The following is a 57671-nucleotide window of genomic DNA, read 5'->3' as shown; positions in this document are numbered from 1 at the left end:
TCTGGATCGTCTCCCTTGTACCTGAGACCGAACCTGGCCCACAGGACGAACACCTCCTCTCCCTCGTACGAGGTCGTCCCCTGATACCGGTACTCCACCAGGACGTTCACCCGTGTGGGCATTCCCTTGCCCTCGGGGTCCACGTACACCACCCCGGGGCCCTGCCAGGATCCCTCCAGAGGGATACCGTCCTGTGGTATGACAGGGATTCCCTGGTGAGAGGGAAAGGGGGAGGAGGGAAGGTCCATCGAATGAAGAGCGAGTGGATAGGTGTTCACATCTATGATCTCATCCACCCTCCGCGGGACGGAAGGCGCAAGATGGGTGAAGCTCTCCAGAAGGAAGGCGGTACCTCTGTAGTGGGGACCGTGGGATGAGGGGTGGACCTCGATCCGTCCTCTCATCTCTCTGTAGAGATGTCCCTGATAACGGCCGTTCCTGGTGAGGGAGTAGTTGTGCTTCTCTACGATCCGTATGACCGGAAGCTCTGAAGGCTCAGCAAGGAGAGAGAACCCCACAAGGAAGAAAAGAACGGACGAATAGGAGATGCCTCTCATGGAGAAAAGTATAGTGTGGAGAAGAAAAAAGAGAAAGGGTCGCATTGACTCACATGAAATATTTGGTTAATTTTTCAAATATGGACACCTTAAAACGTGAACTCGACGAGCGTGTAGCAAGTCGCTACAAGGAGAAAGCCGCGATCCTCAAGGCTCTCGCGCACCCCACCCGGCTCTGGATGCTGGAACAACTCGCGAGGGAATCACGATGCGTCTGTGAGTTCGTCGCTGCCCTCGATGTGGATTTCTCCACGGTCTCCAAACACCTGGCCCTTCTCAAGAGTGCAGGGCTTGTGGAGGATACCAAAGAGGGCCGACAGGTCCGCTACCGTCTTGTTGCTCCCCAGGTCGCCGGGATCCTCGCCTTGGTGGAAGATCTCCTCCAACAGAGGGCAAAGGTGCTCGAGGCATCCTCGAGCTGACTCTCTGGTGGGCGGAACCTACGGTCATCGCGATCCCCGAGGCCCCCGGCCTGTGCGGTCTACACACCACATAAAGAAGGGAGGAGCGTATGCTCAATTCGCTCGCACGACATTTGAGGGAACATCTGTTCTGGTATTCCCTTGTATCCATCGGCCTGGGCTGGATAGGAGGGCTCCTGTTTCCAGATCTTCCCCGCACACACGCGGATGTCTTCAAGACAATGGCGAACATTCTCGTGTTCCTCATGATCTATCCGATGATGATAAATCTGAGGGTGGAAAAACTCCTCGACGTGGCAAAGGATCCCAAACCTGTGCTCCTCAGCCTCTTCTACAACTTTCTCCTCACCCCCGGCCTCTCCTACCTGCTCGCCAGACTCTTTTTTCAGGGATCCCCGGATGTTGCGCTTGGGTTCTGGCTCGTCATGCTGATACCCGGCTCCTCAATGAGCCTTGGGTATACCGGCCTCACCGGGGGGAACCTCGAAGTCGGTGCCATCGCCCTGGGACTCAATTTCGTGATCGTCCCTGTCATCCTTCCGTTTCTCATGCACCTTCTCGGTAAGACGTACGAGGTCCATGTGCCTCTCGGGACACTCATATGGACGGTGGTGCTCGTGCTGCTTCTTCCCATGATCCTCGGGGACCTCACACGAAGACTCATCATACGAAAAGGGGGTCAGAAGGGATACGAGTCCCTCAAACCGCTTTTTTCCTCGGTGACAATGCTCGGCATGTTCCTGATCGTGGCCCTCATATTCTTCACAAAGGCGGAGCTTCTCACAGAAAAGTGGACCATCCTCATCCCGCTCCTTGTGGTGACGTTTCTGTATCTCCTCGTGATGTTTCCCCTCATCACATGGATCAACCGATATGTGGGCTTGAGCTATGAAGAGCATATGGGAATCGTGTTTCTGAGCACAGGAAAGAACAACGGGACGGCGATCGCCATCGCCCTCATGGGGTTCAGTCCGCTCACCGCGATCCCCGCGGCCACACTCCCCCTCTTTCAGATCGTCTTCTCGATCGCCTACGTGCTTCTCGCCCCAAAGATAAGGTCCTTTTTCGAACGGAGATGAGGGAAACACAGGCGGGTGAGATACCTCGAGAACAGGAGAGGGCGCAGGACCCGGTCCTGCGCCCTCTTTAGGTGCTGGGACTACTTTTGCGCTCTGGACTGCCCGCCGAGTACGAACTTAGTGGTACGATACGCAGTGATGATCCAGAACACCACGAGGTTGACGAGCAGGAGGAGGGAGAACGCCCTGAGCAGTTCGATCTGAGTGAGGAGAAAGAGCATCCTTGTGGCGAGGGTGTAGGCACCAAGGGGAAACGTGAATGCCCACCACCCCATGGTGTAGGGAATTCGCTCGAAAAAGGCCTTTCTGAAGGTGAGCACCAGCGAGACGATGTACCACACCACCCCGAAGCCCCACAGGAGCACGGCAAAGGCTTTGCCGAAGACGGCGAGGGCCTCAAAGGTCTCATACGACTCCGCCAGCTTTGAGAGCGAGAGAAGACCTGCCGCACCTGCGCCTACCGGTCCGAGTCCCACCCACACGGAGGGAGTCATCTGAGAGGGCGGCATCTCGTGGAAGAAGTACCGGTGAGTCACCGCTGCGTTCACAAAGAGGTAGGAGAAAAACCCGGCTCCCCACACGCCAAAGGCACCCACGAGAACGGCTTTCCCCGTGGCCGGAGAAAAGAGGGGAAGAAAAGAGGGAACACCGAGAGGGATGATGAGAAGTGCTACAGGAGGAATGAGCCAGCCGAAAGTAGAGTGGGTGATGTCGATGTGGCTGCTTATAAAGATTCGATCGAAGAAGTGGACGGCAAGGAAGAGAATGAGCGCGCTCGCACCCGCCCAGAGAGCCGCAGGCACGCTCTGAGGGATGAAGGGAAAGAACCGACCATGGAGGACCATGAGGTTGTTCACCCATACTACCACTCCCACCGGGACGGTGGGAAGGAAGACGAGCATGCCAGCATCGTCGATGAGTTTTCTGATTTTCTGCGGGGTGACAAACCACATGAGCAACCAACACGTGAGGGCATAGAGAAGGATCAGGGTATTCAGCAGAAAGAGAACGAGGGCTCCCACCGCAAACCCTCCTCCCAGTCCAGCAAGGAGGATACTCAATACCCCTGTTCCCATGACCGCCGCACCCCACGCCGGATTGAACTGTTCCACAATGCGTCGCATAGCCTGCTCCTTTGTCGAACGGTGTGTGAATAATATATAGTTATTCTAATATTCTCAACAACCCCAGATGGAAAAAACAAGTGAATGATACGCGGAGAGGCTTGACCTGTCAACAACATTTGGTTATTTTACCAATAAAGCAAACATCGGTGGCACACCGGAGACGGTTCACCGAGAATATCTGCGTGTAAGGAGTGAAAGATGGCGGCACAGTGGTATCCCATCATTGATCCCGATCGTTGTACTAATTGCAACACATGTGTGGATTTCTGTCCCCACGACGTCTTCCAGGAGGGGCCAGACCATCCTCTCGTGGCCCATCCTGAGAACTGCGTCGAGTTCTGCCGGGGATGTCAGAAAGCATGCCCCAATGAGGCGATCACCTATTTCGGTGATACAAACCAATAATATCTTCATAGGAGGAGCACTATGGGAAGAAAAGGCTTGATTCTGTGTGTATGTCAGGGGAATTGTCCCTCTTTTCAGAAGATGAACATCTTCGAGGTGGGGAATGCGATCAGGAGAGAGAAACTTGTGGACTACATTGCAATTCATCCTCAGCTTTGTGCCACAGATGGAGATGGATTCCTTACCGCTCTTCTGGAGGGTAATTCAACAGATGAACTCTACGTGGGGGCATGTGATCCTGTGATGCAACAGAAGATGTTCCGTGATGCCTTTGAGGCTTCCGGATTCGACAAAGCACATTTTCATGGTGTGGAAATTCGGAACATGGATACGAACCAAGCGGTGGAAGCCATCAAAAAGGCAATAAGCGGGTAGAAACCGTACACATGCCCCCCGGGAGGGGAACGTAGTATCATACAGATGGAGGGGACTCTTGAAAATAGCGGTCACGGCAAGGGGTGCGGGATTGGGAGCATGGCTCGACCCTGTGTTTGAAGAGGCTCGCCAGCTCCTCGTGGTGGATGAATCCGATCGATTTACTGCATGGAACACACCTCCCGATAGCCACGATCCTGAAGGTGAGGACCGGATCCGTTGGCTCGTTGATGAGGGAGCCAACGTCCTGGTTACAGGACGCTGTTCGGAGAAAACCTATCGCAGACTCCGCGAAGCAGGTATACGTGTTCTTCGAGGAGACGAGGGAGCGGTCCTCCAGGTCGTGGAGGCTGCCCGAAGAGGTGAGCTTGCCCCTCTTGATCCTGGAGAAGAGATCCGATAGGTATCACCAGAAAGTTCTTTAAGAGATGAGGTCTCTTATACCCAGGTGTGCATTTTTGTGTACTGATTATATTATTTTCTCAGCTAAGGAGTGGCACTCATATGAACTGGAAAGAGGAATGGAAATACCTTGTGGGAATCGTCGCCCTGTTTCTCTTCTTCTACTATCTTCCGGTAGGGCATGAGCGATTCGACAATGCGGTCTTCGAGGCGCTTTCGCTCGCAAAGTGGTATGCTCAGGAACACGTGATCCTTTGTCTCATCCCCGCCTTTTTCATCGCCGGCGCCATCTCGGTGTTCGTGAGCCAGACCTCGGTGATGCGGTATCTCGGGCCGTCGGCCCCCAAGGTGCTCGCCTATGGCGTGGCCTCGGTGTCGGGAACCATCCTTGCAGTCTGTTCCTGTACCGTGCTTCCCCTGTTCATGGGGATCTATCGCATGGGAGCAGGCCTCGGTCCGGCTGTGACGTTTCTCTACTCGGGACCTGCCATCAACGTGCTCGCCATCATCCTCACGGCGAGGGTGCTGGGGATGCCCACCGGCGTCGCCCGGGCCCTGGGAGCCGTGCTCTTCAGCATTGTGATAGGCCTCCTCATGCACCTCTTCTTCAGACACGACGAGGATGAGAAGTCGCGGATGGAGGCGGCCTTTGCGTACGAGGGAGGCGAGGGGCGCCCCCTCTGGCAGGAGATCCTCTTCTTCGCTGCGCTGGTCGGCATCTTGGTGAGTGCAAACTGGGCCGCTCCCTCAGGCGATGGGGGGATATGGGCCGTAATCTATCAGGCGAAGTGGCTCCTCACGTCGGCCTTCGCCCTGGGCCTCGGCCTGATGCTGGTGGTGTGGTTCGGACTCGCCTGGTGGAAGGTGGGACTGGTGGCACTTGTGACCGGTATCCTTGCGGTTGCCTTCCCGCACCATCCGGAGGCGGCCTTCGCTGTGGGTTCGGTCGGTCTTGGTCTCATCACCGCTACCGACAAGGGGCAGGCTGGTGAGTGGTTTTCGGCCACATGGGGATTCGCCAAGCAGATACTCCCCCTCTTACTGGGCGGGGTGCTCGTTGCAGGATTCCTTTTCGGACGACCGGGACACGCGGGAATCATCCCTGCTGAATGGGTGTATCAGGCGGTTGGAGGCAACTCGATCTGGTCGAACTTCTTCGCAGCAGTCTCCGGGGCCTTCATGTACTTCGCCACGCTCACCGAAGTGCCCATCCTGCAAGGACTCCTTGGCAACGGCATGGGGAACGGCCCTGCTCTGGCCCTCCTCCTCGCAGGGCCTGCGTTGAGTCTTCCCAACATGCTCGTGATTCGGAGCGTGCTGGGAACAAAGAAGACCGTGGTGTTCGTGTCGCTCGTGGTGGTGATGGCCACCATAACCGGGATGCTCTTTGGAGCCCTGGTATAATGCTGATGTCATGTATTCAACAAATCGAAGTTTTGGAGGTGCGGTTATGAAGATTCAGATTCTCGGCATGGGGTGTCCCAAATGCCAACTGCTCACTGAACGGGCCGAACAGGCGGCCCGGGAGCTGGGGCTCTCGTATGAACTGGTGAAGGTGACCGATCCGCAGGAGATCATGTCGTTCGGGGTGATGATGACCCCCGCTCTTGCAGTGAACGGAAAGGTGAAGGTGGTAGGGAAGGTCCCCGGAGTGGAGGAGCTTAAGAAAACACTTCAAACTGTATGACAAAGAAGACGGATTGTGCGGTGCCGGATTTTCGAGGACATGAAAAGAGGCCCCTCTGCGGGGCCTCTTTTGTTCTACACTGGAGGTGGCGGGAATCGAACCCGCGTCCTGAGAAGCGGCCTATAGGCCTCTACAGGTTTAGGTGCCGGTTGCTATCTCGGAAGAAAGGAGGCCCGGCACCGGCCTCTTTCTTCCCAGTCCGACGTGTGATGTCCCGCACGGCGGCCGGACACACCGTACGGTAAGCCCTGCTTTCTGTCGGACACTCCCGTGCTCAGGGCTGCGCCCGGGGTGCCCGTGGCTGCGTTACTTAGGCAGCCAGAGCAAGTTCGTCGTTGGCACTTATTGCCGTGGCAGTTTTAGGAGGTACCGCTCCACCTGCAACCTATAGACACAACCCTTCCCAGTCGAATCCTGTACACCCCCTTCATTCTCGTGTCTACTCTAACAATGCATCCGGTTCGCTGAATCGTCAAGGGGTCTACGGATGCTTGCTGTAGAGCTCGACGTTGAGCAGGGTGATCTCGGCCTGTTTTCGGATTTCCTCAGGGATGTCGAGCTGGAGAAGCTGATAGAGGACTTCCCGCGCCTGATCGAAGTCCTTGAGATGGATACACACGTTGCTGAGGGCGAAGAGCGTGAGGTAGTCCTCAGGGTTGATTTCGCGGGATTTCTCGAGACACCGGTAACTCGCCTTGAAATCCTTCATCACGTGAAGAGTGACGCCGAGGTTCCTTAGGGCCGAAGCGTGATAGGGGAAGAGTTCCACCGCCTTTTCGAAGGCCTCCTTGGCCTCTTCGAGCTTGCCTCTCCGATAACAGGCGCATCCGTACGCCTCCCAGATGTCGGGATCTTTCTCTTCCTTCTTGAGGGCGAAGGACAGGGTCTTGATGGCCTCCCCCTGCCTGCCTGACTCGGTGAAGGCCACTCCAAGCCTGTGGAGGGCCCCGGCGTGATCGGGTTCTTCATAGAGAATGTTCTGAAGGAGGGGGATCGCCTCTTCATAACGCCCCTGCTGGAGGAGGGCATCGATCTCGGAGAAATCCCATTCCTGATGACTGCTCATACAATCAATATACTCTATTTTCGTGAAAAATAAAGGGTGATCCCTTTGGACTAGTATCGCCGGAGCTCCCGGTCCATCTCTCGTTTGATGTCCCGTTCCTTGATGGCCTCTCGCTTCTCGTGCTTCTTCTTTCCCTTCGCGATACCCACGAGCACCTTGACCAGGCCCCTCTTCACGTAGAATCTGAGCGGCACCAGGGTATAGCCGCGTTCCTCGGTCTTCCGCCGGAGCTGGTGGATCTCCTCTGCATGGGCGAGGAGTTTCCTGGGTCTGAGAGGATCGTGGTTCTCTATGGTGGCGTGGCTGTAGGGGGTGATGTGAAGTCCCATGAGCCACAGCTCGTCGTTCTTCACCCGCACGTAGGCATCGCCGAACGACACCCGCCCTTCCTTGACGGACTTGACCTCGGATCCCTTGAGCTCGATCCCGCACTCGAGGGTGTCCTCTATGAGATAGTCGAAGCGGGCGCGTTTGTTCTCGCCGATCACCTTGATGTCGTTCTGTTTAGCCATCGTGCCTCCGGATGAGGATGGGTCTGAAACCCACCACGGGGCTGGTCCAGGAGGGGTGGAGCACGCCCCGCATGGGAGGCGCCAACCTGGCCTGGAGGATGCTTCCCCCACGGACGGTCCGGGAGGCCGGTTCGTCCACGCCTGCTTCGATCGCATACCAGCCGAGCACCTCATCGACAGGTGGAGCGAGCGCATAGAGCGAATAATAGGGGCCGGCCGTCCATTCCCACAGATTGCCGAGGAGTGAGGCGATGCCTCTCTTGTCTTTCGCTGCCCCGGCGAAGGGCTCCGGAGGCCGGGGGCGGCTGCTCTGGGAGATTTCTGCAAGGCCGGTGAGGCGCACTGCCCACTCCCACTCCTGCTCGGCGGGGAGTCGTACTTCGTAGTGCGCCGTGATGGAGGGGGGAAGGTAGTCCTCCAGCCACCTGCAGAAGGCCTGGGCCGCATACCAGGAGACGTAGGGGAGCGGAGCGTCTTCCTCGAGGGTGGCGTAGTCGTACAGGTAGGTCCCGTCGACGAGACCTTGTTCGACGAGGGCGGTCTTGGCCTGTGGTGACCACTCGGGATGTGCCTGGAGAAAGAGGGCATACATCCCCTTTGTGACCTCACGGTCGAGGATGTAGAAGGGGGCGATGCGCCACGGCCGGGAAGAGAGGACGCGGGCTTTCCCGTCGCCGAGGTCTTCGTTCCGACTGCTGGGGTAGAGCTCTCCACCCGGGAGTGCCCTGAAGACGAAGGGGCCATGGCCGAGGGTGTCGGGCGCGGGGGCGGGAGTGGTGATGCGGTAGGGTGAGAGCGAGGAGAGGCGCTGTTCGACATATGTATGGTAGAACGCGTTCTCCTGGTAGGTGTTCGTCATGGAAGGGGGAAGAAGAGAGGGGAGCGCGGAGAGGAGTCCGGGATGTTCCTGGAGGAGAGAGATCGCCATGCGGAGGGCGGCGAGGGGTGAGGAGGGGGTGGGTCCTGTGCGGGCCTCCGAGAGCACGAGGAGGGCTCGCGCGAGGTCCACGGCCTGATCGGTGTGGGAGAGGAAGGGGACTGCGTGCGCGAGTGCGTGAGCCGCGGCCTCTGTGAGTCGCTCCCGGTGATCCGGTACGGGGGTGGTGCGGGCGTCATCGGCGAGCCAGGTGAGGAGGGGGGGGAGCGCGTAGGTGGAGATGGGGGGCGTGGTGAGACTCCAGGAGGAGAGGGAGACGAGCACCTGGTTCACGGGAACGGCCGGATCCTCGAGGGAGAGGGATGTCCGCATTTCCACATGATGGGGGAAGAAGAGAGTGGCGAGGCGTCTTCCCCGTATCTCTACGCTCTCCACTGCCGTATCCCATCCGGGTTTCTGTACTCGCAGGGTGTGGACTCCGTCAGAAAGGAAGACCGTGCACGGGCTGGTGCCGGCGAATCCGTCGTCGAGGTATACCGAGGCCCGAGCAGGGGCGGTGATCACCGTAAGGTACGCTCCCGGGTTGAGTATCCCGGGGAGGAGGAGGAGCACGAAGAGCACGAGCGCGATGAGGAGTGCCCATACCACCGGGACATAGATCGTGGGGGGCACACCGGCGAGGGGCCTGAGTCTCACCTGGCTCTCGTCCGGGGTGGGGGCTATAGGAGGCGTGTGCCCTGCACGCTTCGATCGTCTGGACTTTTTCATCCTCCGCAGTATAGGGGTGAGGCTACCGCTTGTCAACGCTGGGGGCTTGTGATAGGGTAGGTTCCGATATTGCACGGACTTAGAAAAGGGGTACCGATGAAGGAGTTCTCATCCCGGCTCGTGGAGAAGACCGAGGCGTTACTCACCTGGAGGGCGCGACGCAAGGCGAGGAAGAAACAGCGGGAGGCTGCGATCAGGGCCAGGCGAAATACGCTCCTCAAAAAACTGGGGGGGCTGCTCAGGGAACTGGTGGAGACGGTGCTCATCGTTCTGGTGATTCAGCAGTACCTCATCCAGGCCTATGTGATCCCCTCCGGCTCCATGGAACAGACGCTCATGATCGGCGACAGGGTGATGGTGGACAAGCTCACGTTCGGTCCGGAGATCCTCCCTACCGTGGGGAAGCTGCCGGGTCTGAGCTCGCCGAAGCGGGGTGACATCGTGGTGTTCGAAAACCCCTCGTACATCAGTCCGGGGGTGGCGTTCGAGATTCTCCACCGTTTCATCTACATGATGACACTGAGCCTGGTGGACATCAATCGCGACGAACAGGGCAATCCTCGGGCTCAGCTCCTCGTGAAACGGGCGGTGGGTACGGCGGGGGACAGGGTGAGGCTCGAAAGGGGAGAGGTCTTCTACTGGTTTCCCGGCGAGGGGGGATGGATCGCCGAGCGGGCTCTCCTCGGAAAGGGGGTGAGGTTCTCCTATCGTCCCCAGCGGTTGGTGTCTCCTGACATGTACCCTCTCTTGGAGAAGGCGGCCCGGGCGGTGGTGTGGTTCTCGGAAGGGTTCACGCCCGATCTCGAAGGGCGGGCCGCCTATCAGCGGATCGCAGACAGCAAGGAACTCGTCGACTACTATGCGTTTGAGCTCTACCAGATGGGCGAACGTGCGCGGCTTCACCCCGAGGAGCACGACTATGCGCGCATCTGGTGGCAGGGGGCGATGGGGTGGTACATCCCGCCGGGAAGGCTCCTCCCTCTGGGTGACAATAGGGACAACTCGAGGGATGGTCGGTACTTCGGGACGGTCTCGCTCAGGAAGGTGCTCGGGCGGCCGATTTTCCGCTTCTGGCCGCCTGCGAGGATCGGAGGGGTGAGGTGAGAGAGCGGATCTTCGCTTCGCGTCAGGAGCGAAGACGGCAGATGAAAATCCTCTGGATCAAACGGCTCCTCCTCGTGGCGGTGTTGTTCAATCTCCTCCAGATGTGTGCCCTGCGCACCTACCGGCTCGACTCCGAGGTGATGGCGCCTCTGTATCGCCGAGGGGCCTTTCTCGTGGCGACCCCCCTCGCCTATGGGCTCGATCTGGACTGGCTCGGTGTTCCGCTCCCCCGTTGGCGTGAGCCGTCCCGGGGGGATGTGGTGGTGGCGGTGTCGCCCCTCTGGGATCCTCCGGAAGGGGCTACGGGTGGAGGGATACGGCTCCTCGACTATGTGACGGGCGGGCGTTGGATACCGGGGCCGGAATGGCGGGTCCACTATGTGGTGCTCCGGGTGGTGGGGCTCCCGGGCGAGCGGATACGGGTGCGCGACGATGTGGTGTACGTGCGAGGCGCTGACGAGAGGGGGTGGGTCTCGGAGGAGGTGCTCCTCCCGGGGATGACGCGGCTGCGGGGTGGCGGTGAGGGGCCGCCTCCGTTCGACAGGGTGATCCCGGGCCTCCAGGAGGAGATGGTGCTCGGCGAGGGTGAGTACTTCCTCGTGGGAGACAACCGGCGCCTGGTGGCGGATTCCCGGATCTTCGGGCCTTTCGAGCGGTGGCGGATACGTGCCATGGTGGTGTGGGCGCCGATCCGAGGAGGGGGGGCGGAGTGAAGCCTTTCCTCGATATGGAGTCGGTGAGGGCCATCCTCGAGGGGAGGGGGGGGTATCCAGTCTCGGTCTACGTGCATGTGCCGTTCTGTGCCCGGCGATGCCGGTACTGCGACTTCTTCAGCGTGGCGGGGGCGGGTGAGAGGGTCATGGAGGGGTACGTGGAACGGGTGCTGGAGGTGCTGGAGCAGATGTTCGTCCTCCTCCGACCGTCGGAGATTCCCACGGTGTACGTGGGTGGGGGGACGCCGAACGTGCTCCCCCTGCGGTTGTGGGAGCGGCTCCTCACGGGGGTGCGGGAGCGGGTGAGGGTGTGGGGAAGGCCTGTGGAGTGGACCGTGGAGGTGAATCCGGAGTGGGTGGATGAGGAGAAGGTAAGGGTGCTCGGAGAGGTGGGGGTGACGCGGGTGAGTTTGGGGGTGCAGGGGTTGGATGAGGGGTTTCTCCGGCTCATGGGAAGGGGGGCGGGGAGGAGGGAGGTGGAGCGCGCGGTGGAGGTGCTCGCGGGCTGGGGGGGGCGGGTGAGTGTGGATCTTCTGGCAGGGAGGCCGAGGGGGATGAGCGGGGATGTGGTGCGGGAGCTCGAGGAGGTGAGGGGATGGGGGGTGGGGCATGTGTCGGTGTACGGGCTCACGGTGGAGGAGGGGACGGTGCTGGGGGCGATGGTGAGACGGGGGGAGGTGGTGATGCCGGGCGAGGAGGAGCTGGCGGGGGAGTGGGAGGCGATCTGCAGGTGGTTCGGAGAGCGGGGGTTCGTACGCTATGAGGTGTCGAACTTTGCGTTGCCGGGCGAGGAGTGCCTCCACAACCTGCGGTACTGGAGGCTGGAGCCGTACCTGGGGGTGGGGCCCTCGGCTGTCTCGACGTTGCCGGGGAAGGAGGGGCCCGTGCGGGTGCGGCAGGTGCGGGATGTGGGGCGGTTCGTGGCAGAGGGGGGTGTGTGGGAGGAGGTGGAGGTGATCGGCCCACAGGCGTTTCTCCTGGAGTGGTTCATGATGGGGTTGCGTACGAGGGAGGGAGTGGAGGGGGAGCGGTTCCGGAGGGTGTGGGGGGTGGGGGTGGAGGAGGTGCTGGGGGAGGTGGGACGGCGCTGGTGCGGGTGGGGGGTGGCCGAGATGGGGGAGAGCGGAGTACGGCTCTCGGAGCACGGACTCGACATCCTTGACTCTCTCCTCAAGGATATCGCTATTCTCATCTGGGAAAAGCAGATAGGCAAACCGCTCTGGCCCTGAGATCGAGGCCACATTGACAGGAAGAGGCACTCGTGTTATGGTGATCATCATAGAGATTCGTTTCTACGAATGAACTTCATCACATCCAACAGGAGTCACGATGTCAGGACATAGTAAATGGGCGACGATCCGGCACAAGAAGGCCGCGATGGACGCCAAGCGTGGTAAGGTCTTCACAAAACTCATCAAGGAGATCTCGGTAGCAGCTCGGACAGGAGGTGGAGATCCTGAGGCCAATCCCCGACTCCGCACGGCGATCCTCAAGGCAAAAGCCGCCAACATGCCCAAGGAAAACATAGAGCGGGCCATCAAGAAAGGGACGGGGGAACTCGAAGGAGCGGACTACACCGAAATCGTCTACGAGGCCTACGGACCGGGGGGAGTTGCCATCATCATCGAAGCCCTCACCGACAACAAGAACCGCACGGCTTCGGAGGTGAGGCACATCCTGTCCAAGCACGGTGGATCGTTGGGAGAAACCGGGTGTGTCTCCTACCTCTTCAAAAAGCGGGGCCTCATCACCTTCGATGCGACAAAATACACCGAGGATGAGATCATCGAGGCAGCGTTGGAAGCAGGGGCCGAGGACGTCTCCTCCGACGGGGAAGTGATAGAGGTACTCACCGACCCCTCGTCTTTCGAGGAAGTCCAGCAGGGCCTCACGGAGAAAGGGTTCGAATATGAGACCGCCGAGATAAGCCTCATCCCGGACGCCCGTATCACCGTGGACAAGGAGACGGCGGAGAAGGTGCTCAGGCTCATCGAGGCGCTCGAGGACAACGATGACGTCCAATCGGTCTCCACGAACCTGGAACTCCCCGACGACATGACTGTGGAATGAAGCGTTATCTGGGGATCGATCCCGGCCTTGCCACTACCGGCTACGGAGTGATAGAGACCGACGGTCGAGGACATAAATATATCATCGCCGGTACCATCAGGACGTCTTCCGGCCACACCCAGTCCGAACGACTGCTGAAGATTTTCCGCCACGTGCAGGAGCTCCTCCTGAAGTATGAGCCCGAGGCCATCATCATGGAGGAGCTTTTCTTCGCCCGTAATACCACCAGCGCCTTCTATGTGGCCCAGGCCATGGGGGTGGTTTCACTCGCCGCGGCCATGGAGGACATCCCCGTCTATACCTACGCACCCCAGATGGTGAAACAAGCCATCGTAGGCCATGGCAGAGCGGATAAGGCGGAAATCCAACGCTTCCTCAGACTCCTGCTCAACCTTCCGGACACAAAAATGTCGGATCACGCCTCCGATGCCTTGGCCATCGCACTCTGCCACGTGCACCAGCATGGCACACCCTTCGCCACCCAGGGAGAGGAAGATGCTCTATAGTGTGAGAGGTGTCTATAGAGGCGTCGATGGAGAAAAGGTGCTCATCGAAACCGGGGGGCTCACCTGGGAAATAGACGTGCCGAGCAGTATCCTCTCGCAGCTCCCTGAACCCGGGGATTCGCTCCTCCTCTATGTGTACCTCTACCACAGGGAGGATGTCCTTTCCCTGATCGGTTTCGCATCGAGGGAAGAACGCAGGCTCTTTCTGGATCTCCTCAAGGTACAAGGGGTCGGGCCGCGACAGGCCCTGCGTATCATCTCCTCCGTTCCGGTACCGATCTTCCGGGAAATCATCCAGAACGAGGATCTCGCTCGACTGGCGAAGACCCCGGGAATAGGGAAAAAAACGGCTCAGAAGCTGCTTCTCACCCTGAAGGGCAGCTATGTGAAACAGGGGCCAGGTGGGACGGAAAAAGCCGGACCGCATCGAGAACTCGTGGAAGCCTTGGCGGAAATGGGGTTCGACAGATCGCGCGCCGAGAGCGTGCTCCCGGATATCATCCAGGAAGTTTCCGGAGGGGAGAGCGTAGAGGGGAAAGAACAAGAGATACTGCGAAGAGCGATCATCAGGTTGAGCGAATGACCCAGAGCATCGGCTTGTCGTACCTTCAGCCACGAGGTAGGATGGAGATATGGACCACACCCTCTCACCGTTGAAACGAGAGGAGGATGCGCAGGAGGAGCGTCTCCGTCCTCTCTCTCTCTCGGAGTTCCAGGGCAAAGAGGAAATCAAGGAGAACCTCAAGGTATTCATCCGTGCCGCCAGACAACGTGGGGAAGCACTCGATCACGTCTTCCTCAGTGGGCCGCCCGGCCTTGGGAAGACCACCCTTGGAAGTATCATCGCCCACGAGTTGGGGGTCGAACTCAGAATCACGTCCGCCCCGGCTCTCGAAAAACCCAAGGATCTGGCAGGGATACTCACCACTCTCAGTCCTCGAAGCGTGCTCTTCATCGACGAGATACACAGGCTCAAACCAGCCATTGAAGAGATGCTCTATGTGGCGATGGAGGATTATGTCATCGACTGGATCATAGGGCAAGGTCCTTCGGCACGGACCGTGAGAATACCCGTACCCCCGTTCACCCTCGTTGGGGCCACGACCAAGGCCGGAAAACTGGCGACGCCCCTTGTCTCACGATTCGGCATAACATTTCACTTTAACTTGTATGAAAAAGAAGACATAATCAAGGTTCTCCGCCGTTCCGCCCGTATCCTCGGGTTGAGCGTGGAGGAACCTGCATTCGATCTCCTTTCTTCGTGTTCCCGTGGAACCCCTCGGATCGCCAATAGGATGCTCCGGAGGGCGCGAGATTTCGCAGAGGTCTACGGGAAAGGCGTGATCACCCCTCAGATCGTACGACTCACCATGGATCGCCTGGGCATCGATGAGGCCGGTCTCGAGGCACACGACAGGCGCATACTCGACACCATCATCACGAAGTTCGACGGAGGCCCGGTAGGTGCGGAATCCCTCGCCATCGCCCTTGGAGAAAGTGTGGATACACTCGAGGACTTCTATGAGCCCTACTTGATTCAGTGCGGTTTTCTCCAGAGGACCCCTCGTGGACGCATAGTCACCCCTCGAGGATATGACCATCTCAACATCCCGCCCAGAGGAAAAGACAGCGACGATGAAACTCAAAGATTTCTATTTTGATCTTCCTGAAGATCTCATCGCCCAACATCCGTCTCAGCGAAGGGAAGATGCCCGCCTCATGGTGGTCCACAGGGAAACGGGCCGGATCGAACACTCGTACGTGAGGGAGCTTCCCTTGATCCTCCCTCCCTCATGTCTCGTATTCAACGATACCCGGGTGAGGAAGAGTCGCATCCTGGCCACGAGGAGAGATTCAGGAGGAAAGGTCGAGATCCTTCTCCTCGAGGAAGTCGAACCCTCTCTGTGGAAGGCACTGGTTTCCCGGACCAGACGACAACGGGCAGGTGTGGTCTACGACCTTCCCGGTGGACGGGAAGCGGAAATCGTAGGTATGGAAGACGGACTCCGTCTTGTCCGCATCTCTCCCCCCATCGACGAGGCCTATCTCGATCGACACGGCCACGTCCCTCTTCCTCCGTATATCAAACGAGCGGATCTCCCTGAGGATGAGGAACGATACCAGACGGTATTCGCCCGACACCCGGGATCAGCGGCCGCCCCCACTGCGGGACTCCACTTCACCCCTGCTCTGATGGATGAATTGAAGTCGCGTCACACCGTAACCTTCCTCACGCTCCACGTGGGACTGGGCACCTTCCAGCCGGTGAGGACCGAAAACGTGGAGGAGCACAGGATGCATACGGAGAGATTTCATATCTCAGAAGAAACCGCACGGGTCATAGAAAGCGCAAAAAGCCGACACATCCCTGTGTGTGCAGTGGGGACCACATCGACAAGGGCTCTCGAGTCCGCCTGGGAGCATGGAAGACTCAAACGTGGATGGCAAGAAACTTCGCTCTATATCTATCCGGGGTATACCTTCAAAGTGATCGATCACCTTTTCACCAATTTCCACACCCCCGGCTCTTCCTTGATCCTTCTGGTCTCCGCCTTCCTCGGCAAGGACCTCCTTCTAGAGGCCTACAGGAAGGCGATAGAGCATCGCTATCGCTTCTTTTCCTATGGCGACGCCATGCTCATCATCTAGCTCTCAGTAGGTGTGCTCATCCATGGCGAGGAAGGCCTCGCGTACCGATTGGAGGCGGGTGAGATGCTCGCCGATGATCTCTTGGTAATCGAGTTCCCCGCTCGCTATCCTGACTCGCTCATCGGCCCAGTACTGTATCTCCGGGAGGAAGAGATACGATAATGGCTCTGCCTTTTCCGCCCATCTCCTCGCTTCTTCCCAGTACACCAGTGCGTACCGATAGAGTGCCTCTGCCTTGTCCAGACTCTCGAGGTTCTGCTCTTTCCACGGAGCGTTGTAGAAATAGGCAACCTGCTTGTCGTATTTGGAGCCCCAGAGGAGGTATTGCTCCACAAGCTTGAGACTCACGTGCATGGAAAAGAGGTAGCGGTAGTACTCCCATTCGGTGGGATTCCCGATCCTCGCAAGGGCATTCAGAGGATTGGCGAAGTCCGCCCGCAAGGCCTGCTCGAGATAGTAGATATTCTCGGCACAGCGTTCCGGGTATTGATAGAAATGGAGGTGAAAGAGCCGGTACCATTGTTCAGCGTACAGTACCTTGTACCCGTGGATGGGAAGGATGCTCACGAGGAAGAGGAGGAGGGAAACTACCGTCCTATGCCACCGTTTCTTCATATCTTACTCTATTAGATATCGAGTATTCCTTCCAAAAACTTCAAGATCTCCCGGGAGATGAGATCCGGCGGCTGTGTGCCATCCACATAGAGAACCTTGCCACCTTCTGCTTCGTATGCCCGGAGCACCTCTCTATATCGGGAAACCACGTTCATGAGCACTTCCCTCTGCTCGAAAAGGTCCTTCTGGGGTCTCGAGGAAAGACGTCGGAGACACTCCTCCACGGGCGTATCCAGATAGATCACCACCTCGGGGAGCGGGAACCTGTGATTGAGATCCTCTACCAATTCCCTCGTGTGATCGGAATCGCTCTGATAGGCGAGAGAAGAGTGAAGATACCTGTCACAGAGCACGATTTCCCCCCGTCCCACCCGAACCATGACCCCGTCTTCTCCGAAGACGTGAAGGTCTCGATCAGCGGCGAACAGGTACGCATACACGGACGCAGGGAGGGAGAGACCGCTTGCAAGACATTCTCGGATGAAAACCCCCACAGGACCGTCGGTCGGTTCCCGTGTCTCCCACAGGGGGTGACCACGTCCCTTCAGGGAGGACGCCACCTTGCGGAGTTGTGTCGTGGTTCCTGCGCCGTCTATCCCCTCGAAGACGACGAAACGGGAAAGGATCGTCCTGCCGCTGCTTTTTTTACGAGATGACATGTGATAGAATTTATACGATAAACAAGCGAAGCGCAATTTCCCGGAGTGATACAAAGGACATGACCAAGCGACTGCCCTCATCTCTTTTGCTCCTCATTCTTGTGACCTCCTTTCTTGTACTGTCGTGGGCAGTTTCGTTCACCCTCAGGCACAGTGCCACACCAAGTCTCCAATTTCTCATCACCCAGGTCCTGCACGACGTTGAATCCCGATGGGATATCGAGGTCTCCTATGGCTCGATCGAACCCTACATCTTTCCTTTCGTGAAAATCAAACATGTGGAATTGAGAGACGCCCAGGGAGGTTTCGTCGTATACGTGGGAGAGGGGGTGCTCACCTATAGTGCGCTCGCCCTGCTCAGAGGGGATGCCTCCTCCCTGTTGAAGAAAATCGAGCTCACCGATGTCCACGTGTTCTGGACTACACACGAAACTCATCCCTCGGAAGGTCCTGCCTTACCCCATTCCAGGCGCACCGCGTCTCTTTCCCTCCAACGGGTACTCTCTTCGCTGCCTCCCGAGGTCCTCATCCGTCGCGGGAGCTTCCAGATGGTACTCCCGGACGAATCTCGCATCATGGGGCGAGACGTTCGTGTCGACATTGCTCCTGGCAACGATGGATCCGCACGATACTCTCTGAGCGCTTCCCTCTTCTTGGATATCTCTCATGAGACCGCCGCCTACTACGAGGGAGTACTCCCGGAGAGGACATTCTTGGTACCGGTACGAGCGAGGGGCACCTTTTCCCCGGACATGCCGAGCATGGAGATGGAGCTATCCTGCTCCCTACAGGGGAGCAGGATAGAACTCTCCACCCAGCGGTTTCTGTTGTCTGTAAGAAACGACGCCCTCTCCTTCCAGAACCTTCAGGCATCGGTCCCATACGACATCCTTGGAGAATATGAATGGTCATCCTCCACACTCAACCTCATGGTACTCACCGAGGACTTCCAACCGAGCTCGCAGTTCAGGGGACCTCTCCTCGAGAGCATGCCCGCGAATCTGAAATTTTTCCTCGATGCCACGTATTCCACCCATCTTCAAATCTCATATCATCTCCCCGCCCGTACTCTCCGCTATACGGGAAGCGGCTCGGCTTCGTTCCTCTCGAAGGATCTCCACTCGATAGCCTTTTCGCTCGATGGGGAGAATTCCCGGATTCACCTGGATTATCTTACCGCCTTCACCCGATACGGCAGGGCCTCCATGGAAGGATTGCTCGACATTCATCCGTTCTCATTCCAGGGCAGGTTGCACATATCGGAGGCCCGATCTCCGGGGATGTCCTCGTTCGAGAGCATGAGCGGACGATTCAATGTGAACATCTCGGGATCGAACGAGACGATAAAAGGGTATGCCTTTTCCGGAGACGCATCATGGGGGGGATTCGAGCTCTCGAGAGCAGAGCTCTCTTTTGAAGGTGATATCGTACGACAGGAATACACGCTCAACGTGCTCCTCCTCCCCCGGAAAGGTGAGGGTTATGTCTATGGGGAAACCCACCTCTTCCCGTCCTCCGGTCCGTCGTCCCTCAGAGGGCAGGGACTCCTCCTCTTCCGCGATCTCTCCTTGTCCGATCTCACCCTCGCCCTCTCCGGATCGCAACGACGTTGGCATCCGATCATCCCCGAGCAGGCCACCATCAGAGGTGCGCTCGAATTCGATTTCGACGCGTCACGGTATCGTGTCTCCAGCATGGAGGACATCGTACTCTCGATCTCTGAGGAGGCGGATGCCTCCCTCACGCTCTCTCTCACCCCCGATCAGCTCTCCCTTTCTTCCTCGGGCACCCTCTATACCGTGCCCTTTCAAGGGACATTCTCCCTGGCACTTCGGGATACACAGAGGTTCTCCGGCGAGTTGTTGGTCGAGAATATCCTCTATCGCTTCTCTGGTATACTGCAGGAGAAGGAGTTCTCCCTGTCGGGAGACAATCTGACGTTTCTTTTGGAGGAGAAAGAGGGCAGGTGGGTCTTCCGAGGGAAGACGCGAACTCTTCCTCTGCCGATGATGCGCGGTCAATCCTCTCCGCAGGTGAGTGTCGACCTGTCGGGCGAGTTCCACACCACAGACGAGTGGTGGATCTATGTCCCCTATCTCAGGGTGACCGATCTCTTTCTCCTCCCCTCAGTCCGAGGGAATCTGAGCGGACGCATCGCCATCGATCCATCGGGAATCGAGGCCTTCGATCTTTCCTACGGTGATTCGTACTCCAATCTCGAAGGAAGTATGAGCCTGGTCCTGCCCGAGGGACTGGAGGGGCTCCTCACCCGCCGACGGTTGGCAGGGGAACTCGTCTTGCAATCGAAGACGACCAGGGAACGGTACGGCCTCCAGGCAGATATCTCCTCTTCACGTATCGACCTCTCCGCGTACGCAAGAGAGGCCCCGCTCGGGAGGTGGACAGAGGAGAAAGCACGAGGGAGGCTTACCGCCACCGTGAACCTCGAAGGGCCTTGGAACGATCCAGATCTCGAAGGAACGGTCACTTTGACGGAAGGGAGTGTCAACGGCATCCCGCTGGCCGCAAACGGATCTTTCGAGAAAAGCTCCTCGACCATGAGCATCTCTCTCTCGGAACTCCTCCTCGCACAGCACCGCCTCAGCGGTTTCCATCTGACCTACGATCTTTCCTCGGGAACCTTCAGAGGGGAAACGGATCTCTCTCTCGCAGTGGGCAGAACGACACAGAGCACCCCGGTGAGTCTGTACGGCACTATGGAACAACGGTTCGATGATCTCTCCCCCTTCCTCCACTCTCTTCCTTCACTCTCCTGTACCGGGTCGCTCGTCCTACACAAGGTCTCACTCGTAGAGGGACAACCAGTCTGGAGGTTCCTCTTCGCCTATACGCCTGCGGGTGTCACGCTCAGAGGCGGCCCGTCGAACGCAGCGAGCCTTGCCTTCTCCTTCGAGGACGGAGCACTCGATGCGAGTTTCAGTTCACCCCTTCCTCTGCAGGGGAGTATCAAAGGAACGATCCGTGAAGAGCATCTTTCTCTCACCCTGGCATTCTCGCGGATCGACGTGGAATCGTTTCAACCGCTCTTCGATCTGGGCGTGGTGAGGATTCGAGAGGGAATCCTCACCGGTGAGGTTTCCCTCGAGGGAGACCCCCGAGATCCGACCCTCACGGGGAACCTCGAGGGCAGAGAGCTCAGGGGTGTGTTCTTCCTCGTACCCGAAGAAATCTCGTCCGAACGTCTGAAGTTGGAGTTCCAGGGAGAAGGATTCCAGATCCTCCCCTCCAGAATCACTGCAGGAGACGCCACCGTGATCCTCTCGGGTGCTTTCACGAGAGAGGCATGGAGTCTCCCGTTCTTCCAGATCTCCATCGCCACCCTTTCCCCCAACCGACTCCACATCCTCTACGATTTCGGAACTCTTCAGGTAGACGGCTATGCGGCAGGGTTCGTGACCATCGAACAGACCCCCCAGTCCCTCTCCATCGCTGGAGATATCTTGGCCGAGTCCACGGTGGTGACACTTGCTCAAAGAAGGACTGAGGCCCCGGGAAAAGGGGAACCCGTTCCCCTCGAGATAGATCTCCGAATCCAATCGGGTCCCGATGTGCAGTTCGTGTGGCCCACACGAACCCTGCCGATCCTTCGACTCTATGCCGATACCGGGGAAAGACTCCGGTACACCGCTCACGGGGGTGAGGGGAGCTTCTCCCTGGAGGGGAATATCGGGTTGCGGGGGGGGGAAGTCTTCTACTTCGAACGAAGCTTCTATGTGAGGGAAGGCAGCATCCTCTTTCAGGAAAATCAGGACAAATTCGATCCCCGGATCACCGTTCGAGCCGAGATGAGGGACTTCTACAAGGGAGACCCCATAAGGATTTATCTCGTCTCCTACAACACCCCGCTCTCCCAGTTCTCACCCCGTTTCGAGTCGGATCCTCCGCTTCCTCCTGAGGATCTCAACATCGTACTCGGTCAGCGGTTCAACGAGGAGTTCGCCGAGGGATTCCTCAGCCCGGTCTCCCTCGTAGGCCTCACCACCGACCTCGTGAGCCAGTTCGCCCTCATGAGGGAGTTCGAGACCTCGGTGAAGAAGACCTTCGGGCTGGACGTCTTCTCGGTACGGACACACCTCTTCCAGAACGTTCTCGAGAGCGCCCTCCAGTCCCCTGAGTACCCTCTTGACAGGCAATCGCCATCTCTTGGAAAGTATCTCGACAATACCACTATCCTGGTGGGGAAGTATCTTGGCTCCGATGTGTTTCTGGAATCCCTCTTCCAGATTGCAGCGGAGAACCCCCTCGCTTCGGAGGTTCGAAGCTTCGGAGGGTTCGAGGTGAATGTAGAGGTGACGGTTGAATGGAATACTCCGTTCTTCCTCCTCTCCTGGAAGTTCGCTCCCGAGCATCCGGAAGAACTCTTCATCCCCGATCAGACGATTTCCTTGAAGTGGCGATTTACTTATTAGCATGAGGAAAGGAGTGTTCATGAGAGTAACGCGTCGTTTTATCATCCTCCTCCTGTCGGTAGTGATCTCTCTTCCACTCTTCGCTCAAGAACCTCCTCCCGATTGGTATCTCGGCAAACCGATAAAAGAGTTCTCGTTCTCAGGACTCTCGGCCGTGTCTGAAAACGAGATCCGGGGGATTCTCAGGCCCTATGTGGGAAAGACCTTCACCAACGATTTGTTCTGGGAGATCCAGAGCAAGCTCTACGCCCTGGAATATTTCGATGAGATCATCCCCAGCGCACAACCCGCCGACGAAAACTACTCCGCGGTGATCATCCACTTCGAGGTGAAGGAATTCCCTTCCGTGGATCGGATCACCTTCGAAGGGAATCAGAGGGTCAGGGACTCGGAACTCCTCGACACCATACTCCTGAAACGGGGCGACATGGTCACACAGGCGAAACTCAGGGCCGACGAGCGCGCCATCATAGAGCTCTATCATGAGAAAGGTTTCCCCGAAGCCTCCGTGGAAGGAATCCTACGGGAAGGGGATCGGGGAACCGAAGTGGTCTTCGTGATCTCGGAAGGTCCCCAGATCATCGTGAGGTCCATCACCTTCTCGGGTAACCTGCTTTACCCTGAAAAGACGCTCCGGGGACTCATGAAGACCAAACCACAGGGATTCCTCGTGAGTGGAGTATACAACGAACAGACATTCCAGGAGGATCTCAGGAAGATCGAAGACTACTACGCCCAACGCGGCTATATCGACGCACGGATCACCCACGTGGAAAAGACCGAGGAAATAGAGGGGGATCGTCACTACCTCCACATCACCATCTATCTCTCGGAAGGGGAACAGTACAGGTTCGGAGGAATCACTTTCGAAGGCAACAAGATCTTTTCCACGGAACGACTCCAGGAACTTTTCACTCTCAATGAAGGGGATTTGTTCGACCGCACCGCCTTCACCCGGGATTACCAGAAGCTCCTCGACCTCTATTACGAGAACGGCTACATCTTCAACCGGATCGACCTCAGGGAAGAGAAGGACCCCGAACAGCATCTCGTCTCCTATCATGTGACGATAGAGGAACGTGGGCGGGCGCACATAGAGAATATCATCCTCAGGGGAAACACCAAGACCAAGGACTTCGTGATCCTCCGGGAACTCCCCATAGAGGAAGGGGACGTCTTCAGCAAGACCAAGATCGTGGAAGGTCTGCGCAATCTCTATAATCTTCAATACTTCACCTCAATCACTCCCGAAACCCCTGCCGGAAGTACCGAAGGGCTCATGAATCTGGTGATCAATGTCGAGGAAGCGCCCACCGCCAATATCCAGTTCGGGGTGAACTTCGGTGGGAGCAGCGATTTCCCCGTAGCGGCGACCGTGGCCTGGAGCGACCAGAATTTCCTGGGCTATGGACTCGACTTCGGTGTGAACCTGACGGCGGCACCGAATGAACAAACCCTCGGCTTCAACTACACTGACAGATGGCTTTTCGGGAAACGGTGGACGGGCGGAGTGAGTTTGAGTATCTCTCACAAGGACACCGGGAGGACGATCCCCCAGGACACTGCCATAGATGGGATAGTGTTCGTGGGAAATGAGGAGAACGCTGTTCCCGACAATGGTCTTTATACAGGGCAATGGGTGGATGCGGAGACTGGAGAGCTCGTGCCCAATCCTTCCCAGGAACAGATCGACGCCGGGGAGGTGATAACCGATTACGAATACGCAAGGAGAAACGGCTTCACTATACCGGAAGAATATCTCATGAACTACGAAGCATGGGCGATTTCTTTCGGAATCAATACAGGATACCGTTTTTATACACCTGTGGGGAGACTCACTCCCAGCACCTACTTTTCCACTTCACTCACCACTCTCGACTACGATGCGAGCAGATATCGTCCTTTCGATCCCACGACGCGGGAAAACAGAGGGAAGTGGTTGTTTGTCAACAAATGGAACCTTGGAATCTCTCTCGATACCCGGGATATCTTCTATAGTCCCAGCTCGGGATACTATCTCAGCCAACAGCTCCTTCTCGTGGGAGGTTTCCTGGGCGGAAGCCGTCACTATATCCAGCCCACCACGAAGTTGGAAGGATATCTCACACTCTTCGACATTCCCGTAGCCGAAAATTGGAACTTCAAGTGGGTGCTCGCCGCTCATACAAGGCTCACGTATAACCTGGACCAGTTCTGGGTTCCTCAACCACCCACCTATCAGGCTACTTCTCTGGATCAACTCTATGTCGACGGATTCTTTGTGGGGAGGGGATGGTCGAGAGAACCCATCGGAGGGGGGAGAACCCTATGGGACAACTGGATAGAGCTCCGAATGCCCCTTCTCGAACAGATCATGTGGTGGGACTTCTATTTCGATTTTCCAGCATTTTCGGTGGATGTAACGGCTCCTTGGGATATTCCCCTGGAAAACTACCGGTTCGGGATAGGAGGAGGGATCCGGTTCGTCATCCCTCAGTTCCCTCTCCGGTTCTACATCGCCAAGCGTTTCAAGGTGATGGACGACAAGATAGAATGGCAGAAGGGGAGTCTGTTCCCCGACTCGCTCGGTCTGGATTTCGTCTTCACCATCGGATATGACCTCTATTAGAGCGGGAGGGACCCATGAAGCGCATACTCATCTTTGTGACAGGACTTCTCTTACTCGGAAGTACGCTCGCCCATGCAGAGGAACTCACCACAGTGGCCGTGGTCGACATCAACAGGGTGGCGATGGCCTTTTTCCGAAACTCTTCGGCGGTGAGAGAGATAGAGCGTTTCAAGACAGAGATTCAGGAGGAGGTGAACCGACTTACCGCCGAGATAAAGGCCCTCCAGGAGCAGAAACTCCAGGCACAGGAAGCGGGAAACGAGGAGCGGGCGTTGGCCCTCGATCAGCAGATCTATCAGAAGACCCAGTATCTGAGGGATTACTATCGAGTAAAAACCCAGCAACTCGAAGAGCGGCAGAGAAAGCTCACAGAATCGTCCACCTTCCTTCAGGAGCTGAAAAACGCGCTAGAATACGTGGCCGAGACACACGGGTTCAGCGTCATCTTCAAGAGCACGGATCCCGATCTCCTCTGGTGGCACAAGGAAGTGGATATCACGGATCTCGTGATCGAACGGCTCATGGGAAGCGCTCGCTGACGGTATCAGGCAGTCCCATCGTGCGACCCATGGAGGGATGATGCAGGATCTCCAGACCCCCATGATGCAGCAATACTGGGAATTCAAGAAGCGTTATAGGGAGGAGATCCTCTTCTTTCGTCTGGGTGATTTCTATGAGATGTTCGCAGACGATGCAAAGGAGGCGAGCCGGATACTGGGCATCACCCTCACCCAGAGGAATGGGATTCCCATGTGTGGGATACCCTTCCACGCCGCTCAGAACTATATCGCAAGACTCCTCCGGGCGGGAAAGAAGATCGCAATCTGTGAACAGGTGGAAGTCCCGGAGAAGGGGAGGGGACTCGCCCGCCGGGAAGTGATCGAAGTGATCACCCCCGGCACGGTCACGGATGAGGAGCTCCTCGAAAAACAGAAGAACAACTTCCTTCTCGCGGCAGCTCCCGCCGGCAAGGAGCGGGTCTCCCTCTCCTGCGTGGAGCTGTCCACCGGGGAATTCCTTGCCGGCACCGCCCCCGGATCCTTTGCCGAGATCCTCGCACGGGAACTCGCCCGCATCTCTCCCTCTGAACTCATCCTCCCCGAGTCCGCGATGGAGGAACCCGAGATCCAGAAAGTCCTCGATGCCCATGGTGAGATCTATGTCAACCGGTTCCCCGAATGGTATTTCGATCCCCGTACCTCCTTCGAACGACTCGTACGACACTTCAGGAGTGTGAACCTGAAGGCATTCGGGCTCGAAGAGGATTCTCCAGAACTCATCACCGCTGGCCCTCTCCTCCAGTACCTCGAAGACACGTGTCACACCCTTCTTCCCCACGTCCGTTCCATCCATCCCTATCGGGAGGAAGACGCGCTCCTTCTCGATGAAACGACCATCAGGAATCTCGAATTGGTGAAGAATATTCAGGACGGGGGGGAGCACTTCACACTCTATCGAGTGCTCAATCACACCACCACCCCCATGGGAGCCCGCCTCCTCCGACGATGGATCCTCTATCCGCTCGTCGCACCCGCCGACATAGAGGCGCGGCTCGAAGCCGTGGAGCACCTCTATCGGGACCAGCACCTTCTCCAGACACTGAGGAAGCTGTTCGCTTCCATGCTGGACATCGAACGCCTCGCCACGAGGGTCGCCCTGGACAAGGCACACGCAAAGGACCTCCTCGCCATAGCCGGTACCATCGAGGCGTATGAAGAGGCTTTTGCACTCCTCTCCGGGATCGAAGCATTCTCCTCCTTCCTCCTCCCCGTGGATCTCTTCGAGACGCTGTCCACCCTCGCCGACTCGCTCCTACCTGCTCTCATGGACAACCCCGCCACCTCCCTCAATGAGGGCAACATCATACGCGAAGGCTATGATCCGGAAGTCGACCGCTGCCGAACCCTTCGGGATCACAGCCAGGAGATCCTGGATCGCTATCTCCAGGAGGAACGTGAACGGAGCGGGATAAGCTCGCTCAAACTCAAATACAACAAGGTGATCGGGTACTTCTTCGAGGTCACCCGGGCGAACGCCCATCTGGTACCCTCCTATTTCATACCCCGTCAGACATTGGTTCAGACACAACGATTCACCACGGAACGTCTCATCGAGCTCGAATCCCAGCTCGCGGAGGCGGAGGAGCGACTCGTCGAGCTGGAGCGGAAGATCTTCATGGATCTTCGCGAACGAACCAAGACACATCTTGAAGGACTACTCGCCCTCGGAAAGAGCGTTGCAGCCATCGACTGTCTCCAGTCGCTCGCCTATGCGGCGACCCGATACGGATACACCCGACCCGTCCTCACTACCGAACTCGTGCTCGACGTGAAGGAGGGGCGTCATCCCGTGGTGGAGGCCCATCTTCCCACAGGGAGTTTCGTCCCCAACGACCTCCTCCTCGATCCCCCCCGCAGGACCCTCGCCGTCATCACCGGACCGAACATGGCAGGCAAGTCCACCTTTCTCAGACAAAACGCCCTCATCGTGCTGATGGCCCAGATGGGGTCGTTCGTCCCTGCGAAGGAAGCGGTGATAGGGATCGCGGACCGCCTCTTCTGCCGCGTGGGAGCGAGCGACAACATCGCCCGCGGGGAATCCACGTTTCTCGTGGAGATGAACGAAACCGCCTACATCCTACATCACGCCACTCCGAGGAGCGTGATCATCATGGATGAGGTAGGGAGGGGCACGGGAACCATAGACGGCCTTTCCATTGCATGGGCTGTGGTGGAGTATCTCCTGGAGAGGGTGAAGGCCCGCACGCTTTTCGCCACCCATTTCCACGAGCTCACGAAGATCACACATCCCGCGGTCTTCAATCTCAGTATGGCGGTAAGGGAAGATCGGGATGGAATCGTCTTCCTCAAAAGAGTGCGGGCAGGGGCCGCGGAAAAATCCTACGGCATACACGTGGCACGACTGGCCGGTGTCCCGGAGGCTGTGGTGAAACGGGCCCGAGCGATAGAAGAGGCTCTGAGCCGGAGGGAGGAAGATCTCACTGGAACCGAAGGGGGCCCCTCCATCCCCCCGCCCGACTCCAGGGACGAGCAGCCCGAACTGTTCTCACCATACGAACTCCTCGCGGAAGAACTCTCGCATTTCGACGTGGAAAGGCACACCCCACTCGAAGCCCTCAATGCCATAGCACGATGGAAGCGACTCCTCTCGAAGCGATCCTAGATCTGCTCGCGCCTCTCCATTGCCAGGTATGCGGCGCCTTCATCCCCCGCCCGCATCCCCTCCATCCCCTCTGTCCCCGCTGCCTCGCCGGCCTCATCCCGATCCTTCCCCCTCGTTGCCCCCGCTGCTGCCAACCCCTCCCTACACCCGCCTCCCCATGCCCACGCTGCATCCCCCCCTCCGTGGACGCACTCCAGGCCCCCTTCCTCTACCATCACACCATCCCCCGTCTCCTGCTCGCCTACAAACATCACGGACAGCGGCATCTCGCGCGCCTCATCGCCACCCTCCTCCTCCCCGCCCTCGCATCCTTCCCTCCCGACGCCCCCGTCATTCCCGTCCCCACCCACCCCCATCGCCTCCGCACCCTCGGATTCGGCCACACCGAACTCGTCGCCCGTCATCTCACCCGGCTCACCCGCCGTCCCCGATCCCCCCTCCGCCTTCAGCACACACACCCCACCCGCTACCACCCCCAGAAGCACCTTCCCCGCGCCCTTCGCCTCACCTCGGTCCTCGGCGTCTACCGGGCCACCCCTTCCCCCGTCGACCCTCCCCGCACCGTCATCCTCCTGGACGACGTAGTCACCACGGGAGCCACGATAGGGGAGTGCGCCCACATCCTTCGGACCGGAGGAGTCTCCACCGTCTACGCCCTCGCCCTCGCCCGCGACATCTGACCCTCCTCCGCCATCTCCTCGTCCCACCCCCACCAATCCTCCTTTGCTTTGCCTTTCCCGCCCATCTGCACTATACTACCTGATAGGATGTCACACCCCCCGTCCTCCCGTTCAGCCCGCCTCATCGACCGCATCCTCATCCCCGTCATAGTCGCGAGCATAGGGGCCCTCGCCGCGGGCGGACTCCACATGTACCTCTCCCTCCCCCGGATTGCCCACACCACCGCCGAGAAATCCCTCTCCGCCATCGAACGCGCCGTGACCTCCGAGCTCCACGCCCTTCTCGACCCGCCCGCCGACCTCGCCCTCATCAACGCCCACATCATCTCACTCCACCCCTCCCTCCCCATCGAAAAGATCCACGCCCTCTTCCTCGAGGAAATCGAATCCCACCCTGAAATCTCCATCGTGGCCGCAGGCATGGAAGACGGAACCTACGTGGAAGTCCAACGCCTCCCGCAAGGAATCAGGTACGGCTACCGACCGGCAGGCAGGGAAGGGGACCTCACATTCTTTCCCACCCCCTCCCTCTCCCCCGGCACCGAGCTCCAGCGTGTAGCCGGATACGACCCCCGCACGCGTCCCTGGTACACCGAGGCCCTCGACGCCGGCACCATGATCTGGTCCCCCCCCTACCGCCTCGCCTCGAGCGACGCCCCCGCCATGGCCGTGAGCACCCCCATCAGACTCGGAGACCGCACGATCGGTGTGAGCACCGTCACCATAGAACTCCTCCACTTCTCCCGCATCCTCGAGACCCTCACGACACCCCTCGACATCCGGTGCTACCTCTTCGACGACTCTCACCACCTTCTCGCCGCAGCCCCTGCGCTGCCGCCATACCGCCTCCTCGCCCCCCTGGACTCCCGGGAGGGATCGGGCACCCCTTCCCGGGATGACTCCCTCACCCGCCACCATCCCGAGACCATCACCCTCACCGAACTGGACGGGATCCCGGTCTACCTCCAGGAACACCTCCTCACCTCCCGGTCCACGAGCTTCCACCTCCTCACCGCCGTCCCGAGAGACTCCCTCACCGCACCCTTCCGTCGTGCCCAGCTCGCCGCCCTCCTCACCATCCTCATCCTCATGGTCGTGGTCGTAGTGATCGCCCTCTTCTCCTCGAGGAACATCGCCCGGCACTTCGACCTCCTCACCCACCACACCAGGGTCCTGAGGCTCCAGGAGGCCATACCCGCCGACCTGTTGACCCTCTCCCGGCGAACCGACGAGCTCGGGGAGATATCCCGCGCGCTCATCGATCTCAAACAACGACTCGACCAGCAACACGAGGAGGTCCTCCAGCACCTCGCGGCACGGGAACTCCTCCTCAAGGAGATCGACCACCGGGTCAAGAACAACCTCCAGACCATGGTGAGCATCCTCACCCTGGAGATGGAAACACTCCCCTCGGGACGGGCCAAAGACACGCTCCACCTCATACGACAACTCCTCCACACCATAGCCCTGGTCCACGACATGGCCTACACCCAACCATCCCTCACCAGCATCGACCTCGCCCAACTCTTCGACCACATCGTCTCCCTCTACAAGACCACCGGTCTCTCCCTTTACTACCATCCCTCCGCTTCTCCCCACGTACCCCTCGCCTCCGCCATCCCCTACGGCATCCTCCTCTCCTATTTCCTCGAAGCACTCCGTTCCTACGCATCGCCATCAGACCCTTCCACGCTCGAACTTCTTTCCCATGAGGAAGGGTACATCCTCACCATGAGAGCCGTTTTCTCTCCCTCCAGAGAGGTGGAATTCAAGAAACGCATCCTGGGATCCCTCCTCGTCAAGGGACTCCTCCCCCAGCTAGGAGGACAGGTCGTCTTCACCCGCACCCCCCTCTCTCCCCGGAAAGTGGAACTCGAAACCCGCATTCCCTTCTCAGCCTTCGAATGGTCTACCGACAGGGACTGTAACATCGAGTGTTGAAAAAGGCGGGGAAAAAAGATAAGGGGTATCTCCCACCACCAAACCTCTGAAAGAAGGAGGAGATACCCCATGAAGCGTGGTAACACACGCACACTGATTGATACACAGTATACCCTCTCTGATCTGATGAAGCAAGTGGAGGCCCAACTCCGGGAGGAGGTGCGCCACACCTACAAGACGTACCTGGAGCACCTCCTTGAGACGCTGAGAGAGGAGGCAGTGGGACGACCACGATATGCACGAGGGGAAGCTGAGAAGGCACCGTACTACCGGTACGGCTACAGAAAGTGGAAGAGCGTGCAGACCCCCTGGGGGCCGATCGAGGAGGTACGCGTGCCCCGCATTCGCACCGGCGGGGGGAAGGAGGTAAAGCTGGTGACCTACGAGCAGAGGCTCGTGGCCCTCGCTGAGCAGCTCCTCCTTGGGTATGTGAGAGGGATGAGCGCGCGGACGTGGGCCATTCTGTTACGGGAGCTGGGGATAGGAGAGGCTCACCCGCAGACACTCCTTAGGCTCATAAAGCGTCTTCGCGAGGAGAAAGAGCGGTGGCGGAGGCGGCCCATTAGAGGGGTGAAGGCGCTCGTGCTGGATGGGGTGTGGGGAAAGCTGAGGGGAAAAGGGAGGAGGGGGCTGGTGATCCTGAGTGCCGTGGGAGTGAAGGAGGACGGGTCTCATGAGCTCCTCGACTGGGTGGTTGCGGAGCAGGAGGACCGGGCGAGCTACGAGCGACTCCTTACCAAACTCTATGAGCGAGGGCTTGAGGAGGTGGAGCTGGTGGTGGCCGATGAGGCAGAGGGGATCTGGCAGGCGGTGGAGACCGTGTATCCTGAGGCGAAGAAGCAGGTATGCCTCTGGCACCTGCAATGCACCCTTGAGCAGAAGCTTCTGCAGGATATGGGGGACCAGAAGGGGAAGAAGGCTCACCTCCAGGAGGAGAGGCGAGCCTTTCGGACTGAGTACTGGAGGCTCTTTGAGGCAGGAGGGAAGGAGGAGGCAGAGGAAGCGTTCGAGGCATTCGTGAAGAAGTGGGCGACGAAGGCCCCCCGGATGACGGCTGCTCTCCTGTGGCGGAAGGAGCGGCTCTTCTCCTATCTGGAGTTACCCTATGAGTGGAAGGAGAAGGTGAGGACGAGCAACCTTGCGGAGAACATGTTTCGTCACATGAGGAGCTTTCTGCGGAGGTATCCTGGGTATATGAGCCGTGCCCATGCAGATGAGGTGGTAGGCCTCTACGTGGTGGGCATGCAGGTGATACAAGAGGTGGGGAGATGCACCCCTTATCAACTCCAGCTCAATTTCAACACTCCCCCTTGACAGTGCCCTACCGACACCTCCCATTGACACATGGAGCCTTCCCTGCTACCTTATACGAGAGGAAGATGATGAGTGGGCAGCAGAGAGTCGAGACTCCTCGACTCTCTTTTTTTACCCGGCGAGGAGGCACGCCCTTGTTACCCAGAGCGATCCGGACTCCGGAAGAAGAGAAGCTGTATCAGCACTTCGTGCCGCTCCTTGAGAAGATGGGCTACGCCCTCGTTGAACTGCACCTCAGGTATCGTAGAGGAGGAGCGGCCCTCGAAATAGTCATCCACGGCGCACACCTCTCCGTCGACGACTGTGCCCGTGTCCTCAGGCTCCTCAAACCCAAGGCACAGCTGCTCCTCGACCTTGCCGACCTCCACATGGAGGTCATGTCGCCGGGTATCGACCGTGTGCTCAAGAACAGGGATGAACTCGCACTCTTCGTGGGGAAAGGCCTGAAACTCCTCGACACGCGTAGCCAGCGGTGGGAGGGGGGCATTCTCGAGGCCGTCACCGAAGACCACGTCGTGCTCCGGAAGGGAGCGGAGCGCCGGTCCATCCCTATTGACTCCATAGGAAAAGCGAAATTAGACTTCACCCAAGAGGAGACTACCCCCTATGGCCACTGATCTCAAAGAAGCCATTCAGATGCTCGTGCAGGAACGCGGCATACCGGAGGAGCTCGTCCAGAAGACCATCGAGGACTTCCTCCTCGCCGCGTACAAGAAGAGATTCGGCACAGCGGAGAACGCCCACGTGGAGTTCTCCGAAGACGGCACCGAAGTGACCCTCTACGCGAAGAAGCAGGTGGTGGCCGACGAAGACTTCGAAGACGAAGTGCTCCAGATCCCCCTCTCCGAGGCCAGGAAACTCGCGCCCGAGGCCGAACCAGGCGATGAGTTGCTCATGGAGGTGGACCCCAAGAGCTTCGACCGCGGGGCGGTGCAGGTGGCGAAACAACGCGCCCAACAGGAACTCAAGGAGATACAGAGGGACACCCTCTACTCCGAGTTCAAGGACAAGGTGGGAGAACTCATCATCGGGTATTACCAGCGGGAACGGAACGGCAACATCTACGTGGACCTCGGCAAGATCGAAGGCATACTGCCGCGGAAATACCAGTCCCCGAGAGAGGTCTACCGTCCCAACGACAGGATCAAGGCCCTCATCTACGAAGTCAACAAGACCCCCTCCGGCCTCCAGGTGATCCTCTCCCGCACCCACACGGAATTCGTGCGCAAGATACTCGAACTGGAAGTCCCCGAGATCTACGACAAGACCGTCGAGATATTCAAGATCGTACGCGAACCGGGATATCGCACCAAGATCGCCGTCTACTCAAGGAAAGAAGGGGTGGACCCGGTGGGTGCGTGTGTGGGGGTGAAAGGCGTGCGCATCCAGGCCCTGGTGAACGAACTGGAGGGGGAACGCGTGGACGTGATCCGCTATGACCCCGATCCGGTCGCCTTCATCAAGAACTCCCTCTCTCCCGCCGAGGTGGAGCAGGTCATCATCCTCGACCGCAACAAGAAACACGCCCTCGCAGTGGTGAAGGACAACCAGCTCTCACTCGCCATCGGAAAGCAGGGGCTCAACGTCCGTCTCGCCAATCGCCTGGTCGACTGGAACATCGACGTGAAGACCGCCAAACAGGTCGAAGAGATGGGTATCGGAAAGGAGGCCATGGAAGCGGTCTCCGCCGTCTTCAGCGACCTCGATGAACAAGTGGAGGAGATCACGAGGATAGAAGAACTCCCGGGTCTTCCCCCACATATCGTGGAGATCCTCTCCCGTCAGGGATACGAGGAGATAGAGGATCTCGTCTTCGCCTATCAGGACAACGGACTCGAGCACATCCCCGAGCTCACCGAAGAGGACAGGCAACTCATCGGCAAGATCCTCGAGGACGCCGTCGAAATCGTGGAGGAAGAGGAGACGGCGCAGGGGATGACGGAGGAGGGAGAAGAAGAGTATGTCGAGACATACCTCTGCCCCGAATGTTCCGCCGAGGTGACTCCGGGAATGGATCGTTGTCCGCAGTGTGGGGTGGAGCTCGTGTTTACAGATGAAGAAGAGGAGAACTAGGATACATCATGGCACAGGAACAGGAAAAAAAACCAAAAGTCACACTCATCAAACACCAGGACACCGAGCCCAAGGAGGAGACGCCTCCCACTCCTGCGGTACCCGTCAAGAAGAAACGGGTGGTGGTGAAGAAGACGAAGAAGGTAGTAGCCGTCGCAAAGACGGACACCCAGGAGGAGGCCCCGTCCACGGAACCCCCGCAGCCTCAAGGGCCGGAAGCGAAAACTTCGGAGCCCACGTCGCCCCCTTCGACTCCCCCGCAGCCCACCCGCGAGGAAGGACCGCGGGATCGTTCACGATCCCCTCGTCCTCGGGGGGATAGGCGTCCCCCCCGGCCCCAGCGGAACAGAGGGCCGAAACCGGGAGGCCCCCCGTCCCGGGATCAGGGAGCGGACCGTGCGAAGCCCAGGCTGAGGATCACTCCCAAGACGGGAGCCCCTCCCGTTCCACTTGCAGGCGAGACCCCCGAAGCGGCGAGGGCCAGACAGCAGAAGGAACGAGAGCGAGAGCGCCGCAGGGAACTCTACCTGGAGAAGGAGCGTGAACAGGAAGAGAAGATCCTCAACCAGGTCAAGCGGAAAAAGAAGATCGAGACGAATCCTGTGCCGAAGGAGATCGACATCACGGAAGCCATCACGGTAGCGGAACTCGCAAAGAAGATGAATCTCAAGGCATCGGTCCTCATCGCCAAGCTCATGAGCATGGGCATGATGGTGACCATCAACCAGCAGATAGACGCCGACACCGCCACACTCCTCGCAGACGAGTTCGGCTGCAAGGTGAACGTCGTGTCCCTCTACGACGAGACGGTGATCGAACGCGAGGAGGACTCCGAAGAAGACCTCCGTCCTCGTCCTCCCGTGGTGACGGTGATGGGACACGTGGACCATGGAAAGACGAAACTCCTCGACGCCATACGGTCCGCCAATGTCGCCGAAGGAGAATACGGAGGCATCACCCAGCACATCGGCGCGTACCAGGTCGAACTCCCCCAGGGGAAGATCACCTTCCTCGACACCCCCGGCCATGAGGCCTTCACCCTCATGCGTGCTCGAGGTGCGCAGGTCACCGATATCGTGGTCCTGGTCGTAGCGGCAAACGATGGGGTGATGCCTCAGACCGTCGAGGCACTCAACCACGCAAAGGAGGCCAACGTCCCCATCATCGTGGCGATCAACAAGGTGGACTTGCCCGATGCCAATCCTGACAGGGTGAAGCAGCAGCTCTCGGAGTACGGACTCATCCCCGAGGAATGGGGTGGGAACACCATCTATTGCGAAGTCTCGGCTCTCAAGAAACAGGGGATCCAGGAACTCCTCGAGGCCATCCTCCTGCAGGCGGAGGTCCTCGAACTCAAGGCGAACTACTCCTGTCGAGCGGAGGGGAAGATCCTCGAGTCGAAGATCGAACATGGCCGCGGCATCGTCGCCACCGTGCTCGTCCAGAGGGGAACCCTCAGGATAGGCGACCCATTCGTGGCCGGGGTGTACAGCGGGAAGGTGCGGGCCATGTTCGACGAATGGGGCAACCGAGAGGAAGAGGCCACTCCATCCACCCCGGTGGAGGTCCTCGGATTCGACGGCCTTCCGGAAGCAGGAGATCCGTTCCAGGTCACCGAAAGCGAGAAACATGCGCGTGAAGTGGCCTCCAAGCGACAGGAACTCAAGAAGCTCGAAGAAGCCCGTAACGTCCAGAAGGTCACCCTCGACAACCTCTATCAGAAGATCCAGGAGGGGGAGGTCCAGGATCTGAAGATCATCATCAAGGCGGACGTGCACGGATCGGCCGAAGCGATCAGGACCGCACTCGAGCGCCTCTCCAACGAAGAGATCCGTGTGCGCATCATCCACGCCGCAGCCGGTGCGGTCAACGAGAGCGACGTACGTCTCGCCTCGGCCTCCAATGCAATCATCGTAGCCTTCAACGTCCGTCCCACCTCCCAGGCGAGCACCCTCGCAGAGAAGGAGAAGGTGGAGATCCGACGCTACACCATCATCTACGACGTGATAGACGACATCAAGGCGGCCATGGAAGGCATGCTGGAGCCCGAAATCAAAGAAGAAGTCGTGGGACTCGTGGAGGTCCGAGAGACCTTCAAGGTGCCCAGGATCGGCACCGTGGCGGGGTGTTATGTCCTCGAGGGGAAGGTGAAGAGGAACTCAGAGGTGAACGTGATCCGCGACGGGGTGGTGATCCACACCACCAGGATAAACTCCCTCAAGCGCTTCAAAGAGGATGTGAGAGAGGTGGACGCAGGATACGAGTGTGGAATAGGCCTCGAGGGCTTCCAGGATATCAAGGTCGGAGATCAGTTCGAAGTGATTGAGCGTAGAGAAATAGCCAAGAAACTATGAGGAGATGGCGAGGTGAAAGAGGAACGACTGACACGACTTGCACATCTCATACAGGAAGAACTCGCCCGCCTGCTCGTCTCGGGAGAGCTCAAGGATCCGCGCATCCACTGCTCTCTATCGATAAACCACGTCAAGCTCTCGAAGGATTTCTCGTTCGCGAAAGTGTACGTCTCCAGCTACGATCCCAGCCTTCCGGTCGAAGAGGGCGTGGAAGCGCTCAATCATGCGGCGGGTTTCATCCGCACCGTCTTTGCAAAGAAACTCACCACCAGGACGGTGCCCAGGTTCCGCTTCCTTCCGGATTCTTCGATCAAGGAAGGATTCGAGATTTCCAAAAAGATCGAAGCCCTCTTCCCCTCGGACGCCTCATCTCCCCCGCAGGGGGGTGATGAGGGCTGATGAACGGAATACTCCTCTGTCATAAACCTCCCGGCATACGCTCCTTCGAAGTGGTGGAACGAGTGCGCAGGCGTCTCGGGGGCGTTCGTACCGGTCATACCGGCACCCTCGACCGTTTCGCCGAAGGGCTTCTCATCCTGCTCACGGGTCGATGCACCCGACTCACACCGATATTCCACTCGCTATCCAAGGAATACGAAGCCGTCATCGAATTCGGCAAAGAGACCGATACTCTCGACCCCGAAGGCAGGATCATTCAGGTGGGCCCCGTCCCCGAAGAAAAGGCGCTCAAGGAGACCCTCGGAAGATTCCTCGGGACATACGAACAGATTCCTCCCGCCTATTCGGCCCTGCGGGTGGGAGGGCGTCGGGCACACGACCTGGCGAGAAGGGGGGAGGAACCGGATCTGGCCCCCAGACGTGTGGAGATATACGCACTCTCCCTCCTCGAATGGAGGCCTCCCTATGCGACCGTACGGGTCTCCTGCTCCGGAGGAACCTACATACGGGCTCTCGCCCGAGACATCGGATCCAGGCTCGGGACCTGTGCCTATGTGAGCGAACTGAAACGCACTGCGATCGGTCCGATTTCATCCGACGGCGCGGTTCATCCCGACGAGGTTACCGGCGAGGATGTGCTCACCCCGGAAGCGTTCCTGAACGCGTATCCCGAAACAGCCCCCCCTTTGACAGTCAAACCTTCTCATGAGAGGGGCATACCCCATGGAATCCCTCTTTCGGACCACACGTGGGACACCCCTCCAGAGGCACAAGGGTACTACACCGTCGTGAGTCGAGACGGCAGGGTTCTGGCCTTCATCGAAAAGGCGGAAGAGAGGTATCGCTACATATGTGTGCTTCCGTAGACAGGCTCACGTGGCCCGAGTTTCTCTCCCTTCCTCGGTATCCGGAAGACTCCGCCGTGACCATAGGCGTGTTCGACGGTGTACACCTAGGGCATCGGGAACTCCTCGAAACGCTCCTCTCATCCTCGCTCCATCCCCTCGTGATCACCTTCGACAAGAATCCGGAGGAACTCTTTTCACCCGACAAGCGCTACGAACGTCTCACTTCCCTTCGACAGAAAGTCTCGAGGATACGCGAGACGGGAATACCCGATGTACTCGTTATTGACTTTTCCCGTGATTTTAGTACAATCGAAGGACGGGAGTTTCTCGAGCGTGTGATCGATGTCACACGCATGAAAAGACTTCTCGTCGGAAAGGATTTCAGGTGCGGGAGGGGAGGAGCCGTTGGGATAGCAGAAGCGGAGGAGCTGTGCACGAGGAGAGGGGTAGAGCTCGTGGTGATGGAGGACGTGACACAGAATGGTACACGCGTGAGCAGTACCGAGATCAGAAAGAGGATTCTCGAAGGGGAACTCGACGCTGCGGAACGCATGCTGGGACGCCCCCATACGCTTGATCTCCGGGGGCTCGCGGGGGAGGGGAGAGGAACCCTTTGTATTCCCAGATGGAAGATCCCTCAGATCCTTCCGCCCCCTGGGGAGTATCCCGGAAGGGGTACGGGAGGAGAGCCCTTTCGTATCGTGATACATCCTTCCGAGATCTGGATCAGCCCCCTCGACGAGAGGGATTCCTCCTCTCTGGAGGTGATGATACTACATGAACAAGGAGAATAGACGATGGCACTTACCAAAGAAAGAAAGCAGGAGATAATACGGGAGTTCGGTGGTTCTGAGAAGAACACCGGAACCGTGGAGGCCCAGGTTGCCCTCCTCACCGAGCGGATCAACCTGCTCACCGAGCACCTCAAGGTGCACAAGAAAGATTTCAGTACGCGCCGCGGGCTCCTCAAGCTCGTGGGGCAGAGGACCGCGCTGTTGCGTTACCTTCAGAAAAAGGATCTCAATCGCTATCGAGAACTCATCAAGAGACTAGGTCTGAGGAAATAGGAGAACCATGGAACATTCAGTGACAATAGACGTAGGAGGACGGGAACTCGTTCTCACGACAGGAAAGATGGCCCGTCAAGCAAATGGAGCGGTCTTCGCCCAGTACGGAGGCACATGCGTCCTCGCAACCGCCTGTTGCGGGAGCGATGTGAAGGAAGACCTCGATTTCATTCCCCTCTCTGTGGATTACAACGAAAAATACTACGCTGCAGGAAAGATCCCCGGAGGATTTTTCAAGCGGGAAGGGCGTCCACGGGAGAAGGAGATCCTCGTTTCCCGTCTCATCGACAGGCCGATGAGACCTCTCTTCTCGAAGGCATTCAAGAGGGAGATCCAGATCATCCCCACCACGGTATCCGCTGATCAGATCAACACGCCCGATGTGGTGGCGATCGTGGCGGCCTCTGCTGCCGTCACCGTCTCCGACATCCCCTTCGACGGGCCGGTGGGGGCGGTGAGAGTGGGGCTCGTAGACGGCACGTTCGTCATCAATCCCACCCTGGAGCAGCTGGAGGCCTCGGCTCTCGATATCGTAGTGGCGGGAACCCTGGAAGGCATCACCATGGTGGAAGGCGGGGCGAAAGAGGTCTCCGAGGACACCTTGGTGGAGGCGATCGAAATCGCCCGTGGCGCCATCGTTTCGCTCTGTAAGGCGCAGCTGGAGCTTAGCGAACGCGCAGGCAAGAAAAAGCTCCCCCTCCAGGAAGAGGAGAGTTTCCCGCTCAAAGATGAAGTGATAGCATACGCCCGTCCCCGACTCGAAGAGGCATGCTTCGTCAAGGGGAAACTCGAACGGGCAAAGGCCATAAAGAAGACGCGGGAAGAGGTCAGAACCTACTTCGGAGAACGAATTCCCGATGAGCAGGAACGTGCCTTCAATGCGGTGATCGAAGAGCTCGAACGGGAGATCGTACGTTCCTCGATTCTGGAACGGGGAATCCGAACGGACGGGAGGGGGCCGGAGGACATACGCCCCATCACCTGCGAGGTCGGCGTCCTTCCTCGGACGCATGGATCCGCTCTCTTCACGAGAGGCGAAACCCAGGCCCTCGCGATCACCACACTCGGGACCGTGTTCGACGAGCAGATAATGGACGACCTCGAAGGCGACAAACGGGAAAACTTCATGCTCCATTACAACTTCCCCCCCTTCTCGGTAGGTGAGGTGGGAAGGCTCTATACGGGCCGGCGTGAAATAGGTCACGGTCATCTTGCACATCGGGCGTTGGAGGCTGTGCTCCCCTCGAAAGACGACTTCCCCTATACTCTCCGCGTGGTCTCGGAGATCCTCGAATCGAACGGCTCTTCCTCGATGGCGACAGTCTGTGGAAGCACCCTCTCCCTGCTCAATGCAGGGGTCCCCATCAAGAAACCCGTGGCCGGGATCGCGATGGGATTGGTGACGGACGGGGAGCGCACGGTGATCCTCTCCGACATCCTGGGCGAGGAGGATCACTTCGGTGATATGGACTTCAAGGTGGCCGGTACGGAAGAGGGTATCACGGCCTTCCAGATGGATATAAAGATCAAGAACATCGATCCGGCCACGATGAGGAAGGCCCTGGAGCAAGCCCGTAGGGGAAGGCTCCACATACTCGGGATCATGAATCAGGCCATCTCCGAACCGCGCCCGGAACTCTCCCAGTACGCTCCTCGTATCATCAAATTCGCCGTCGATCCCGAGAAAATAGGTCTCATCATCGGATCCGCCGGTAAGACGATCAGGCAGATCTCGGAGACTTTCGACGTAACCATCAACATCGACGACGATGGGAGTATCGTCATCTACAGCAAACAGAAGGAGAAGGCCGAACAGGCGAAGGCCTACATCGACAAGATGCTTGAGGAACCAGAGGTAGGGAAAGTCTACACTGGTAAGGTGAAACGGATCGTGGATTTCGGAGCATTCATAGAATTCCTCCCGGGGAGGGAAGGCCTCTGCCATATCTCCCAGATGTCGGTCGATCGCATTGGATCGCCCCACGATGTCGTGAAGCTGAATCAGGAGGTTCCTGTGAGGATCCTCGAAATAGATCGGTTGGGGAGGGTGAATCTCACCATGCTCATAGACGAGAGCATGGCGAAAGAGAAGGCGCAGAGCTACTCTCGGAGACCGCCCCGGACGCGTCGCAGGTAGGAGTGATCGCCCTCCGGGGCGATCCTTTTGTTCTGTATGACACGGAGAAGTTATCTTACCCTGTACCGATATGTTGGAGAGGAGATTGCACTTTCATTTGTGATCTCCTTCCTTTTTTTCTTTGTCATCTTCCTCATCAACCAGTTCCTCCTCTTGGCTGAACAGATCCTGTCGAAACGAGCTCCACTCTTTGATGTGATCCTTCTCATCATCTACGCGCTTCCCTCGATCGTCGCCATATCCGTACCTTTTGCTTCGCTTGCCGCTGCACTCATGAGTATCACCCGACTCAGCTCCGACAACGAATTCCTCGCGTTCCAGGCGGGTGGAATCTCCCTCCTCCACGCCTTTCTTCCTATGGTCGTATTCGGCCTTCTGCTCTCCTCGGTGTCTTTCGTGGCCAACGATTATTTCCTTCCACTCGGCACCCTCAACTTCGCGAAACTCTATCGCCAGATCCTCTACACCACCCCTGAAATCGAACTCGAATCCTATGCCATCAAGGAGTACCAGAATACCATCCTCATCCCGGGGAAGGTGAACCAATCCCACATCGACGATCTGCTGATCATAGAGGAGACGGAGGAGGGAACGAGAATCCTTCAGGCGCGCGAAGGAGATATAGTTCCGGGAAGGAATGAGAAAACAGCCCTTGCTCTGGAACTCCACGACGTATTTCTCTCGCTCGTGAAGAGGGAAGGGGATTACGAATACAGTTCCGCGGAAACACTTACGTATACGATCCTCGTAAAGGACATCAACATAGCCCTCAGGAATCCGGGGCCGAGAGAGATGTCCTCAGTGGATGTCTATCGCGTAATGAAGGAACGAGAGCAGGTGCTCGAGCAGAAACGCAGGTCTCACGAGAAGGAGCGTGACGACTTGCGTCGCAGTGTGAGCAGTCTCTATCTCACCACTCTCTCGCTGTCGAACGAATCGATCCGGAGCCGCTTCCTGGGGAACCTTCGCTCATCGCTTCAGCGTCTCAGGGAGAAAGAACGGATCAGGATCGAGGACAGGACCCTCCAGATCTATACGCTCGAATTCCACAAGAAGTTCTCCATCCCGTTCTCTTGTATACCTTTCGTGCTGCTCGCCATCGCGATCGGACTCTTCAACCTCAAGGGCGGGAGAGCAGCCGGGTTCGGTATAGGGATCTTCCTCTCCATCGTGTACTGGGGGATGCTCGTGGCGGGACAGATGCTGGGACTCAGGACATCCTTTTCTCCTTCACTGGCGATGTGGGTTCCCAATATCATCATATCTCTCGTGGCGCTCACGCTCTTCCTGATCAGGCAGGTTCGCCGATGAGGATCATCACACGCTTTGCTCTCTCCTGGTTCCTCCCTCTCTTTTTCGCGGCACTCGTCAGTTTCGTGACCATCCTCGAACTCATCGACCTCTTCACCAATCTGGTAGCCTACATAGACGCCGATCTCACCACGTTCCAGATCCTCCACCTGCAACTCCTCTACCTTCCCAAGTGTGTCACCTACAGTCTGCCCATCGCCACCCTCTTCGCCGTCGCCTTTTCCCTGGGGTCGCTGCATGCGAGTAACGAGCTCATCGCCCTCTTTGGAGCAGGGATCTCTCTCTATCGCTTCGTCCTTCCCTTCGTGGTGTGCGGTCTTCTCTTCAGCGGCGCCTACTTCTTCATCGAGGAGCTCCTTGCCATTCCCTCCCTCACACAGAAACAGGAACTCATGGCCATCCTCATGGGCCGGACCTCTCCCACTCAAGTGGTGAACGTCACCCTGGTGGGTGAGGAGAATCGGCTCGTGGTGCACACCCGCCGGTACGACGATCGATCGCGCACCATCACCCGCGTGCTCGTATACGAGAAGGACGAAGAAGGAGCCTTCGCGTCCCGGATAGAGGCAGAACGAGGCACATGGGATCCCGAACAGAGGGAATGGGTGCTGCAGCGGGTCCGACGGTATATCCGAGACGAGGAAGGGAACCTGAAAGAAGAATCATTCGAGAAGCTTCGAACGGATCTGGGTGAGATTCAGCCGGAGGACTTCCTCCAGACCCGTCATTCCATAGACAAGATGACCTTGGCAGAAGCGGGGAGATGGATACAGACCCTCAAACGGGCAGGACTCCCCTACAGGGAGGCCCTCACCGATTACTACAAACGCATTTCCTTCGCCTTCACCTCCTTCATCGTGGCCCTTCTCGCCTCATCGGTCGCGGGACGCTTCAAAGCCAATGCCCTGCTCCTGAGCCTTCTACTCAGCCTCTCCATCGGGGTATCGTATTACGTGTTCCAAATGGTGACAACGCTCTTTGCAAAACTCGGGTATCTTCCTCCGGTCGTGGGGGCGTGGCTTCCGGTCCTCGTCTTCTTCTCCGGGAGCATCCTTTTCTTCAAATACATTGCGAGAACATAAACATGGGAGTGAACATGATGCATGGGATTTTCTCCATCACGCACAGGGACCCTTCGTGTCTTGCCCGGACGGGACGTCTCCTTCTGCCTCATGGGGAAGTCGAGACCCCGGTGTTCATGCCGGTGGGGACCAACGGGTCGGTGAAGGCCGTGGACTTCTCCGTACTCGATGATATGGGGATAAGGCTGATACTTTCCAACACCTATCACCTGTTCCTTCGGCCTGGTGTGGACATCATCAGGGAAGCGGGCGGACTTCATTCGTTCATCGGGTGGCAGGGGAACATACTCACGGATTCCGGTGGGTACCAGGTCTTCTCCCTCGCCCCGTTCAGGAAGATCCGGGAGGAAGGGGTCTACTTCCGTTCACACATCGACGGTTCCTACCATACACTCACTCCGGAAGGGGTCGTGGATATCCAAACAGCCTTTGGAAGCGATGTGATGATGCCTCTCGATGTGTGTACGCCGCCGGGTATATCGAAGAAGGAGGCGGAGGAGGCCCTGGAGATCACGACTGCGTGGGCGAGGCGGAGCAAGGAACGATGGGAGTCCCTCCGAGAGGAAAGCGGGGGGCTCCTCTTCGGGATAGTGCAGGGCAATTTCTTTCATGATCTGAGACGGAGAAGCGTGGAAGAAATCTGCGCCCTCGAACTTCCCGGCACTGCAATAGGAGGGCTTTCCGTGGGAGAATCCTTCCCGGTATTTCAGGAATTCCTCGCGTTCACGGCCGCCCTGCTCCCCTCCGAGGTGCCCCACTACCTCATGGGCATAGGAACCCCGGAATACATCCTGGAGGCGGTGGAGCAGGGGATAGACATGTTCGATTGCGTATTCCCCACCAGGACGGCGCGCAACGCCAGTGTCTTCACCAGGAGCGGGAGGATCTCCCTCCGCAGGGAACGATTCACCAGGGACTTCGGGCCCCTGGATCCTGAGTGTACCTGTTACACCTGCCGACGGTATACCAGGGCATACCTGAGGCACCTCTTCAAGGCCCAGGAAATCATGGGGCCGGTATTGGCCACTATCCACAACCTGCATTTCCTGTTCACAATGGTGGAGGAAATTCGAGAGAGCATCAGAGAGGGGAGGTTCTCCCGATACAAGAGAGCGTTCCTCGCCCGCTACCAGGAGGGAACGAGAGCAGATGAGAACGAATGAATCCACATCCGGAACAGTACGAGCGAGTATCGTGCTCATGATCTGCACCACCCTTTCCCGCCTTCTGGGATTCGTAAGGGTGGGGGTGGTGGCGGCGGTCTTCGGGGCATCGGGGAAGGCCGACGTCCTCAACGCAGTATTCAACATACCGAACAATCTCCGCAAACTGATGGCCGAAGGCGCCCTTTCGTCTGCATTCATTCCGGTACTCACACAGACCCACCAGCAGGATCCGAGCGGCAGGGTGTCCAGGAGACTCATGAGTACCATCCTGGGATTCCAGATCATCGTCCTCGTTCCTCTCATCGCAGCAGGTATCGCAGGAGCGAGGACGATCGTACCTGTGTTGCTCGATTTCCCCGACCCCGGGAAGATGGCTCTCTCCATCAGTCTCTTCCGCTGGTTCCTGCCGTACACATTCCTGGTGAGCATAAGCGCAGTTCTCATGGGCACGCTCAATTCACATCACCGATTCTTCATACCCGCCGTGACTCCGCTGCTCTTCTCCCTCTCGGTGATTGGATGTATTCTCCTGGCGGGAAACAGGCTCGATGTATATGCCATGGCCTTGGGGGTCCTCATCGGGGGGATGATGCAGATCCTCTTTCAGATCCCTTCGATCTTGAGGAGAGGATACTCGCTCATCCCCAACCTTCACTTCCACGATCCTCCTTTCAGGGAAGTGCTCAGACTCTGGGGCCCCATCGTTGCCAGCTCCTCGCTCCTCGTGATCGATCAGCAGGTGGCGATCCTCTTCGCCTCGGGTCTCGAGGACGGGAGCACCTCCGCGCTCACCAACGCCATCGTCTTCTGGCAGCTCCCGTTCGGCATCTTCTCGGCATCGATCAACACCGCCTTCTTCCCACGTTTCGCACAGGACGCCCTCGACAGAACAAAAACAGCGTTGAGATCCTCGGTTGAACAGGGGCTCCTGGCCCTTGGCTTCTTTCTCTTGCCGGCCTCGCTCGCCATGGGGATTCTCTCCCACGACATCATATCGGCCGCACTCCAGAGGGGAGCCTTCCTCTCCTCACACACGGAAATGACGGCCCAGGTCCTACGTGCATATCTTCCCGGCATGTTCTTCGTCGGGTCGTTCAATCTTCTCCAACGCGTTTCCTATTCGAAAGGCGAAAGCGTGAAGCCCTTCATACTCGTCTTCCTGGTGGTCGCTCTGGACATCCTCCTCTCGTTCATTCTCAAGGAGACATCTCTCCGAGTGGCGGGACTCGCGCTGGCGCATTCCCTCTCCTTCTTCACCGGAAGCATCCTCTTGTTTCTCCTCACGGCAAGAGAGCTCGAAGGTTTTCCCTCTCCCCAGTTTACGAGGGAACTCGGGAAGATGGTGGCCGCCCTCATACCATTCGGAATCGTCCTCTGGGGTGTACGGGTCTTCCTCGGTGATCGTTGGCGGGAGGGGAGTTCCTTTTCCTATTTCCTTCTCGTGGGACTCTTGATCATAGGATCTGCGGTGCTTATCCTCCTCATGTACCGCCTCTTCAGAGTCGATCTCTCGAAGAGAATCCCTCTGAGGAGAAACCGATGAGACGGCATACGCGACCATCCCTGTATCTGATCTTCCTTCTCCTTCCCTTGAGTGCGGCGGGCCAGCAGCAGGGAGGATCCGAGACGACATCCATCGTGGAAGAACGGAAGCAAGTCCTCCTCTACGGTATAGAAACCGAGGTGATCGATGTGCTGGACAGGATCAAGACCGAACCCGATCCTTCCTACATCGAGCCACTCAAAGCGCTCTACGGACAAACCACTTCAAAGAAACTCAAAACAGCGGTGCTCGCCTATTTTTCGGAGAATGGGCTTCCTGATCTCGTCCCGGAGGCGAAGGAGACCCTCGACGCCTACGAGGACGCGTTCGACACATTCGGAGGTGCATTCCTCGGCGATGTCCTGGAGTACCTCAAAGAGGTGTCCCCCCGGGACTGCGAGGAGGTGCTCGCCACGTCTTTCGATGCACTATTCTCCCTCAACGACGAGGGCCTCAAAACCACCCTGGTGAGGATAGCGGGCGATCTCCAGCTTTCGCGACACCTCGAGCGAATCCGTTCCATCGCAGAAGACGATACTGCATCCGAACGTATCAGGATGGAGGCACTCAAGACGCTGGGAAAGATGAAGGACCCCGGTGCACTCGAAACCCTCCGAGACGTCTTCGATGCGGAAGAGAAAGGACTCAAACGAGCGGCCTGCGAGGCCATCGGTTTCCTGGCGGATCCCTCTACGCTCCCTCTCGTTCTCAAGGCGCTCCAGGATCAGACCGACCCCTACCTGAGGGCCACAGCGGTGAGAGCGCTCTCCCGCTTTCCTGATACCGAGGAGATCGAAGTCGCACTTCAGGACGCCCTTCGGGACAGTTTCTGGAGGACGAGGGTCGCGGCGTGTGAGGTCCTGGGAGAAAAGGGGAGTCGAGAGAGCATCCCCATCCTGAAATACAAGGCGGAAAAGGATCCCGAATTCCAGGTGCGGCAGGCCGCCGTGAAAGCCCTCTCCACCATCGGGACCAGAGAAGCTGTCGGCTTTCTCGAGGCTCTCCTCCTGAACGAACGGACCTCATTCCAACTCCGTCCGGTGATCGCAAAAGAACTCATCGACCGACACTTCTCCTCTGTTGCTGAAACGATAGAAAAGACCATGGCTCAGGAGTGGGAGAAGGAGAACTCTCAGTTGCTCCTCACCATCTGCAAAGAACTCTCTTTGAAGTCTGATCCGGGGCTTTCCTCTCTATACGAACGAATGCTCGGACACGCGAACTTCATCATCCAGATTTACGGGATAGAAGGCATCCGTCGGAACCGCCTCACCTCCTTCATCCCCCGACTCGAGGAAATCCTCGCCACTTCCAAGAACAATACCCTCAAGAAATATGCCCAGGCGGCACTCGATGGATTGAAGTGATCTCCGCCATACGGATGGAGAAGGGGAGGGGAGAGCCCCTCCCCCCTCATGTTCACGACATGTCGGCTTTTTCTATCTTCTCCACCACATAGTGATACGTTCGCTCGTTTATGGTGAATTCGAGTTCCTCACCCTCCTTGTGCCCATAGAGCTCCGAGCCGAAAGGCGAGAGGTAGGAGATTATCCCCTTGTCCGGATTCGACTCCCAGGGCCCCAGGATCACGTAGGTCTCTCTCTTCTTGGTCTCCTCGTTGAGGAGTGTGACCTTGGTCCCGAATGAGATCTGACTCGCATCGACTTCGTCCGGCCGCACGATCTGAGCCCTTTCCAGTTCTTCTTTGAGCTTTCCGATCGTGCTGTTCAACATTTCCTGTCGCTCCTTGGCTGCCTTGTACTCGGCATTTTCACGCAGATCCCCAAGGAGCAGGGCCTGGCTGATTTCCTTCGAGTTTTTGGGCACCTCCACCTCGTGGAGATATTTCAGCTCCTTCTGCTTGGCCGCATACGCCGCAGGGGTCACCATGATACCCCGTGGAACGACCACCTCGCGTTCCTCCCTGCCAGGCAACTTGATCCCGGGGAAGTGTTCCATGATGAGATGCCGCAACTCTATCTTGGTGGCGGGATCGAGCCCTTCCACATCCTCCACCAGGCTGTAGATGCGTATCACCTCTTCTTCCGATGCATGGAGAAGGTACTGTTCCAGCCGCTGCTCCTGGAAGAGGAAGGCATACACCTGTTTGTTCAGCTTCCTGTTGTGAACCACGTTCTTCGAGTTTTCTATCTCCCGATACGTGATATCAAGCAGATGGAGGAAATTGATGAGGATGCGCTCGAAAGAGAGCTCGAACGTCTTCCTGAACCACTCTTCATCGAGATAGTTCCGTATCAGCCATATGAAGGCTTCCCTCTCCTCCTTGTACCGATCGAAGAGGTCGTCCACGAGCTCCTGGAGGACATCGGTCCTGTCCTCCTCCCGGAGCGACTCGATGATGTAACGGTTCAGATACTGTGGGAAAAGATCCTTGAAGATTCTCGGCCATCCGGGAAGATTGTGCTTCACGAATTCGAGGAAGAGTCGTCTGTAGTCCTGATCCTGTATCTTTGCGAAGACATCCTTCATCGTGCGAGGGTCGTCGAGCCTGGAGAAGAGATCGAGAAGATCCACCTGGATCCTCTCCCCAAGATAGGGGTACTGTTTGAGGAGGCGTGAGAGAAAGAGTCCGGAACAGATCGTGGTCTCCGTGATCTCCTCGCCTTTCAGGAAGGAAATGAAATACTCCAACATTTCGTTGAAGAATTCGCTGTCCGGCTCTCCCTGCTGAAGGTATTCCTCCATGGTCTTGAGACGGGCAAAGAAGCTCTTCTCGGCCTTGAAACGGAGATAGATCTTTTCTTCGAAGGTTACAGGATGGCTCCTCACCATGTACCTGTCGGATCGATTGGGAACATTACCGAACATGGGGTCCGTCTTGAGGAGTTCCCTGGCCCGTTCACTCCACTCCGTCCACTCCCGGGAGGAGAGGATGGATGGGACGAGTTCGCTTTTTATGTCCCGGATACTCGCATTGTTTTCGAGACTCTTGATCACCACCTCGAGACCCCATCTCACGTTTGAGAGGAACATCTTCTTGAGTTTTTCCTTCGAAGACACCGCCTTCAACACCCATATGTGGCGCTTATCCAGAACCTGGAGAGAGTCGATGGCGAGCTGAAGCGACATCTTGTGGCCGCGTTTCTTCACAAAATCTATGACGACCTCATCGCCCTTGATGGAACGTATCCTCCCCACTCCCCACGTCCTATGGTAGACGAAGTTACCCTCGTCGAATGCGATGTGGCGTTCGAAGTCCTCTATGGCTTCATGGACGTTCCGCCAGTTCTGCGTGAGGTTCGAGATCTTGAGATACTCCTCGAGATTGCTGTGTCCCGCATATTTTTTCCTGTACGCTTCCACCAGAGCCTTTCGAGCACGGGTGTCCCGAGGGTCATAGGACAGGATCTCCTTGAGGATCGATATGGGAATGTCCTGATCTTCGGCATCCTTGTGAGCCTCATAGAGGAGATAGAGAAGCTGAATGGCCTTCTCCTCTCCGAGCATCGTCACGATCTTCGACTCCGCGTGATCGAAAAAGCTGATGTCCTGGGGAGCCAGGGTGAGCAGCCGCTCCCAGATCTCCTTTACATTGGGAAAATCCCCCTTCCCGATATACCGATGGAGGGCCTTCTTGTAGAGATCGACGGCTTCCTCCGTGGCCCCCTGCTCCAGCTTTTTTTCCGCAAGTGTCTTCACGAGATCTGCTTCTTCATAATCAACTTTTATGAGCCGTTCCCATATGGCGACTTTATCGGCCTCCCGTCCCTCCGTCTCGTACCAATGGGCCAGGGTCTGGAGTGCAAACCGATTCTCTCCGTACTCGAGAACCCTCTGACAGAGGTATTCGACGATCTTCCACTTCCTTTGATCGATGAACAGCTGGATGAGCGACACGAGGTGCTCGTCGTCCACTGCGCGTTTCTCTATCTTGAGAATCCCCGAAATATAGAGGGCCACGATGCTGTGTTTCGTGTGTTCCAGATGTTCCTCGCATATCTGGAGCGCCTCGGTGGACCATCCTGCCTTTCGTATCCTCTCGATGAGGTCATCGAGTTCTTTGAACTGGGTCACCGAATAACTGGTGAGCGCCGCTCGCGTCCACTTCTCTTCGTTGAGTTTTTCCTGGAGTTCCTTTCGTAGTGCGTCAGACATACATCCTCTCCTCAATGGATATAAAGTTCATAGATCTTCTCATCCAGAAGTCGTATCTTGTAGAGCGTATCCTGGATCTTGAGAGGTTCTTCATTGTTGATCCTGTAATGGTCCATGAGCCAGAAATACCTGTTGAGCAGGCGGGGGATGATCGTTCTTCTGTCCGCGTGTTCGTCCGTGAGTTCTCCTTCCAAGGCATAGATGGATTGACGGAGCTTCCCATATTCGAGCGATTTGAGTTCCCGCTTCACCGTGAAGACTCCATAGAGTACGCCATACACAGGAAGCCACTCCTGAAGGAGGGGAGGCTCGTACCCGAGCTCCTTCACCCGAGAAATCAGTCTGTTGATCATCTCGGATTCCAGGAAGGCGAGCTCGATCTCGGCGGGGTTGTGAAAGAAGGCCTCGCGAAAGAATACCTTCGCGAGGTGCATCTCTCCCATCAGGGCATACGTGTCCGCGAGTTGCGAGAGGAAAAAGGATCGTCGAGGGAACTCTCTCACAACCCGCTCAAGGGTCTGCCGGGCCGGTTCATAATCGCCGAGAGATTTCTCACAAACCCCCTTTTTGAACATGAGCTCACTCTCTCCTTCCTTCCCCTCCGAAGCAGACTCATACCACCTCAGAGCCGAGCCGAATACATATGTCTTACAACTGAAGACACACCGTTCCTCTGCACCTCCGATATGTTCGAGAAATGAGACGAAATGCTTCCATCGTTCCATGTAGAAATCGCCTTTCTCTTCAGCCGACCACTCATGATCCACCTCTTCTTCCATTTCTTTCCAGTACTGCACACACTTCAAGGAAGCGAGGATTCCCCTGTCGTCTCCATTAAGGAGAAAGGCCTGATGAAAGGAGTGAAAAGCCTCCTCCCACAATCCTCTCCTGAGAGCTTCATAGCCCTCTTCTACAAACCTGTGGAGCATGGATATATCGTTGTCCACACTTCTCCTGAAAAGTGATAGAAGTTTTTTCTATTATACCACTTACGGAATAATAGTCAATGAAGTGCCCTCACGCTCCCACCAAAGAAACCGTTCATTTTCATGAAAAAGTGTCGACAATATAATCGCATGAGATCCAGAGTCACCGCCGTCATCGTGCTCGTGATGTATATTCTCTCTTTCCCTCTCGGCGCCCAAGAAAACGGAGACGAAGCCCTGCTGCGACATGCGTTCGTCCTGGTGAAGGCCGGGGAGTACATCCAGGCGAAGGAGGTGTTCAGCCGGCTCCTCTCTTCAGCCGATTCTCCCGTCTACCTGGAGGCGCTCTTCTGGTACGGGAAGATCTGTCTCACCCTGGGGGAATACGACGAGGCACGGGAATCCCTCGAGGCCTTCCTGCTGAAAGGGGGGTCCCACCCCCTCTACGAGGAAGCCCTCTATCAGAAGGGAAGGCTCCTCTACCTCGAGGGTGACTACCAATCCTGTATCTCCCACTTCAACGCTTTCCTCGCCTCGTATCCTACATCCCAATTCGTTCCCAACGCCCTCTACTGGTCCGCGGAATCACTCTTCTCACTCGGCCACTTCACCGAAGCGAGACCGCTCTACGAGCATATCGTGGAGAACTACCGGTCTTCACCAAAGGCAGAGGCGGCACGTTACAGGATGGAACTCATCGAGTATGCGATGAGAGAGGAGGAACTGCTCCGACTCCTCAAATGGAGTCATGAAGAATATTTGAAACTCGCTGAAGAACTCAACCAGAAAGAACGATCCTACAAGGAAGCACTCTCCATCTACCAGCAAAAACTCAATCAGGTCCCTTCCCTCGAAGAGGTCGAGGCTCTCAAAGCCAGAATCAAGGAACTCGAGGCAGAGCTCTCACGCCTGAGACAACAGACGAACGAGTCCTCACGGTAATTCGAGGGAGTCTTCGGTCTTCCCATCGGACATTCCATGGGCTACAATGGAGGACACACTCAGACATCGTGGTGAGGAGAGGATGAAGGAATCAGATCTCCGTATGGCCCAGAAATTGTTCTCACGACGTCGTTACGGAGATGTCATACGCCTGCTCGAACCGTTGATCTTCGAGTACAGGGAAAGTTTCACGTTCTATGCCCTCCTCGGCCTCTCTTGCCTGCATGTCGGGGACTACGGGGGAGCGGAGACATTTCTCCTCAGAGCCCATCACCTTCGGCCGGAACGCCCCGAGATCATCCACGGCCTTGCCCTCATCTACCTGAAACGGGGGGACTCCTCGTCGGCCATCCAACGATGGCTGGAAATACTCGAGGACCATCCGCACTATGCTCCTGCCAGACACGCCCTCGACATGGTACGTACGTGTAGAACCGACGATGATCTGGAAGACCTCATCACCTCTCCCCGATTCAGGAAGCTCTTCCCCAGGATGCGCTTCCACCGGCGTCGACTCGCTCCCGTGCTCCTCCTCACGTCCTTCGCAGGGATCCTCCTCATCGGAGGTCTCATCGTGTTCACCATACAAGGGAGGGAGAGAGAGGACGCACTCTCGCCCGAAACCCGGCAGATCCTCCGCGAAATCGAGGCATACAATGGGGCTCTCTTCTCCCAAGAAGGGGAGTTCCGATACGTACTGACCAGCCGGGAGGCGCAGGAACTTCTCCACGAGATCCAGGAGGCCCTCGTGGCCTTCGACGACAATCGAGCCCGTATCTCCATAAACAAGATCCTTCTCTCGAACGTAGCCCCGGAAGTAAAAAAGAAAGTGGAAGGGCTCATCCCCCATCTCCACCCCCCCGAATTCGGCACATTGAAAACCCGCGTGGGATTCGCTGAAGTGATGAAAGATCCTCCTCTCTATGCAGGAGTGGGAATCCAATGGAAAGGAAGAATCTCCAACCTCGAGGTCGGACCCGATGCGATCACCTTCGACTTCCTGGTGGGTTACCACACGAGGCGGATTCTGGAGGGGATCGTCCCCGTAGAGGTTCCTTTTCCCGTGACGATCGATCCCGAACGGGCGTATGAGATCGTGGGAGAGATCATGATCGACGAACGTTCGCCGATAGGCTTCCTGGTTCGATGCCACTCTCTTCGATGGTTGGAGGACTGACGTGCGAGCTGTGGTCCAGCGAGTACATCGAGGTGTCATTGAGGTCGAGGGAAGGGTAGTGGCATCGATCGAAACAGGGATCGCAGTCTTCTTGGGAGTAGCCAGCGGTGACACGGAGGAAGACGTGACCTATCTTGCGACAAAAGTGGCCCACTTGAGGATATTCGAGGACCACGAGGGAAAGATGAACCGCTCGGTCATCGAAGAGGGGAGGAACATCCTCGTGATTCCACAGTTCACCCTGCTCGGAGACGTGCGGAAAGGGCGACGCCCCTCCTACAATGCGGCGGCTCCACCGGCCGAAGCCGAGCCCCTTTTCACGCGATTCTGTGAAACGATCGAGACATTCGGCCTCAGGACGGCCCGCGGCGTATTCGGCACTCATATGGAAGTCTCGCTGGTGGTGGACGGGCCTGTCACCATTCTCCTCGACTCGAAGAAGGCGTTCTGAATATGCTGAGCCTTTTGCGCTGTTTTCACGCAACGATAGGTAAAGAAATTACAAGCGGGTGGGGATTTATTTTACCCCAAAAAAGCGGTCCACAGGTGCGATAGAAGGGGAAAACGAGGTCGGAGTTGAAAAATTGACCCCAAAAAAGAGGGCCCCCGGGTTTTTCCATGATAGAATCATGGTAGCAGAAAACCGACGGAGGGGCCCATGGCAAGTATAGCACAGAAATCACTTTTTTGCTGGCACGATGTAGAAGCATTGGGGGATGTACATCGGCTTCGGCTGGTGTTGGAGAACCTGCCGGATGAGGAACTGATGCAGCAGCTGGAACAGAGGCGGGGGAGAGGCCGGAATGAATATCCGGTACGGGCGATGTGGAACTCGCTCGTTGCGGGGATAGTGTTTCAGCACCCGAGCATCGAGCAGCTACGCCGGGAGCTCTTGCGGAACGGGCAACTGAGGGACCTGTGTGGATTTGATCCTACCCGGGGAAGCGATGCGGTACCCAGTGCCAGCGCGTACAGCCGGTTTCTTTCCACCTTGAGGAAGCGGAGTATCCGGGAAGCACTGGTAAGGGTGTTTACCAGCCTGGTGGATCAGTGCTACCGGGAGCTGCCTGGATTTGGGCGGCGGCTGGGAGCCGATGGGAAGGGGATAGCAAGCGTTGCCCGTCGAAGGGGGAAGGGTGCCGGAGACCGGCGAGGGGAGCACGATGCGGACTGGGGGTGTCATGAGTATGTGTATCAGAATGAACGGGGGGAGGTGCAGAAGTCGGTAAAGAAATGGTTCGGGTTTACGGTGCACCTCCTTGCGGATACAGCGTATGAACTGCCGGTGGCCTTTACGGTGAGTCGGGCCTCAAAGCACGAGGTGCCGGTAATGCGAAAGCTGATTCGGTCCCTGGATCGCCATAGGCCGCATATACTCAAGGCGGCGGAAGTGTTCACGGCCGACCGGGGCTATGATGATGGCACGTTGATAGATCTGTTGTGGCACGAGCACCGGATCAAACCGGTCATCGATATTCGCAACCTGTGGAAAGATGGAGAACAGACCAGGCTGGTCCCGGGGACAAGAAATGTGGTGTATGACTACCAAGGGACGGTGAGTTGTGTCTGTATGGCCACGGGGACGCAGCGGGAGATGGCCTACCGGGGATTTGAAGAGAAGCGGGGCACGTTGAAGTACGGCTGTCCTGCGGTGCACTATGGGTATGAGTGTGCAGGCAAAGCCTCCTGTCCCTTGGCCTCCTGTATTCGGATCCCCCTCTCCACGGACCGCAGAGTCTTCACGCCTCTCGCCCGATCTTCGTATCGGTGGAAGCGGGAGTATGCCAAGCGAACGGCCTTGGAGCGGATCCACAGCCGGCTGGATCGAAGCTTTAGCCTGGAACTCCACACGATCCGGGGGCAGGAGAAACTGTCGGTTCACCTCACGCTGGTGTTTTCTGTCATGAGTGCCCCTGCCCTGGGACGAGTGCGAGAGAACCAAGCGAACCAGATGCGCTCCCTGGTCAGGCCTGCGGCCTAACGAGCGGTCTTACCGAAACCGATCCCCCGTATCCACGTTCCCTTGAGGAATCCTGAGGGAAGGTGTGTCCAGTTCGGATACAGAACCGCCGTGGTGGAGTGAACGCGAGCAAACCATCGTGCATATTGTACCGTTGTGAGCACTATTCCGGATGAGAATACGGTAACGTTGACACCCTAAGCAGGCATTACAGCGCGTTGTTGCCCAGGACTCCCGTTGGGTTACTAAAAAAGCAGTACAGCGCAAAAGGCTCGTTCTGAATATGCTATTGACGGATTCCCCGTGAGGCTCTACTATGCGTGAGAGGGGAGACTATGGCAAAAAACAATTCCTCACCCAACATACGAGAAGAAAAACTGAAGGCACTCGAGGCCGCGCAACTCCAGATCGAAAAGCAGTTCGGCAAGGGAGCACTCATGCGCCTGGGCTCCCGCAGCCATGTCGAAGGCCTCGATGTCATCCCTTCGGGATCCATTCTCCTCGACTATGCCTTGGGCGTGGGTGGATATCCCAAGGGGAGGATCATCGAGATCTACGGTCCCGAGTCCTCGGGAAAGACCACCATCGCCCTTCACGCGATCGCCGAAGCCCAGAAGCGGGGAGGAATCGCCGCCTTTGTCGATGCAGAACACGCGCTCGATCCCACGTATGCAAAGAACCTGGGTGTGAACATCGATGAACTGTGGGTCTCTCAACCCTCTTCCGGTGAGGAAGCCCTCGAAATCACGGAATCCCTCGTGCGTTCGGGAGCAATCGACATCATTGTGGTGGACTCTGTGGCCGCTCTCACCCCGCAAGCCGAGATCGATGGTGACATGGGAGACGCCCATGTGGGACTCCAGGCCCGGCTCATGAGCCAGGCACTTCGTAAACTCACGGGAGCCGTCGCCAAATCGGGCACCTGTCTCATCTTCATCAATCAGATACGGATGAAAATCGGGGTGATGTTCGGTAATCCGGAGACCACCACCGGAGGGAACGCCCTGAAGTTCTATGCCACGATCCGACTCGATGTCAGGAGAACCGAGACCATCAGCGAGGGGGCGGACAACGCAGTGGGAACCAAGGTGCGTGTCCGGGTGGTGAAGAACAAGGTGGCCCCTCCGTTCAAGAAGGTGGAGCTGGAAATGGAGTTCGGGAAAGGGGTCTCCAGTATCGCGAGCCTGCTGGACGCCGCAGTGGAACACGGGCTCATCCAGAAGAGCGGGAGCTGGTATTCGATCGGAGACGAACGGATAGGGCAGGGGAGGGAGACGATAAAGCAATATCTCGTGGAACACCCAGAGGAAGCCTCGCGCATCGAGGAGGAGCTCAGAAAGAAGCTTTTCCCACATCTCTACACGAACAAGACACCTCTTCCCGAAGAGGGGAAAGACGGTGTTCAGAAGAAGAACGGGAATGGGCAAAAAAAACCGAAGTCCCAGGAAGAGATACTCTTCTAGATGGCGACGACGTATATCGCTGTGGGTTCGAACAGGGGAGATTCCCTCGGTATAGTGGGACGCCTCCTTTCTGCCCTCAGGAAGAGGGACCCGGAGCTGCGGTGTGCTTCGCTCTACAGATCGGAACCCATGTACCTGAGGGACCAACCGGACTTCCTCAACACAGTGATTGAGTTCCATACCGACCTTCACCCCGAAGCCCTCCTGAGGTTTCTCCAGGAGCTCGAAACCAACGCGGGCAGGAACAGGGCCGAAGAACCACGTTACGGCCCGAGACCGCTCGATCTCGACATACTCCTCTACGACGATCTGCTGCTCACCACCCCTTCCCTCCAGATCCCCCATCCCAGGATGCAGGAACGACTCTTCGTGCTCGTGCCTCTCCTGGAACTCGCCCCTGACCTCGTGGACCCCCGGGACGGAATCCCGTTCCGGGTGAAACAGGAGCAGGCCGCTCTCCACCATCCTCTTCACCTTGAAAAAATAGCGCCGCTGGTATAGAAATGATCTTCCCATGGAGACGACGACGTTCAGACTACAGGACTTCGAAGGCCCTCTCGACCTCCTTCTTTTCTTGATAAAGCGGGCCGAGATAAACATATACGACATACCCATCGCGGAGATCACAGAGCAGTACCTCGAATTCCTCAGATACGCCGAACGGGTGGAACTCGACAATCTCACCGATTTCTATCTCATGGCCGCCACCCTGCTCTATATGAAATCACAGATGCTTCTCCCGCAAGAGCACGACGAGGTCGATGAGGACTGGGAAGATCCCAGAAAGGACCTCGTGGAGCAGTTGATAGAATATCAGAAATACAAGAAACTCTCGGAACTCATGGAAAAAAGGTGGGAAGAGGCAGAAAACTCTCCCCTCTCGTGGTTCGAGCGTAGAAACGGACAACCCCGTCTACCTTTCGATGAGGAACCGGTCTTGGAGGAAATGGATCCGTGGAACCTCTTCAAGGTCTTCTCCCACCTCATGAGCAGACTCTCGGCCGGAAGACTCATAGACCTCTCCGAGGATGTGACCACCTCGGAGAAACAGGCACTTCTCCTTGAACTCCTCTCCCAGAAGGACGAGTTCCCGTTCACCGACCTGATCACCCGTCCCCACTCGCTCCTCGATCTCATCTGTGCTTTCCTTTCAGTACTCGAGAGCAGTCGCCTGAAATTGATTCGCGTCTTCCAGAACCGGCTCTTCGGGGATATCATCATCAGGAAGAGAGAGGAGGGCACATGAAACTCTCACCCAGCGCCGCTCTGTGCGAGGCAGTCCTTCTGCTCGAGTCGGAACCGATCTCGATGGCCCAGATCGCGGAGACCACCGGACTCTCCTCGGAAGAGGTGGAGCA

General features: G+C 57.5%; 55 protein-coding genes and 1 other RNA gene (2 of these 56 only partly in view). 44 read left to right on the top strand and 12 right to left on the bottom strand.

The window, feature by feature from the left end:
- Positions 1-557, bottom strand: the 5' end (the start) of a protein-coding gene (locus SPITH_RS05980; protein WP_155816514.1) for an OmpA family protein. Its footprint begins 691 nt before the window's first position; the window shows 557 of its 1248 coding nt (coding positions 1-557); it begins with the start codon at positions 555-557; the stop codon falls past the left edge of the window.
- An 80-nt stretch (positions 558-637) separates the two neighbouring features.
- Here SPITH_RS05980 and SPITH_RS05975 point away from each other — a divergent pair, with 80 nt between their 5' ends.
- Complete coding sequence (locus SPITH_RS05975) at positions 638-979, top strand: ArsR/SmtB family transcription factor (RefSeq protein WP_052296264.1); 342 nt, start codon at positions 638-640, stop codon at positions 977-979.
- Positions 980-1068: 89 nt separating this feature from the next.
- The gene (locus tag SPITH_RS05970) at positions 1069-2058 is read left to right on the top strand and encodes an arsenic resistance protein (RefSeq protein WP_014624793.1); all 990 of its coding nucleotides are present in this window, start codon (positions 1069-1071) and stop codon (positions 2056-2058) included.
- Between the two features lie 80 nt (positions 2059-2138).
- On the opposite strand, the gene SPITH_RS05965 is transcribed toward SPITH_RS05970, so the two are convergent.
- Positions 2139-3182, bottom strand: coding sequence for an SLAC1 family transporter (locus SPITH_RS05965; protein ID WP_014624792.1), 1044 nt, complete (start codon positions 3180-3182; stop codon positions 2139-2141).
- Between the two features lie 201 nt (positions 3183-3383).
- On the opposite strand from SPITH_RS05965, the gene SPITH_RS12905 reads away from it, so the two are divergent.
- The 5 genes from SPITH_RS12905 (at position 3384) to SPITH_RS05945 (ending at position 6054) form a co-directional block, all read left to right on the top strand.
- Positions 3384-3590, top strand: a complete 207-nt coding sequence (locus SPITH_RS12905; RefSeq protein ID WP_014624791.1) for a 4Fe-4S dicluster domain-containing protein — start codon at positions 3384-3386, stop codon at positions 3588-3590.
- Positions 3591-3611: 21 nt separating this feature from the next.
- Entirely contained in the window at positions 3612-3965 is a 354-nt protein-coding gene (locus SPITH_RS05960) for a hypothetical protein (protein ID WP_014624790.1), read from the top strand.
- Positions 3966-4023: 58 nt separating this feature from the next.
- Positions 4024-4368 (top strand): NifB/NifX family molybdenum-iron cluster-binding protein, encoded by a 345-nt coding sequence (locus SPITH_RS05955; RefSeq protein WP_014624789.1) that lies wholly within the window; start codon positions 4024-4026, stop codon positions 4366-4368.
- Between the two features lie 101 nt (positions 4369-4469).
- Positions 4470-5771, top strand: coding sequence for a permease (locus SPITH_RS05950; protein WP_014624788.1), 1302 nt, complete (start codon positions 4470-4472; stop codon positions 5769-5771).
- Between the two features lie 46 nt (positions 5772-5817).
- Positions 5818-6054, top strand: coding sequence for a thioredoxin family protein (locus tag SPITH_RS05945; protein ID WP_014624787.1), 237 nt, complete (start codon positions 5818-5820; stop codon positions 6052-6054).
- 77 nt (positions 6055-6131) lie between these two features.
- On the opposite strand, the gene ssrA is transcribed toward SPITH_RS05945, so the two are convergent.
- From ssrA to SPITH_RS05930, 4 genes are all read right to left on the bottom strand, one after another.
- Positions 6132-6480: a transfer-messenger RNA gene (gene ssrA / locus SPITH_RS11965) on the bottom strand.
- 55 nt (positions 6481-6535) lie between these two features.
- On the bottom strand, positions 6536-7120 hold the full coding sequence (locus tag SPITH_RS05940) for a tetratricopeptide repeat protein (RefSeq protein ID WP_014624786.1): 585 nt from the start codon (positions 7118-7120) through the stop codon (positions 6536-6538).
- A 50-nt stretch (positions 7121-7170) separates the two neighbouring features.
- Positions 7171-7632: an SsrA-binding protein SmpB gene (gene smpB / locus SPITH_RS05935; RefSeq protein WP_014624785.1), complete on the bottom strand. Its 462-nt coding sequence runs from the start codon at positions 7630-7632 to the stop codon at positions 7171-7173.
- A complete protein-coding gene (locus SPITH_RS05930) occupies positions 7625-9277 on the bottom strand; it encodes an SUMF1/EgtB/PvdO family nonheme iron enzyme (protein WP_014624784.1) in 1653 nt (550 codons plus the stop codon). The genes smpB and SPITH_RS05930 overlap by 8 nt, the downstream gene beginning before the upstream one ends.
- A 96-nt stretch (positions 9278-9373) precedes the next feature.
- On the opposite strand from SPITH_RS05930, the gene lepB (SPITH_RS05925) reads away from it, so the two are divergent.
- The 8 genes from lepB (SPITH_RS05925) to queA all read left to right on the top strand — a co-directional run bounded on the left by lepB (SPITH_RS05925) (position 9374) and on the right by queA (position 16319).
- Entirely contained in the window at positions 9374-10381 is a 1008-nt protein-coding gene (gene lepB / locus SPITH_RS05925) for a signal peptidase I (protein WP_014624783.1), read from the top strand.
- Entirely contained in the window at positions 10378-11094 is a 717-nt protein-coding gene (gene lepB, locus SPITH_RS05920) for a signal peptidase I (protein WP_014624782.1), read from the top strand. Before lepB (SPITH_RS05925) ends, lepB (SPITH_RS05920) begins: the two co-directional genes overlap by 4 nt.
- Complete coding sequence (locus SPITH_RS05915) at positions 11091-12323, top strand: coproporphyrinogen-III oxidase family protein (RefSeq protein WP_014624781.1); 1233 nt, start codon at positions 11091-11093, stop codon at positions 12321-12323. The genes lepB (SPITH_RS05920) and SPITH_RS05915 overlap by 4 nt, the downstream gene beginning before the upstream one ends.
- Positions 12324-12423: 100 nt before the next feature.
- Positions 12424-13164: a YebC/PmpR family DNA-binding transcriptional regulator gene (locus SPITH_RS05910; RefSeq protein WP_014624780.1), complete on the top strand. Its 741-nt coding sequence runs from the start codon at positions 12424-12426 to the stop codon at positions 13162-13164.
- Positions 13161-13670, top strand: a complete 510-nt coding sequence (ruvC, locus tag SPITH_RS05905; protein WP_014624779.1) for a crossover junction endodeoxyribonuclease RuvC — start codon at positions 13161-13163, stop codon at positions 13668-13670. The genes SPITH_RS05910 and ruvC overlap by 4 nt, the downstream gene beginning before the upstream one ends.
- Positions 13660-14253, top strand: coding sequence for a Holliday junction branch migration protein RuvA (ruvA, locus tag SPITH_RS05900; protein WP_014624778.1), 594 nt, complete (start codon positions 13660-13662; stop codon positions 14251-14253). Before ruvC ends, ruvA begins: the two co-directional genes overlap by 11 nt.
- Before the next feature lie 49 nt (positions 14254-14302).
- Positions 14303-15331, top strand: coding sequence for a Holliday junction branch migration DNA helicase RuvB (ruvB, locus tag SPITH_RS05895; protein WP_014624777.1), 1029 nt, complete (start codon positions 14303-14305; stop codon positions 15329-15331).
- The gene (queA, locus tag SPITH_RS05890) at positions 15306-16319 is read left to right on the top strand and encodes a tRNA preQ1(34) S-adenosylmethionine ribosyltransferase-isomerase QueA (RefSeq protein ID WP_014624776.1); all 1014 of its coding nucleotides are present in this window, start codon (positions 15306-15308) and stop codon (positions 16317-16319) included. The genes ruvB and queA overlap by 26 nt, the downstream gene beginning before the upstream one ends.
- A 3-nt stretch (positions 16320-16322) precedes the next feature.
- Here queA and SPITH_RS05885 read toward each other — a convergent pair whose 3' ends face one another.
- The 3 genes from SPITH_RS05885 to SPITH_RS12430 all read right to left on the bottom strand — a co-directional run bounded on the left by SPITH_RS05885 (position 16323) and on the right by SPITH_RS12430 (position 18003).
- Positions 16323-16934 (bottom strand): hypothetical protein, encoded by a 612-nt coding sequence (locus SPITH_RS05885; protein WP_014624775.1) that lies wholly within the window; start codon positions 16932-16934, stop codon positions 16323-16325.
- 11 nt (positions 16935-16945) lie between these two features.
- Positions 16946-17593 carry a dTMP kinase gene (tmk, locus tag SPITH_RS05880; protein ID WP_014624774.1) on the bottom strand — a complete coding sequence of 216 codons (648 nt, stop codon included), beginning with the start codon at positions 17591-17593 and terminating at the stop codon, positions 16946-16948.
- A 77-nt stretch (positions 17594-17670) separates the two neighbouring features.
- Positions 17671-18003, bottom strand: coding sequence for a hypothetical protein (locus SPITH_RS12430; protein WP_245523341.1), 333 nt, complete (start codon positions 18001-18003; stop codon positions 17671-17673).
- Between the two features lie 138 nt (positions 18004-18141).
- Here SPITH_RS12430 and SPITH_RS05875 point away from each other — a divergent pair, with 138 nt between their 5' ends.
- From SPITH_RS05875 to mutS, 4 genes are read left to right on the top strand one after another with little or no spacing between them, the layout of a single operon-like run.
- Entirely contained in the window at positions 18142-22023 is a 3882-nt protein-coding gene (locus tag SPITH_RS05875) for a translocation/assembly module TamB domain-containing protein (protein WP_245523340.1), read from the top strand.
- A gap of 19 nt (positions 22024-22042) precedes the next feature.
- Positions 22043-24631: an outer membrane protein assembly factor BamA gene (bamA, locus tag SPITH_RS05870; RefSeq protein ID WP_014624772.1), complete on the top strand. Its 2589-nt coding sequence runs from the start codon at positions 22043-22045 to the stop codon at positions 24629-24631.
- A gap of 14 nt (positions 24632-24645) precedes the next feature.
- A complete protein-coding gene (locus tag SPITH_RS05865; protein WP_014624771.1) occupies positions 24646-25170 on the top strand; it encodes an OmpH family outer membrane protein in 525 nt (174 codons plus the stop codon).
- Positions 25171-25210: 40 nt separating this feature from the next.
- Positions 25211-27814, top strand: coding sequence for a DNA mismatch repair protein MutS (mutS, locus tag SPITH_RS05860; protein WP_014624770.1), 2604 nt, complete (start codon positions 25211-25213; stop codon positions 27812-27814).
- Here the strand turns inward: mutS and SPITH_RS12425 are convergent.
- The gene (locus SPITH_RS12425) at positions 27811-28029 is read right to left on the bottom strand and encodes a hypothetical protein (protein WP_245523339.1); all 219 of its coding nucleotides are present in this window, start codon (positions 28027-28029) and stop codon (positions 27811-27813) included. The two genes, mutS and SPITH_RS12425, sit on opposite strands and share 4 nt — an antisense overlap.
- On the opposite strand from SPITH_RS12425, the gene SPITH_RS05855 reads away from it, so the two are divergent.
- The 16 genes from SPITH_RS05855 (at position 27997) to SPITH_RS05780 (ending at position 47096) form a co-directional block, all read left to right on the top strand.
- Positions 27997-28494 carry a ComF family protein gene (locus SPITH_RS05855; RefSeq protein ID WP_245523338.1) on the top strand — a complete coding sequence of 166 codons (498 nt, stop codon included), beginning with the start codon at positions 27997-27999 and terminating at the stop codon, positions 28492-28494. The two genes, SPITH_RS12425 and SPITH_RS05855, sit on opposite strands and share 33 nt — an antisense overlap.
- Positions 28495-28581: 87 nt before the next feature.
- The gene (locus SPITH_RS05850; RefSeq protein WP_014624768.1) at positions 28582-30435 is read left to right on the top strand and encodes a histidine kinase dimerization/phosphoacceptor domain -containing protein; all 1854 of its coding nucleotides are present in this window, start codon (positions 28582-28584) and stop codon (positions 30433-30435) included.
- Positions 30436-30504: 69 nt separating this feature from the next.
- Positions 30505-31749: an IS256 family transposase gene (locus SPITH_RS05845; protein ID WP_014624767.1), complete on the top strand. Its 1245-nt coding sequence runs from the start codon at positions 30505-30507 to the stop codon at positions 31747-31749.
- Between the two features lie 134 nt (positions 31750-31883).
- Positions 31884-32366, top strand: coding sequence for an LSm family protein (locus SPITH_RS05840; RefSeq protein WP_014624766.1), 483 nt, complete (start codon positions 31884-31886; stop codon positions 32364-32366).
- Positions 32356-33822 carry a transcription termination factor NusA gene (gene nusA, locus SPITH_RS05835; RefSeq protein WP_014624765.1) on the top strand — a complete coding sequence of 489 codons (1467 nt, stop codon included), beginning with the start codon at positions 32356-32358 and terminating at the stop codon, positions 33820-33822. Before SPITH_RS05840 ends, nusA begins: the two co-directional genes overlap by 11 nt.
- A gap of 8 nt (positions 33823-33830) precedes the next feature.
- The gene (gene infB, locus SPITH_RS05830; protein WP_014624764.1) at positions 33831-36176 is read left to right on the top strand and encodes a translation initiation factor IF-2; all 2346 of its coding nucleotides are present in this window, start codon (positions 33831-33833) and stop codon (positions 36174-36176) included.
- Between the two features lie 12 nt (positions 36177-36188).
- Positions 36189-36575 carry a 30S ribosome-binding factor RbfA gene (gene rbfA / locus SPITH_RS05825; RefSeq protein WP_014624763.1) on the top strand — a complete coding sequence of 129 codons (387 nt, stop codon included), beginning with the start codon at positions 36189-36191 and terminating at the stop codon, positions 36573-36575.
- Complete coding sequence (gene truB, locus SPITH_RS05820; protein WP_014624762.1) at positions 36575-37441, top strand: tRNA pseudouridine(55) synthase TruB; 867 nt, start codon at positions 36575-36577, stop codon at positions 37439-37441. The genes rbfA and truB overlap by 1 nt, the downstream gene beginning before the upstream one ends.
- A complete protein-coding gene (locus tag SPITH_RS05815) occupies positions 37426-38217 on the top strand; it encodes an FAD synthetase family protein (protein WP_014624761.1) in 792 nt (263 codons plus the stop codon). The genes truB and SPITH_RS05815 overlap by 16 nt, the downstream gene beginning before the upstream one ends.
- Positions 38218-38220: 3 nt before the next feature.
- Positions 38221-38490: a 30S ribosomal protein S15 gene (rpsO, locus tag SPITH_RS05810; protein WP_014624760.1), complete on the top strand. Its 270-nt coding sequence runs from the start codon at positions 38221-38223 to the stop codon at positions 38488-38490.
- 7 nt (positions 38491-38497) lie between these two features.
- Positions 38498-40627, top strand: coding sequence for a polyribonucleotide nucleotidyltransferase (gene pnp, locus SPITH_RS05805; protein WP_014624759.1), 2130 nt, complete (start codon positions 38498-38500; stop codon positions 40625-40627).
- A gap of 36 nt (positions 40628-40663) precedes the next feature.
- Positions 40664-41938, top strand: coding sequence for an LptF/LptG family permease (locus SPITH_RS05800; RefSeq protein ID WP_014624758.1), 1275 nt, complete (start codon positions 40664-40666; stop codon positions 41936-41938).
- Positions 41935-43020 (top strand): LptF/LptG family permease, encoded by a 1086-nt coding sequence (locus tag SPITH_RS05795; protein ID WP_014624757.1) that lies wholly within the window; start codon positions 41935-41937, stop codon positions 43018-43020. Before SPITH_RS05800 ends, SPITH_RS05795 begins: the two co-directional genes overlap by 4 nt.
- A gap of 17 nt (positions 43021-43037) precedes the next feature.
- On the top strand, positions 43038-44183 hold the full coding sequence (gene tgt, locus SPITH_RS05790) for a tRNA guanosine(34) transglycosylase Tgt (protein WP_041624211.1): 1146 nt from the start codon (positions 43038-43040) through the stop codon (positions 44181-44183).
- Positions 44170-45729: a murein biosynthesis integral membrane protein MurJ gene (gene murJ, locus SPITH_RS05785; protein WP_041624042.1), complete on the top strand. Its 1560-nt coding sequence runs from the start codon at positions 44170-44172 to the stop codon at positions 45727-45729. The genes tgt and murJ overlap by 14 nt, the downstream gene beginning before the upstream one ends.
- On the top strand, positions 45726-47096 hold the full coding sequence (locus tag SPITH_RS05780) for a HEAT repeat domain-containing protein (RefSeq protein WP_014624754.1): 1371 nt from the start codon (positions 45726-45728) through the stop codon (positions 47094-47096). The genes murJ and SPITH_RS05780 overlap by 4 nt, the downstream gene beginning before the upstream one ends.
- Before the next feature lie 52 nt (positions 47097-47148).
- Here the strand turns inward: SPITH_RS05780 and greA are convergent, their stop codons facing one another.
- Positions 47149-49845, bottom strand: coding sequence for a transcription elongation factor GreA (greA, locus tag SPITH_RS05775; protein WP_014624753.1), 2697 nt, complete (start codon positions 49843-49845; stop codon positions 47149-47151).
- A gap of 11 nt (positions 49846-49856) precedes the next feature.
- Complete coding sequence (locus SPITH_RS12420) at positions 49857-50420, bottom strand: tetratricopeptide repeat protein (RefSeq protein WP_245523488.1); 564 nt, start codon at positions 50418-50420, stop codon at positions 49857-49859.
- A 132-nt stretch (positions 50421-50552) separates the two neighbouring features.
- Between SPITH_RS12420 and SPITH_RS12230 the strand changes: the two genes are divergently transcribed.
- The 9 genes from SPITH_RS12230 to scpB all read left to right on the top strand — a co-directional run.
- The gene (locus SPITH_RS12230) at positions 50553-50810 is read left to right on the top strand and encodes a hypothetical protein (RefSeq protein WP_174266713.1); all 258 of its coding nucleotides are present in this window, start codon (positions 50553-50555) and stop codon (positions 50808-50810) included.
- 111 nt (positions 50811-50921) lie between these two features.
- A complete protein-coding gene (locus tag SPITH_RS05765) occupies positions 50922-51713 on the top strand; it encodes a tetratricopeptide repeat protein (RefSeq protein ID WP_014624751.1) in 792 nt (263 codons plus the stop codon).
- A gap of 82 nt (positions 51714-51795) precedes the next feature.
- A complete protein-coding gene (locus tag SPITH_RS05760) occupies positions 51796-52890 on the top strand; it encodes a tetratricopeptide repeat protein (RefSeq protein WP_014624750.1) in 1095 nt (364 codons plus the stop codon).
- A gap of 1 nt (position 52891) precedes the next feature.
- The gene (gene dtd / locus SPITH_RS05755; RefSeq protein WP_014624749.1) at positions 52892-53341 is read left to right on the top strand and encodes a D-aminoacyl-tRNA deacylase; all 450 of its coding nucleotides are present in this window, start codon (positions 52892-52894) and stop codon (positions 53339-53341) included.
- A 207-nt stretch (positions 53342-53548) separates the two neighbouring features.
- Positions 53549-54871 (top strand): transposase, encoded by a 1323-nt coding sequence (locus tag SPITH_RS05750; RefSeq protein WP_014624748.1) that lies wholly within the window; start codon positions 53549-53551, stop codon positions 54869-54871.
- A gap of 314 nt (positions 54872-55185) precedes the next feature.
- On the top strand, positions 55186-56313 hold the full coding sequence (recA, locus tag SPITH_RS05745; protein ID WP_014624747.1) for a recombinase RecA: 1128 nt from the start codon (positions 55186-55188) through the stop codon (positions 56311-56313).
- Entirely contained in the window at positions 56314-56814 is a 501-nt protein-coding gene (gene folK / locus SPITH_RS05740) for a 2-amino-4-hydroxy-6-hydroxymethyldihydropteridine diphosphokinase (protein WP_014624746.1), read from the top strand. It begins immediately after the preceding gene.
- A 13-nt stretch (positions 56815-56827) separates the two neighbouring features.
- Positions 56828-57559 (top strand): segregation and condensation protein A, encoded by a 732-nt coding sequence (locus tag SPITH_RS05735; RefSeq protein WP_014624745.1) that lies wholly within the window; start codon positions 56828-56830, stop codon positions 57557-57559.
- Positions 57556-57671: the start of an SMC-Scp complex subunit ScpB gene (scpB, locus tag SPITH_RS05730; protein ID WP_013313885.1), read on the top strand. Its footprint extends 421 nt past the window's final position; only the first 116 of its 537 coding nucleotides appear in the window; it begins with the start codon at positions 57556-57558; its stop codon lies off the right edge, out of view. Before SPITH_RS05735 ends, scpB begins: the two co-directional genes overlap by 4 nt.

The organism is Spirochaeta thermophila DSM 6578 (genome assembly GCF_000184345.1).
Taxonomy (GTDB): Bacteria; Spirochaetota; Spirochaetia; order Winmispirales; family Winmispiraceae; genus Winmispira; species Winmispira thermophila.
The sequence above is the reverse complement of the archived record's forward strand: the minus strand, read 5'-3'. Positions and strand labels throughout refer to the sequence as shown.

Coding starts and splice junctions, on each gene's coding strand:
- nusA (WP_014624765.1), top strand. CDS start 32,356: ATGGCCACTGATCTCAAAGAAGCCATTCAGATGCTCGTGCAGGAACGC.
- murJ (WP_041624042.1), top strand. CDS start 44,170: ATGAGAACGAATGAATCCACATCCGGAACAGTACGAGCGAGTATCGTG.
- rpsO (WP_014624760.1), top strand. CDS start 38,221: ATGGCACTTACCAAAGAAAGAAAGCAGGAGATAATACGGGAGTTCGGT.
- SPITH_RS05965 (WP_014624792.1), bottom strand. CDS start 3,182: ATGCGACGCATTGTGGAACAGTTCAATCCGGCGTGGGGTGCGGCGGTC.
- SPITH_RS12425 (WP_245523339.1), bottom strand. CDS start 28,029: ATGGTAGAGGAAGGGGGCCTGGAGTGCGTCCACGGAGGGGGGGATGCA.
- pnp (WP_014624759.1), top strand. CDS start 38,498: ATGGAACATTCAGTGACAATAGACGTAGGAGGACGGGAACTCGTTCTC.
- folK (WP_014624746.1), top strand. CDS start 56,314: ATGGCGACGACGTATATCGCTGTGGGTTCGAACAGGGGAGATTCCCTC.
- truB (WP_014624762.1), top strand. CDS start 36,575: ATGAACGGAATACTCCTCTGTCATAAACCTCCCGGCATACGCTCCTTC.
- SPITH_RS05780 (WP_014624754.1), top strand. CDS start 45,726: ATGAGACGGCATACGCGACCATCCCTGTATCTGATCTTCCTTCTCCTT.
- SPITH_RS05930 (WP_014624784.1), bottom strand. CDS start 9,277: ATGAAAAAGTCCAGACGATCGAAGCGTGCAGGGCACACGCCTCCTATA.
- SPITH_RS05975 (WP_052296264.1), top strand. CDS start 638: ATGGACACCTTAAAACGTGAACTCGACGAGCGTGTAGCAAGTCGCTAC.
- ruvA (WP_014624778.1), top strand. CDS start 13,660: ATGCTCTATAGTGTGAGAGGTGTCTATAGAGGCGTCGATGGAGAAAAG.
- SPITH_RS05760 (WP_014624750.1), top strand. CDS start 51,796: ATGAAGGAATCAGATCTCCGTATGGCCCAGAAATTGTTCTCACGACGT.
- SPITH_RS05815 (WP_014624761.1), top strand. CDS start 37,426: ATGTGTGCTTCCGTAGACAGGCTCACGTGGCCCGAGTTTCTCTCCCTT.
- SPITH_RS05970 (WP_014624793.1), top strand. CDS start 1,069: ATGCTCAATTCGCTCGCACGACATTTGAGGGAACATCTGTTCTGGTAT.
- SPITH_RS12905 (WP_014624791.1), top strand. CDS start 3,384: ATGGCGGCACAGTGGTATCCCATCATTGATCCCGATCGTTGTACTAAT.
- SPITH_RS05845 (WP_014624767.1), top strand. CDS start 30,505: ATGAAGCGTGGTAACACACGCACACTGATTGATACACAGTATACCCTC.
- SPITH_RS05940 (WP_014624786.1), bottom strand. CDS start 7,120: ATGAGCAGTCATCAGGAATGGGATTTCTCCGAGATCGATGCCCTCCTC.
- SPITH_RS05875 (WP_245523340.1), top strand. CDS start 18,142: ATGGTACTCCCGGACGAATCTCGCATCATGGGGCGAGACGTTCGTGTC.
- bamA (WP_014624772.1), top strand. CDS start 22,043: ATGAGAGTAACGCGTCGTTTTATCATCCTCCTCCTGTCGGTAGTGATC.
- SPITH_RS05945 (WP_014624787.1), top strand. CDS start 5,818: ATGAAGATTCAGATTCTCGGCATGGGGTGTCCCAAATGCCAACTGCTC.
- SPITH_RS05885 (WP_014624775.1), bottom strand. CDS start 16,934: ATGAAGAAACGGTGGCATAGGACGGTAGTTTCCCTCCTCCTCTTCCTC.
- lepB (WP_014624783.1), top strand. CDS start 9,374: ATGAAGGAGTTCTCATCCCGGCTCGTGGAGAAGACCGAGGCGTTACTC.
- infB (WP_014624764.1), top strand. CDS start 33,831: ATGGCACAGGAACAGGAAAAAAAACCAAAAGTCACACTCATCAAACAC.
- tmk (WP_014624774.1), bottom strand. CDS start 17,593: ATGTCATCTCGTAAAAAAAGCAGCGGCAGGACGATCCTTTCCCGTTTC.
- ruvC (WP_014624779.1), top strand. CDS start 13,161: ATGAAGCGTTATCTGGGGATCGATCCCGGCCTTGCCACTACCGGCTAC.
- queA (WP_014624776.1), top strand. CDS start 15,306: ATGAAACTCAAAGATTTCTATTTTGATCTTCCTGAAGATCTCATCGCC.
- recA (WP_014624747.1), top strand. CDS start 55,186: ATGGCAAAAAACAATTCCTCACCCAACATACGAGAAGAAAAACTGAAG.
- SPITH_RS05795 (WP_014624757.1), top strand. CDS start 41,935: ATGAGGATCATCACACGCTTTGCTCTCTCCTGGTTCCTCCCTCTCTTT.
- SPITH_RS05950 (WP_014624788.1), top strand. CDS start 4,470: ATGAACTGGAAAGAGGAATGGAAATACCTTGTGGGAATCGTCGCCCTG.
- greA (WP_014624753.1), bottom strand. CDS start 49,845: ATGTCTGACGCACTACGAAAGGAACTCCAGGAAAAACTCAACGAAGAG.
- smpB (WP_014624785.1), bottom strand. CDS start 7,632: ATGGCTAAACAGAACGACATCAAGGTGATCGGCGAGAACAAACGCGCC.
- ruvB (WP_014624777.1), top strand. CDS start 14,303: ATGGACCACACCCTCTCACCGTTGAAACGAGAGGAGGATGCGCAGGAG.
- SPITH_RS05735 (WP_014624745.1), top strand. CDS start 56,828: ATGGAGACGACGACGTTCAGACTACAGGACTTCGAAGGCCCTCTCGAC.
- SPITH_RS12230 (WP_174266713.1), top strand. CDS start 50,553: ATGCTTCCATCGTTCCATGTAGAAATCGCCTTTCTCTTCAGCCGACCA.
- SPITH_RS05865 (WP_014624771.1), top strand. CDS start 24,646: ATGAAGCGCATACTCATCTTTGTGACAGGACTTCTCTTACTCGGAAGT.
- SPITH_RS05765 (WP_014624751.1), top strand. CDS start 50,922: ATGAGATCCAGAGTCACCGCCGTCATCGTGCTCGTGATGTATATTCTC.
- SPITH_RS05960 (WP_014624790.1), top strand. CDS start 3,612: ATGGGAAGAAAAGGCTTGATTCTGTGTGTATGTCAGGGGAATTGTCCC.
- mutS (WP_014624770.1), top strand. CDS start 25,211: ATGCAGGATCTCCAGACCCCCATGATGCAGCAATACTGGGAATTCAAG.
- SPITH_RS05750 (WP_014624748.1), top strand. CDS start 53,549: ATGGCAAGTATAGCACAGAAATCACTTTTTTGCTGGCACGATGTAGAA.
- SPITH_RS05910 (WP_014624780.1), top strand. CDS start 12,424: ATGTCAGGACATAGTAAATGGGCGACGATCCGGCACAAGAAGGCCGCG.
- SPITH_RS12420 (WP_245523488.1), bottom strand. CDS start 50,420: ATGTTCAAAAAGGGGGTTTGTGAGAAATCTCTCGGCGATTATGAACCG.
- SPITH_RS05800 (WP_014624758.1), top strand. CDS start 40,664: ATGACACGGAGAAGTTATCTTACCCTGTACCGATATGTTGGAGAGGAG.
- SPITH_RS05850 (WP_014624768.1), top strand. CDS start 28,582: ATGTCACACCCCCCGTCCTCCCGTTCAGCCCGCCTCATCGACCGCATC.
- tgt (WP_041624211.1), top strand. CDS start 43,038: ATGCATGGGATTTTCTCCATCACGCACAGGGACCCTTCGTGTCTTGCC.